Genomic DNA, 57,671 nt, shown 5'->3' on the forward strand with positions numbered 1-57,671 from the left:
ACTCGTTAGCTGGTTAAGGGTGGTTTCATAGACAATACCCGTATAATAACCAAGCCCTCTAGCAATAGAAAAATCTATTTTGAAGTGATCGGGGTTGATCTCTAAAGAGAGTAATAATTTAAAAAGCGCTTCTAATTCCTCTAACCCTTCTTTTAAAGTGGAATTATAAGCTTTAAGATAGGCCACACTCTTAAAAAATTCTAGGGGGTCTTCTTGTTGTTTGGTGTTGATAATCTCTAAAAAAGCTTGAAAATCCATAAGAGGAAAACAGGCTTTGAGTTCTAAAATAACGCCTTGTTGTCCGATCTTGCCTAGTTTATCTATGATTCTTAAAAAAGCGGTGATCTCCTCTTCAGTGTGCAAGCCAAAGTGTTGGCATAAACCATTTAAAATTTTGCGGTGGTTGATCCACACACAAAACTCTTCTAAATCTAGGGCTTTTAAACTTGCAATAATCACTTGGATAATCTCACTATCGCATAACGAACTAGAGCTACCGATAAAATCAAAATCACACTGGGTAAACTCCCGGTAACGCCCCTTTTGTGCTCGCTCCCCTCTAAAGACATTGCCAATCGCATAACGCTTAAAGGGCAGGCCTAGAGCATGGCTATGTTGGGCAATAAAACGGGCTAAAGGCACGGTCTGATCAAAGCGCAAGCCCACTTCTCGCTTGCCATGATCTTTGAATAGATAGAGTTCTTTTTGAATCTCACCTTCTTCTTGTGTGAGAATGGAGGCGTATTCTAAATGGGGGGTTTCAATGGGCACAAAACCAAAACTTCTAAACACACGGGCTAATTTTTCTAGCACCGCGCCCTTAGCCATCGCCTCTTTAGGCAGTCTATCTTTAAAGCCACTCAGGGTCTTTGGGGTGATCATGGAAGTCCTTTATTAGAATAGATGATTATAACACCCTAGCTCTTTAAATAGAGTTTATGAACAAACAGATTAGGATAAGGAATAATTTTATTTCAAAAGGAACAGAAATGTTTAAAAGTATTTTGCATGCGGTTTTGGTTGGGGCACTGTGTTTAGGCAGTATACAAGGGGAGGGCAATTCGTATTTTTTAATGGCTCAAAAAGCTTACAAGAGCAAAGATTATCAAAAAGCCCTAGAGTATTTTCAAAAGGCCGGAAATATGGGGAGTGCTGAAGGTTATTTCAGTTTGGGTGTCATGTATCATGACGGACAGGGTATTGGAAAAAATTACCAAAAAGCCTTGCAATACTACCAAAAAGCGGCAAATATGGGGAGTGCTTTAGCTTATAACAACTTAGCGATCATGTACCATGACGGGCAGGGCGTAGTAAAGGACTATCAAAAAGCTATGGAGTATTACAAGAAAGCAGCAGATATGGGACTTGCAAGCGCCTATTTCAATTTGGGGCTTATGTATCATAATGGGCAGAGTGTGGGGAAAGATTATCAAAAAGCCTTGCGATACTACAGAAAGGCTGCAAATGGAGGAGTTGCTACAGCTTATCACAACTTGGCAATCATGTATGCTAAGGGACAGGGTGTGCAAAAAGATCTGCAGAAAGCCAAGGAATATGTTAAAAAAGCCTGTAAGATAGGATATGCAGAGCGTGTAACTATTTCTAGAATAGTTAAGTTATCAAGCGTCATTTTCCTATAAGTTTGTAAAAATAGTCCAACCTTGCTTGAATTTAGCAGATTGCGCATTTATTTTCAACAGGAAGAAATATTTTTGAGTCTCATTTTTGCTTTATTCAGGGCGTTTTTGTTTAGACTAACTCCACATGCTCCACATTTTAACACCACTTGTTTAAGCGTGATAAAAGAATACAGATACACTTACTACAATTTTAGCCAATGTTCAAGGTTGTTTACTTATCATTCCCCCCTTAACTCTAAGAGAAGGATTTGCATGCGTTTTTCATTAATTAGTCTTGTTTTAGCAGGATTTTTAAGTGCCGCAACTTATAGCGTAGATGTGAGCTATTCTAATGCCGGGTTTGAGGTTAGGCATATGCTGGTGGCTAAAGTGGAGGGGAATTTTTCAAATTTTAGCGGAAAAGCAGAGATTGAAAAAGGCAAACTCAAGGCTTTGGAGGGGGTGGTGCAGATTAAAAGCATTTCTACAAAAGATAATGACCGGGATACCCGTTTGCGATCATCTGATTTTTTTGATGCTACCCGTTTCCCGCAAGGCACTTTAAAGGCGATTTCTATCCAGCAAAAAAGCGGAGGTGTTTTACAGATACAGGCTAAGCTTAAATTAAAAGATGTAGAAAAAACCATCACTTTAAAGGGTAAAATTGTTGGGCCCGGTAAAAATTTGATGAATTCTAAAGAAATCTATGGGTTAGAGTTGCAGGGGAGTATTAATAGAAAAGATTTTGGTATTGGAAAAGACATAGCAGAGAGCATGGTGGGTAATGAGATTTTACTACGCATTAATTTAGAAGTGGAGTTATAGCCTTTCACAAAGTTTAGGTACAATTGCCTACATTTTGAGGAGAGATTTTGCAAATTAACACCATTTTACGCTAACCAAGTCTATACTACAGCCAAAGATAAATTAGAGCATGATATTAGTTCGTGTATTGGTATCCCTGTTTGTATTCCCCTCCGGGTGTAGTCCTCCAGCCTCACCTCAAATTTCACAACTCCAACAAGATATTACTTGGGATCAATTTAAAGACTTTGCCCACTACGATGATTTTTCTTGTCTCTGGCTTGCCCAATGCCGACGGCTCTTAAAAAATAGGGGAAGTATTTGTGTAATTGGATCGTTTCAAAATATCTACCGCTTAGGCTATTTAATGCAAAATTTAGGCTTTTGGATCATTAATGACATCATTTGGCATAAAACTAACCCCGTGCCTAATTTTACAGGAAGCAGGCTTTGTAATGCCCATGAAATTAAAGCGCCTAATGGTGTTTCTGTTGTGCAACTCGCAGAGATTTATGAGTGGTTTAGCAAAGTTGGTAGTCAGGTTTTAGCGAGTAACACGGTGTGGTTTATCCCTCTGTGTACAGGGAGTGAACGGCTGAAAAACCAAGAGGGCAATAAGTTACACCCCACCCAAAAACCCGAACAACTCTTAGAAAAACTCATTTTAATGGCAACAAAACCCCATGATCTCATCTTAGATCCATTTTTTGGCACGGGAACTACAATGGCTGTCGATCAGAGTAAAGCAAACCAACAGCAAGGCATTGAAACCATGCAGGCTTTAATCAAAGCCGCACAAAGAAGAATAGAGCAGATAACGATTAGTCAAGATGCAATGGCTTATTTAGAATTAGAGAAAAAGCCCCCTAAGGTGTCTATGAAAGTTTTAATAGATACAGGGTATTTAAAAATTGGGGATAAGCTATACTCTCCAGACTACCAAGAAAAATGCCAAGTTTTAGCGGACGGAAAAGTTTGTGATGCGAGTGGGCAGGTGTTATCTATTCATAAAATGAGCGCTAAGATTTTAAACAAGATTAATCATAAATGGTTTGCAGGTTTATTTGCCGGAATTGCTGGGGCGGGTAATTATTATTATTTAGACATGAAAGAGACCCCCTTAGCCCGCACACGAGGGTATAATGTCCTCTTTAATTGGGGCTTGCGTTTCCAACGATCGCATAATATCTTTAAAATCGGGGTCAAAAATCCTCTCATCACCCGCAATTTATCCATGCAAGCTAATAACACAAAAGTGATTCTAAACAAAACAGCAAAAAGTGCTAATATCGTTTGGAAATTTCATAGAAGTGCTTATGAAAAATCTTATTGCGATAGAATCGCGTTATGAAATCTTGGGGGGCTATAGTGGCAAATCGTAGTCTTTAAGTGGGCAATCTTTTAATAAAATAAGCTAGAATGTTTGAAAAGCAGGAGTTTAAAAATGCTTAGCATTGCCCATAGCCCAGATGCAGATGATATTTTTATGTTTTATGCCCTAGCATTTGGCTGGGTTGATTTCCCTAAACCCTTTATTCACCACGCCCTAGACATTGAAACCCTCAACACAGAAGCACTTAAAGGCACGCATGCCATTAGTGCGGTGAGTTTTGCTCTCTATCCGCTGATTAAAGATCAATATGCCCTTTTAGAGTGTGCCACGAGTTTTGGAGAGGGCTATGGGCCTAAGCTAGTGCGCCTTAAAAACAAACCTCTAAAAAAGAATTTTAAAGTGGCTTTGAGCGGGCGCTATACCACTAATGCCATGCTCTTTAGGCTTTATTACCCACAAGCGCGTATCGTGTATAAAAACTTTTTAGATATTGAAAAGGCTGTGCTTAACTCAGAGGTGGATGCGGGGGTTTTAATCCATGAGAGTATTTTAGATTTCCATGCAGATTTGGTAGTGGAAAAGGAAATGTGGGAAATATGGTGTATACGCTGAGTGATTCTACCTTGCCTTTGCCGCTTGGTTGCATGATTTTACGCCGGTCTATTCCGCTTTTACAGGCAATTTTCATGCAAGAGGCTTTAAGCAAGGCAATCAAAATTGCTCTTAAGCGGTCTTACTTATTAAGGAGTTTCATGCGAAAAAATAATCAAAAATTAGGCTTTAAATGTGGTTTTGTGCTGTGCGCATCTTTGGCTTCTCTTGGCGCGCGGGGAGGCGATGTTAGAAATGGGATTTATCTTGAGGGAAGTGCAGGGGCACAAAACATGGCGCTTACCTCTCAGACCCAACAGCCAGTTATAGCCACAATTCACAGTACAAGCTTACAAAATAATATTAAAGCACGCCTCCAAGAGTTAATTGCTAAACTCACCAGCCTAAACAGCACAGCAGCCAAAGTTGGCACAACAAACGATGTTACAAAGATTAACCCCATTGATGCGAAAACCACTTTAGCAGAAATCCAAGCCCTAGAGAGCCAAATTGCTAATGAAATTAGCTTACTACAAAAGTTAATCGCTTCTTCACAAGATTCGCAGGATAAATCCTCTAACCAGCAGATTTTATCAGCCTACCAACAAGTTTTAGAAAGTTTAAAAAGTGTGGGTAGCTCTCTAGAATCACAAATTGATCAATACAATAGCAAGCTTTCTACAGAGAAAAGTGCGTATAACGCTCAGGTGGCTAGTGTTAATGCTCAAAATCAGGCTGCTAACCAAGTCTATACTACAGCCAAAGATAAATTAGAGCATGATATTAGTTCGTGTATTGGTATCCCTGTTTGTACCCCTCCGGGTGTAGTCCTCCAGCCTCACCTCAAATTTCACAACTCCAACAAGATATTAAAACGCTAATTACTACCGCTTATAATGTCCTTAACAATGACATTTCAGGCTTTCTTAGTAATTCTTTAACAAGATCTTCTGTTATTTCACAAAGCCAATTTGAAAATGCTAAAAAGAAAGCAGATGATGAGATAAATGGTATTAGTACTGATAGTTCTAAAAAGGTAAAGGCTTGTACTTTAACCACTAGTTCTGGTATTAGCTCGTGCTTTAGTACTTTACGCAGTGATATGTTTGGCAATAAAGCGCCTAATGGTGTTTCTGTTGTGCAACTCGCAGAGATTTATGAGTGGTTTAGCAAAGTTGGTAGTCAGGTTTTAGCGAGTAACAATACCGATCTAGAGCTCGAATTGCTTAAAATCTATAACGATTATAACGATTCTATCCGGACTGCTCACAATACTTCTAACTATCACCTAAGTGTCCCCGAAACTCTCCGAGTCCCCCAACCCACAGCCCCCACTTTAAATTTAACCTATAACAGCCAAGCTAGCACGATTACTGCCGATCAGAGTAAAGCAAACCAACAGCATAACCTCACACCCATGCAGGCTTTAATCAGTCTTGCACCTCTAAGTAATACCATTAATAGTCTCTCACGCCCTTTTGGTAATGTTAATTGGAATGCTAGTATAGGCGTTGGATACCAGTATTTCTTTAGCCGCCATTTTGGTTTTGATGCCTATATCAACACGGAGTATAGCTATCTAAATAGCCCACTTTTAAAACGCCTAGATAATTTTAAAGCATTACAAGGGGTTTCATGGGGGATTGGGGCGGATTTTATTTATGATATGCTTGTTGCTAAGGGGAAACAAAAATGGTTTGCAGGTTTATTTGCCGGAATTGCTGGGGCGGGTAATTATTATTATTTAGACATGAAAGAGACCCCCTTAGCCCGCACACGAGGGTATAATGTCCTCTTTAATTGGGGCTTGCGTTTCCAACGATCGCATAATATCTTTAAAATCGGGGTCAAAAATCCTCTCATCACCCGCAATTTATCCATGCAAGCTAATAACACAAAAGTGATTCTAAACAAAACAGCAAAAAGTGCTAATATCTATATCTCGTATGCCTATCTCTTTTAAGTTTTAGTTTGTTTCTAGCCTAATTTATAGGCTAGCGGGCGGTGCTTTTAATTTAGTTCGTAGTCTTTAAGTGGGCAATCTTTTAATAAAATAAGCTAGAATGTTTGAAAAGCAGGAGTTTAAAAATGCTTAGCATTGCCCATAGCCCAGATGCAGATGATATTTTTATGTTTTATGCCCTAGCATTTGGCTGGGTTGATTTCCCTAAACCCTTTATTCACCACGCCCTAGACATTGAAACCCTCAACACAGAAGCACTTAAAGGCACGCATGCCATTAGTGCGGTGAGTTTTGCTCTCTATCCGCTGATTAAAGATCAATATGCCCTTTTAGAGTGTGCCACGAGTTTTGGAGAGGGCTATGGGCCTAAGCTAGTGCGCCTTAAAAACAAACCTCTAAAAAAGAATTTTAAAGTGGCTTTGAGCGGGCGCTATACCACTAATGCCATGCTCTTTAGGCTTTATTACCCACAAGCGCGTATCGTGTATAAAAACTTTTTAGATATTGAAAAGGCTGTGCTTAACTCAGAGGTGGATGCGGGGGTTTTAATCCATGAGAGTATTTTAGATTTCCATGCAGATTTGGTAGTGGAAAAGGAAATGTGGGAAATATGGTGTACGCTGAGTGATTCTACCTTGCCTTTGCCGCTTGGTTGCATGATTTTACGCCGGTCTATTCCGCTTTTACAGGCAATTTTCATGCAAGAGGCTTTAAGCAAGGCAATCAAAATTGCTCTTAAGCATCAAAATTTACTCTCACAAATGCTTTTAGAGCGGCAGTTATTGCGGGTAGAAAAGGATCAATTAAACACCTACTTAAAGATGTATGCCAATGAAAGCGCTTGTAAACTAGATTCTAAACAACAAGCAGGGATTGATAAACTCTTTGAAATAGGCTTTAAACACGGGCTATATAACGAATGGATTAGCTGTGTTGATCACTGTATCCCTACAGATTATAAACATTTGCGTTTGTCTTGAAGGAAAAGCATGCAAATATTCAAGAATCAACGCATTAGTAGTACAAACCCTTCTTATTTAGAATTGTATTTTGATTATTACAAACCCAAAAAGCCTAAGGGTGTGGTGATTCAAATTGCTACAGGTATGGTTGAACACAAAAGGCATTATATTTGGCTAGCCACTGAATTATGCCAGCATGGTTATAGTGTGTTTATCTACGATCATAGAGGGCATGGTTTGAGTGTACTTGAACATGGGAGTGAAATTTATTGGGGGGAGATGGGGGTTGATGGCTTTGAGCAAGCAGCAAAAGACATGGCAAAATTAGCTAGCCATATTCAAAACATCTGCAAGGGCTATAAACATGTTTTATTAGGCCATAGCATGGGCTCATTACTAGCTAGACGATTCATGCAGCATAATTACCAGCCTATTCATGCGCTTGTATTAGCCGGTACTCCCGCGCCTTTTTTAGGATTAGGCCTATGTGCATGGGCTCTTAAAATCTTAAGGGCTTTACGAGTCTCTTTTAAGTGGAATATTAATACGCTATTTCATTTGCACCCCCGCGTGCGGGCTATGGGAGGCTCTTGGATTAGCCGTAATGTCCAAACCCTTAGAACAATGCGCAGTGATCCAGCATGCCACTTTTACTTTAGCACGAATAGCTTTGCTTGCCTAGTAGAGGGCACTTATAAAGTGTTTTATACCCATGCTTATGGGCCTAAAGATGTGCCTATTCTTTTAGTTAGTGGGCTAGATGATTTATGTGGGAATTTTGGGGTGGGGGTGATTAAGGCTAGAGAATGTTTAAAAAAGCAGGGTTTTACAGATGTTAGCCTGCGCCTCTTTGATCGCGATCGCCATAAAATTTTAGATGAACCGGACAGAAAAGAAGTATTAGCATCTATTCTAGCTTGGCTCAAGTCTAAGGGGCTTTAAAACTCTCCGGCAGAAATCCCACTCGTCTTTAGCGGGTGGGATGAATGCCACTAATTTGTGGTATAATGCCCCCATACATTCGTATCTACGGCAGGAAGTGTCGGAAGTTACGCCTTTGGAGATATGATGTGTGAGACCTGTAGGGAATGCGTTGGAGCTCAAACTCTGTAAAATCCCTACTATAGGGACACAGAGTGAGAACCAAACTCTCCCTACGGGCAACATCAGCCTAGGAAGCCCAAATGTCTTTAGCATTTGGGCACTTCACGACTGGACTGCTAAACGGGTAGTTTACCACCCGCGCTATAAAGCCCACAATCTTTAGCTAAAGCGATTAAGGCGACATGCTAAAGGTTTTATGCTACAATCACAAACAGAGTAAGGGCTCATCTTGGAGTAGAGGCTGTAGGCCGCTTAGCGCTCAAGCCTTGATGATCCTCTCAATCCCCTAGTTCTCTATGGGGAGTATGTCAAAAGGATATACATGGGTCTAGGTGATTTAAATTTAAGCGATGCGGCTCTTTTAGAGATGTTTAATACCTATAATGGGTGTGGAAAACGGCATGCAAAAGGGCATGTCTTTTCTCCGCATAATGTGCAAGACTATCTCAAGGCTTTTTCCTTGTATAAACAAATTATCTTAGGGGATTGGCGTAACGGGCAGGTTTTTTACCGCTTAGCGCAGATGTATGAAAGAGGGCAGGGGGTGGCTCAAGATGAGCAAAAGGCTTTATCTTGTTATGAGGGGATTATTCAAGTGGCTTTTAAAACCCAGTGGATTTATATCCATGCGCTTAATAAATTAATTGGGGCTTATGAAATGGGAAATGGGGTGGCTAAGGATATGCAAAAAGTGTTGCATTATCAAAATAAACTCAAAGAGGCTAAGTTAGAGATTACTAAGGCTTATTTGCACCTTTATCTTAAAAAAACTCTCTCTAAAACGGGGAGAAGACTTTCCCTTTAAACTAAAATAAGGATGGCCATGTTAGAGAATTTACCTAATTTACCCGTTCAACTAAGCGATGATGCTTTGCTAGATTTATTCAACCAGTACAACGGCGATCAACAGGGTGCGCCTCATATGGTACAAGCCTATTTGCAAGCCTTTGCTTACTTCCGTTGCATTGCTCTTAATGAAAACGACTTTGGCTATGAATTTTACGCTTTGGGGGAAATGTATGAAACAGGACTAGGAGTACCCCTAGATTTAGAGAAGGCTAAGAATCTCTATACAGAGGCAATCAAGCGCTACCAGACCTATGAAGGTGATAGCAAAAAACACACAGAGGCTATGCAGATTTTAGAAAAATGGCTCTAAACTTCCGCGCTAAATGTCCATATCAAAACCAGAATCAGACCCTGTATCGTAATGGCGCCAAGGCTTATTAGTTACGCGAGAAGAATCATCGCCTTTGATTTGGCGGTTATGGCTTTGCCTGTGGGTGTTGAGCGGATTATGGTAGGAATTACAAGAATGGGCTTGTTTGTAAGGATGTGTATCAGCTAGATTTGTAGATAAAGCCCCTCCTGTAAGAGGTAAACGCACTTTAACAGGCTCTTTAGAAAGCCGTTGCAATACAGATGCCCATGGCACACTCTTTGCTTTTGGAAGAACAGAGATTACAACCCCAAAAGGGGCGACTGCGTCTTGGAATTTTTGGAAGTCCTCTTGTTTTAGATGATAAACTAGTAAATCCATGTTTAACTCCTTATTTGAGTTAGCCCTATCCTACTGCTTTAAAAACAACCAACGGGCAATCAGCGTTTTAAGGCGTGGTATTTTTCTAATAAAAATAAGGGATGATAGCCCATCTTTGCCTGCCTCAAGCCTTCAATGCCTAAATCCTCCTCGCGGTTTACCAATTCGCAATCTGCAAAGGCATTTTTGAGCAGTTGTTGGTTAATCATCTGATAAGCTCCGCGTATTTCTGGGTCTGCCTTTTCAATGTGAATCACCGCTACTTTTTCTTGGATTTTCTCCCCAAAACTAAAGCTCGCCACACGCTCCCCTAGAAAAATTACCCCCCCCTGCAAATGTAACCGCTCATAAACTGCTAGAACCTCTAAAATCCCCTGATATTCATGTTCTAACCCCATATCACTAGAATCATCTAAAGCATGCCAGCTTTGTAAAGCCTCTTTAACTTGGGGGATATTGTTAGTTAAAAGAGGTTTGTAGGTAAAATGCGGGTAGGTTTTTAAAAAGGCGTTGAGGTGGTTTTTCTTTTTGTGGAATTTTTTACCCTGCAGGATAATAAGCTCCGGTACGCTATAGATATAATCAAAACGATCGCGCTGTGCTTGAAAATCAAAAACCCCGGGGAAAAAGCATTCTAATTCCTGCTTGTGTTTTTCTTGTAAAGCCCGTATCTCTAGCGCCTCCTCTGTATGGAGTAACTCCTCAAGCACCGCCCTTTTATCGCCCGCTCCAATGGGGTAGAAATAAAAGGGTTTTTCTTGGGGATATTGCGTGCGAATCAGTAAACAACCATGCGCCATGCAAAGGCTAATTTCTCGAGCCAAGCGCCACAAATAAAGATTGGTAAAATTCACATCGGCGATCAAAAAATCATCTTGCTTTAAAAAGGCATCTACTACGCTTTTATCCTCTAAGCAAATGGGTTTAAAGTGCAAGTTCTCTCCGTGTACTAGAATAATTACCCAGTAAAATAGGCGTGGGTGTGGGCAAATTTTGCAAAGCCAAAGCGTTTATCTCTACTAAAACCCCCTCTTTTGTGGCTAGAAATTCAAAAACCTCCAAAGTCTCTAAAAAGGGCTGGATTTGCTCTTTTTGGCTAGCAAACCATAGCGCGCACCGGCTAGGATCAGAAGAAGGATTAGAAAAATCCCCTCTTCCAAGCACAAAATACCAACGCTGGTTTAAAATAAAGCTATGCACAATTTTAAGGCGCTGGTAAATCAACTCTGTAACAAGTTCTCCTAAAGTCTCTTTTTCTAGCGCATAAAAACCAAAATCCACCCTGCGCGCCTCTATAGCTTTAAAAAGCTCCTCCGGATTTAACTTTAAAACTTGAGCGCGCCTGCCAAAAACCATGCGCGCATCGTCTACAAGCCCGCTTAAACCTATTTTTTCTACACTAATAAGGCTTCTGGAGACCCCTAAAATTTCAGTATAAATACTTTCTAAATCTGTACCTACCTGATTAAAAATTGCGTTTTCGCGTACGGGGTTATAAATACTCATACCCTGTTTATGCTTTTGCTTGGCAATTTGGCGGGTGCAAGCAAAGCGGGCATGCAAAAGTGCGCTAATTTTACGATCTAAACTATCAATATAGGCGCGCTGTTTAGTAATCTCACCCCCCTCTAAAGCGCCTAATTCATGTAAGATCAAATCTAAAAAATCCTCCCGCTCTCTTAAAACACTAATGCCCTCCTTTGTGATTCCTAGCTCTAAAATCTGTGGGCGGCTATTATAACGGCTAGCCATGCTTGATCCATAAGCCCCTGCTTGATAAAAAGCAATCAAGTCCCCTTCTTGTATCTCTGGTAAAAGCATTGATTTAGCAAAACAATCCGCGCTCTCACACACAGGCCCTACAATGTCATAGGTTTTTTGTGTGGGGGTTTGCTCTTTAAGCACTTTGATAGGGTGGCTTGCCTGATAAAGCGCGGGGCGCAAAAAATCATTCATGCCTGCATCTACAATAGCAAAGCATTTATGCGCTCTGTGTTTGATATACTGCACACGCGTGATTAAAACCCCATTAGGGGCTATAATGCGCCGACCCGGCTCACAAATGATCGTGCAATCTAGCCCCTTAAAAGCCTGTTTGATTGCTTCACTATAATCATCAAGGGCGATGATTGTTTGATCTTGCTCTTGGCTATAATCCACCCCAAGCCCCCCGCCTACATCTAAAAACTTTAAATCTATACCGCTAGCCATTAAAAAACGCGCTAAATCTGCTAGCTTCATACACGCCTGTCTGAGGGGTTCTAAATTATTGAGTTGCGATCCAATATGGCAATGCAAACCTACTGGCTCTAAAAAGGGGGATTGTTTGGCAAACATAAATATCTGCACCGCCTCTTTCTCCTCTACCCCAAATTTATTTTCAAAAAGGCCGGTAGAGATGTAGGGGTGTGTGATAGCATCAATATTGGGGTTAAGCCGTACTGAGATACGGGCGGGGGTTTTTTGCTCAGAGGCAATTTGTTCGATTCGTTTGAGTTCTGCAAAAGACTCCACATTTAGAAATAAAATCTTAAGCCGCAGGGCTTCTTTAATCTCCTCCTCTAATTTACCCGCCCCACTAAAGATAATCTTGTAGGCTGGAATACCGGCTAAAAGCGCTCTTTGTACTTCATAAAGAGACACACAATCCGCCCCCGCCCCCTCTTTTGCTAGAGTTTGTAAAATTTTCAGATTAGAATTAGCCTTAAGGGCATAGCAGATCAAAGATTTATGCCCTTTAAAAGCCTCTTTAAAGTCTAAGAATACCTGTGTTAACCCTTGCAAATCGTAAAGATAAAAAGGGGTTTTGTGCTCAGAGGCTGCCTTTAAAAGGCTTGCCGAATCTAACATGGACTAAGAAATTTTTCTGTCTTCTAAAACTTTATGGGCGTGGGCTTCCCCGATTTCAAAGGCTTTTTTGTTAAGCTCCACTACCTTAGCTGGTACTTTAGAAATCATGGTTTTAATCACATCTTCGCGATCAACACATTGGGTTAAAACCACTGTGATAGCCAGAGCCACCACAGATTGGGTAATGATATTGCCCACTTCCTCTTTAGCAATGGTGATAATGGGGATTTTATAAAGCTTAAATTTAGCCTCATCTTCTGGGGTGGGGCTCACTAAGTGCGGATCAACGACCACAATCCCCCCCTCTTTCACATCGCCTTTAAAAATCTGATAACTGCTTTGTGCCACAGAGAGCATAAAATCAATTTCACCCTCTCTAGCGTAGGGGTAAATGATCTCTTTGCTATCTAAAATGATGTCTACCTTAGTAGGCCCTCCGCGTACTTGGCTGGTGTAGGTAGAAGTTTTAGTGCCAAAACCTCCGGCTTCAATTTTAGCCTCTGCTAGAATTTCTCCTGCTAAAAGCACCCCTTGACCCCCCACACCGGTAAAACGCAATTGTGTTTCCATGCTCGCTCCTTTAAACTTTCTTTTTAGAAAGGGCTTTATCAATCACACCTTGGTAAGCTTGGCAGTACTCCATTTTGCTAGTATCATGTTTTAAAACACCTACGGGGTATTTATCCTCCCTTTCCTCCGGTGTTAATTCCTCATACTTGCGCTGGCTTACCAAACGAGATTGTATCCAATTAAGGGTTTGTGCTGCCTCGCCCATTTTATTTTTGCGCCCTAAATTAATATGACAATTACTGTGCACATCAATAAAACTAAAGCCTTTATGGTTAAAACCCTCACTTAAAACCCGCTCTAATTTTTTAGGATCTAATACACTCTCTCTAGCCACAAAAGTTGCCCCTGCTGCCATTGTAATTTGGCATGGATCAAAGTGGTTATCAATATTGCCCCCTTGAGCCGTTACTGTCCACATGCCATTTGGTGTTGTGGGGGAGGTTTGTGAATTAGTCAGGCCATAGATAAAGTTATTAATCAAAACTAAATTTAGATCAATATTGCGCCTACAGGCATGAATAGTGTGATTGCCTCCAATAGCAAAGCTATCCCCATCGCCTGAAACCACCACCACATGCTTACTTGGATTAGCCATTTTAATACCGGTGGCATAGGCCAAAGCGCGCCCATGTGTGGTGTGCACGGTATTACAATTCACATAAGAACTCATGCGCCCGCTACAACCAATGCCACTAACAAGACACACATCATCCATATTCCAGCCCAAATTATCCATAGCGCGGATAATACACTTTAAAATCACCCCATCTCCACAGCCCCAACACCATAAAGTGGGTGTTTTATCTACCCGCAAATACTCATCATAATTAAATGCCATCTAAAACTCCTTGATTTTAGAAATAATTTGTCGTGGGGAGATGGGGCGTCCGTTGGCTTGTAGCAAACTATGTACTCTTTTACCCATGCTATGCTCGATCTCGTGTAAATACTGCCCCTTATTAAGCTCCACCACTAAGATTTTATCAAACTTTTTACCCAGTTCCTCTAAGCGCTTTTTAGGGCTAGGCCATAGAGTTAAAGGCCTAAAAAGACCCACTTTTTTAGGGTAGTTTTCTGCTTGAAGTTCTCTAAGTGCGTCTTTAATGGCTAGAGTAGTTGAGCCATAGCCAATGATTAAAATCTCAGCCCCTTCTATATCTACTTCCTCGTTATAACCTATGGTATCTATTTTAGAATCAATTTTATGAAACAGGCGATCCATAAGAGCTCCGCCTATTTTAGCATCTTCGGTAGGAAAGCCAATGGGGCATGGTGAAGCCCTGTAATGTGGTAGCGATAGCCTTGAAAGAAGGGGTTTAAAATAGCTGGCTCATCTTGGGGTACGCCATAAGGTTGGTACTCTTTAGGATCGCCTTTAAAAACCCGTCGATCCACCACGCTTTTTTGCACTTCCTCCAAATCCGGCAAACGCACACGACCATACATATGCCCCACTGTTTCATCTAGCAATAAAAAGACGGGTGTCATGAGCATTTCAGAGAGATTAAAAGCACGGACAGTTTCTGTATAGGTTTCCTCTAAATTTCCGGGTGCTAAAGCCACCGCTTTAAAATCCCCGTGAATGGGGTGTTTTAAAAAGTCTACATCGCCTTGCGCTACTCTTGTTGGCATGCCCGTAGAAGGGCCTGATCGCATCACATCTACAATTACAAGAGGCGTTTCTGTCATGAAAGCATAGCCCATTTGCTCTACTTTAAGAGAAATCCCCGGGCCCGAACTTGCTGTCATGGATTTAACCCCACTCATGCTAGCCCCTAAAGCTACAGAAATTCCCCCGATCTCATCTTCCATTTGGATAAAATGCCCCGCATGCGCAGGTAAAAGCGTACTCATGGCATGCATAATATCTGAGCTAGGCGTGATAGGATAGCCCCCAAAAAAGCGACAACCCGCATCAATAGCCCCCTGCGCAACTAAATCATTGCCATCTGAGATCACCTCTCTCATTTTCCTCTCCCTTCTGCTAAAGCCTCTGCTAAAAGCATGTAATGATTGGCGCGCACTTTTTCCCCTCTTAATTCTGCCTCTTTAGACACCTTAGCAAACTTAAAATCTCCCTTTTCAGCTACATAAATGGCAAAATCCGGACAACCCAGCTCGCATTTATAACAACCAATACAACTCTCTGGATAGGCCACCTTAGCCACTTTACCTAAAACATGCGTGGGCTTAACCCCCATTCCTAAAACCCCCGCCGGACACACCGATACGCATAGATCACAACCCTTACAGCGCTGCTCATTCACCCAAACAGGCACACCCTCAGGCGCTTTCATTTTAGACATTTTTAAACTCCTTGAAACCATGATTTTAACCAGAGTAAAACGGCGTGATACTAACATTAAATTTCTAAATCATAGCTAATATAAGGCGCTCTTTTATCATTTTAGATACACATCTGCTAATAGCTATGGATAGAGCGCACATGTTCTTGGTAATATTGGCTAAATTTATGTGTTCCCTCTCTGGTTTTTACAAAGTATAAAAATTTTGTTTTAGCGGGAAATAAAGCGGCCTTAATAGCCTCTAATCCTACACTACCAATGGGTACTTTGGGTAATCCCTTATGCTTGTAGGTGTTATAATCGCTAGTATCCTCTAAAATACGCGCGTGTGTAACTTTTGTGTGGGAGTATTTGCCATAATTTAAACTCCCATCCATTTGTAAGGGCATGCCCTTTTTTAAGCGATTAGCAATTACCCCAGAAATTAAAGGCATTTCAGAAGCATTCGCCGCCTCTTTTTGAATAATAGAGGCGATGATGAGGGTTTTTTGCCACTCTTTGACATCATAGCGGCCTAGTAGTTGTATGCTAAGATTTTGGTAATATGTGTGGGCATGTTGGAGTAAATAGCGCATTAGGTTTTGGGCTGAAATGCCTAAACTAAAGCGGTAGGTATCTGGAATGATACCGGCTTCTTGATAGGGTGTGTTGTAAGCCTGCTTTAAATCCTGCACTTTTAAATAAAAAATTCGGGCTAAATCGCGGATAAAAAAATAAAGGGTTTCTCCAGGGATTAGGGTAATATCTCTATACACAGGCTTAGAAATGCTGAGAGCATGTAAAAAATCCCCCTTTCTAATTTGATTGTGTTTCTTAATAGAAATAGCGATATAACCACTCTTAGGTTTTTGCCATATGTGCAATCCTTCCATAAGACGCAAAATCCACAGGTCTAGGGTGTTAACTTGTATAGGAATTGTAGGGGTTGTAGCCTCTAAAGAGATATTTTTTAAGTGATAAAAGGCCTTTTTAAGAGGGCCATTTGGTATGTAAACAATGCTACTAGATTTTATCGGTATACTAAGATAAAAGAACAACGAAAGCATTATGATTAAAATAATCTCTGGGAGGGTGCTCCGCCCTTTTTTTTCCCTAATCTTTGTCTTTGTGCTGCTTTTAATTACATATATCACTCTAAGAAATGGAATCTATATCTCCTCCATACATATCGGACAGATCAAGCTAGAGCGATTGTATCTAAAACTAGATAACAAGTTTTTGCTAGACATTGGCATGTTAGATATTGCAGCACTCATTAAGCCTAAAGCCCAAAGAAAAACCCCCAGTGTAGAAGAAATTGTACAAGGCATTAGATACGGGATATGGACACTAGATTATTTTAAGCGTTTATCCATTCAAAAGATTTATATCAACCCCACCACTACCGCCCGTATCTTCTTTGATGGTCACCAATATGAAGTCTCTTTTCCGGGCATTGAGGGTAAATTTTACCTAGAGGAGCGCCAAAAAATCTATTTAAAAATTTTACAACTAGATCTAGCGCCTTATTTACGAATTGCAGGGAATGCAGATTATAGTAGCCAAACCAAACAACTTACCTTTAATTTGCAACTCTCGCCTCTTGATCACCCTTCTCTTAGAAAATCTAATTTAAAGTTTTTCATGCAAGGTTTAACAGATTTTAAAACCCTAGCGCTTAAATGCAATAGCAACGCCATTAGCCACTTAGATTTTTTAAAGCCCTATATACCCGCTGCCCATAAAGTTTTACGCACTTGGCTATTTGATAATATCAGATTTTCTAGCTTTAAAATTGAGGATGCCAAACTTTCTCTCAATCTTAAAGATAAACACCTACTAAACACCCTATTAGCACAATTAAGTGCCCAAGCCATAGTTCAAAACGCGCGCGTTTCATTCCACGAAAATCTCCCGCCTATTCTCTCTTCTAAAGTTTTGCTTGATTTTAAAGATCAAGTCTTAATGATCACGCCTGAGTACGCAACTTATGAAAACATGGCTTTAGAAGGCTCGCATGTTAACATTAGCCATTTTGGAAGCGCCTCTAAAATAGTGGCCAGTATTAAAATCGCCCCTAGAGCTTCTTATCCTCATGTAGAGCGTTTGCTTAAAGCTTATAAAATTCTTTTACCCCTAAAAAACATGAAATCCTTAATTGGTGCAGATTTATTACTCACACTGCAACTTGTGCCCCATGCCCACCCCTTAATTTTTATACAAGGTAGTGTTGGTGTAGGGGAGGGGGATTTTTTACTCTATGGCGTACCTCTCTTTAGTCAGTCTGCTAACATCTTTTTGGATATTAGTCCGGAAGGCAAAACTGTTTATATCAACACACAACACACCCGCTACCACAACATGGCCGATATAGATGCGCGTTTAACTTTAGATTTCAAGCACAAACTATTAACCAGTAGCGCCACTATCCATAAAATCCAGATCAACACCAATAGCAAGATTAACATGCGCGTCTTTAGCCCTTATAGAACCACTATTAATACCCACGCTCCCTCTTTACGCCTAGATATTTTACCCGATCTCATCGCTCAAGGGCAATCCTCACAGGCCTTTCAAGATAAAATCCGCCAAACAATCAAAGCCCAAAGCCAAGAAACATTTACTAAAGATGCAATCTATGCCAATCAAGATAACTTGCCAAGCCTGAGTTTTAATCTAGATTTTTCTAAAGAGCATAAAACGACATTTAGAATTGGTGAGTTAGGGATTGAGGGGGAGATGGGTAAGATTTATAGTTTGCGTGTTAAAAATCTAGCCAAACTCATTCCTATTTCTCCACTAGCGCGCTATTTTGCCCTCAAAAAAGGATCGCTTAAAATCAGTACTAAAGATTTTCACAATTTCCAATTTTTTGGCATAAATTTAAATATTGATTTGCCCTTATACTACCATGATGGCCGTCTCATTAATTCCTTTTCTCTATTAGGCACTTTTAGAAAAGATAGCGCGGAGATATTTAGCCCTGACGGTGCTTTTATGGCTAAAATTCAAGGAGGTGAAAAGATTGTTTTTATCAATGATATTAACTTTAATGTAGATGAGTTTTTAAACTCTAAAATACCTATTATCCAAGAATTACTTGCTCCAAGCAAACACAAACCCACCAAAGAACAAATCAGAGCCGAGAAAATTTTTATCCGCGCTAAACAGCATTATGAGAAAATACATAATATTCTCCCAACCGCCACTATTATCAATGCCACTAACACAGTGCTAACTTTTAAATCCTTACCTCTAGCCTTAGAGAATTTGCGTTTAATGATTAGAGACGGGCAGGTTAGCATAGATGGCAGTTACCAACGGGCTATGCTCAATCTTGATATGATCCATGGCAATATCACACTAAAGGCTAGTAATTTTAGCGGGGATTATCTCAACATGGCGCTACAAAGCATCACTTCCAAAGATATTATACAAGGGGGGTTATATAATCTTGTTGGGGGCTATAAGGATCGCGTGTTTAATGGAGAATTGCGGCTACAAAACACCACCATTAAAAATCTTAAAGTCTTGCAAAAGACGGTGAATGTGATTAACACCATTCCCTCTTTGCTTGCATTTAGAGACCCGCGTTTAAGCGCTAATGGTTATGAAATTGCTAAGGGGAAAATTATTTTTGGTATCAATGCGGGCTATATTGGTTTTGAGCATATAGACCTTATAGGTACAACCCTAGATGTAGATGGCAGTGGGATTTTAGAATTATCAAACCGCAAACTTGACATGTCTTTAAATCTTTCTACAATTAAAGGTTTTGCAAATGTGATTAATAAAATCCCTATCCTGAATTACCTTATTCTAGGTAAAAATAGGAAGATCTCTACCCATGTCAATTTAAGCGGAAATTTGGATAATCTGAATGCAAAAATTACCTTAGGTAAAGATATTGTCCGTGCTCCCTTTAAAATTTTACGGCGTATTTTTGCGCCTATAGATATTATCATTAGTGAAATCAAAAAAGGAATGAGAAATGAATCTCCTAGAGTGCCAAAAAAATAAGCGCTATAGGATTGTAGGAATCACCACTCAAGACTTCCAACTAAAGAACCGCTTTTTATCTTTTGGGATTATTGTAGGGGAGGAGATAACCCTTTTGCAACACTCCATTAGAAAAGCCACCTTTAGTATTGAAATTGGGCATGCACAAATTGCCTTGCGCGCCCATGAAGCCCAGTGTGTTTTGGTTAACCCCTTATGAAAGCAATGATCATTAAAACCTTACTTTTAGAGCACTTCAAACAGCCCACAACAGAACTTATTTATCAAAACCCTTATGAATTACTAGTAGCTGTACTGCTTTCTGCACAATGCACAGATAAACGAGTCAATGCCACAACCCCTGCTTTTTTTAAGGCCTATCCAGATGTGATGAGTTTAGCTAACGCCTCTTTTGAAGATGTGTATCAATGCATTAAAAGCATTTCTTATCCCAATAGCAAGGCTAAACATTTAATACAAATGGCACAACAGATTTTACAAAATTTCAATGGGCAAATCCCAAGAAGCCAAAAAGAGCTAAAAACCCTAGCAGGTATTGGCCAAAAAAGCGCAAATGTGGTATTATCTGTGGCTTTTAATCAAAATGTACTAGCCGTTGATACCCATGTTTTTAGAGTATCGCATCGTTTGGGTTTAACTAAGGCTAAAAATACTTTGCAAACGGAGGCTGATTTGAGCGCTCTATTTAAAGAGGATTTAGGTGCACTCCACCATGCCATGATTTTATTTGGGCGCAGAATTTGTAAAGCCATTAAACCCCAATGTTCTATTTGTTTTTTGCAGGAATTTTGTTCAAACAAAGCTAATTTCAAACCCCGTTAAACCCTTAATTAGGTAATTGCTGGTATGATATTCCATTTTAAATGGTTATCTCTAAGAAAGGTAAAATTGTATGGATAGCCAAAACAACAATAATAACAATGGTAATAATAAAGATGGGGTGAATATCCAGTCTAACCCTACGCTGGCAACTTTGACACCGGTTAACCCTAGGCTTAAAAAGCAACCCACTCTCAACCCTAGAGAGTTAGAGCTGACAACTTATTTAGAAGAGTTGATCAATGATTATAAGGGATTATTAGACATGGAAATTACTTTCATGGCCGAACTTGGTTCTACTTTTATTCCTTTAAGGGAAGTGTTGCGTTTTGAAAGAGGATCGGTGATTGATTTGCAAAAACCTGCAGGAGAGAGTGTGGATACTTTTGTTAATGGGCGCGTTATTGGTAAGGGAGAGGTTATGGTGTATGAGAAAAATTTAGCAATCCGCTTAAATGAAGTGTTAGACTCCAATGCTATTGTTTACTACATCGCTAAGGACTTATAGAAGCGATAATGATCAAAGCGCGCTATTTTTTTGTATGGGTGTTTGTATGCGTAAGCATCGTTGCTAATCCCATTGCTGCAAATCTTAATAAACTAGAGCAACTCCAAATTATCCCCACACCAACCGATCAAAAAGGCGTGGCCATCAATCTACTTTTTAGTAAGCCTCTTAGCCAGATTCCAAAAATTTCTCCTATGCAAGTGATCACCCTACAAAACATGGATTCTTTTGCCCCTAGATTAGAACATTTTAGCGCCTCCGTTCTTACAGAGCTAGCCATTTATCACCAAAATAACACCCTTTTTATTGTGCCAAAGAGTACCACTCTTTTCCATGTTAGAGCTAAACTTTCGCAGGATAAACGCTATTTGCGCCTAGAATTTGTCCCTCTTTTATCTGAACTCACCGATGTAGCGCAAAAATCTCAAGAGCAAACCGCCCCAGCCCCTAAAAATGCGTCGCTTAAAGATTTTGAATGGGATTATTTGTGGAAAGTAGGGATTGTGATTGGTGCTTTATTGGTGTTATTATGGATACTTAAACGCAAAAGTACCCAAAAGTTTCTCTTCCCAAAAGTAGGTCTTGAACCAAGTGTAACTTTTATAAAACCTCTAGATGCCACCCATAAACTCGTTACTATTGAAGTACGCAACCAGCTATACTTGATTTTATTAAACTCTAACCAAAGCCTTATTTTAGATAAGATCACGCTAGATTTCCCCAAAAAAGACCCCACATTACTTAAAAAAGAAACCCTTATGGAAGAAACAAAACAGCGTATTAGAGAATCTAAGTTGAAAAGTTCCTATGTCTAGGTCTGTTAGAGCACTAGACAGAGACTTTATAGATAGACGCTCTGATCGTAATTTCTATATCTCTTTATTTATTTCATGCTTACTCCACTTACTCCTCTGGTGGTTAGTAGAGTACAGTCATCAATTTTTTCACCAACCTAAACTTGTTAAGCTCAACCCTAGCAATTTATTAGTGCTCAAACGCGGGCGTGGAATCCACCCCATTTAAGCAATTTACACAATTATGATAACTCCATTGTACTTTTTAATGCCAACCACACCCTCTATTTACTCTACAATGAACCTCTTAAGAATAGCAATAATCTCCTCCTGTAGCACAGCCAAAACCTCAACCAAGATCCAAACCCCAAAGAGTGGTTGAGCGCAAAAGACACAGAGCCAACCCACATAAAAGTACTCGAGTGGCTAGCAGAGAGAGCCATCATAAGGCTTTGCGCAGAGAGCAAAGAGAAGAGCCTAAGAAAACAACCCAGCAAAAGACTGATGATTTTAACCCCAATAGCCTATCGTTTTTGCCCTCAGAGCAAAATTCAGCCGCGCCACCCCCAACCCCTAGTGAGCGCAGTTATGAAAATGATAAAGGCATGGATAGCCAAACCCGTAAAGATATTGACGAGCTTTATGGGGAGGAATTTGGGGATTTAGGGACGGCTGAAAAGGATTTTATTAAGAGTAATTTAAGTGAGATCGGGCGCATCACCCAAAAATACCTAGAATACCCCAGTGCTGCCGGATATTTAGGGCAAGACGGTGTAGATGCGGTGGAATTTTATCTCCACCCTAATGGCGATATTACCGGGCTTAAGATCATCGAACCCTCCGGTTATAAACTTTTAGATGATAATACGCTTAAAACTATCACCATTGCCTATAAAGACTACCCGCGCCCAAGAACTACAACTCTAATCCGTATTCGTGTACGCTATTTTATTTACCGCTAATGGATAAAATCACCCTACAAGACCCCCTAGACATGCACTTACACCTAAGAGAGGGTGCATTACTCAAAGCCATTTTGCCCTTTAGCGCTCGCCCCTTTAGTACAGCAGTAGTCATGCCTAATTTGACTATCCCCATTACTACCACCAAACAAGCCCTAGATTACAAAGCAGAAATTGAAAGTCTAAGCGCGCATTTTAAACCCCTGGTAGCCCTTTATTTGCATGAAAAACTCAGTAGCCAAGAATTAGAACAAGCTAAAGCCGCCGGGTTATTTTTACTCAAACTCTACCCTAAAAATGCCACCACTAACTCAGATCAAGGTGTAGACAATATTTTAAGCCCACAAATGCTTAAGATTTTAGAAATAGCCCAAAATCTAGGTTTTATCCTTTGTATCCACGCTGAAGATCATGGCTTTGTGCTAGATAGAGAATATAATTTCCACCCTATTTTAACCACCCTAGCCCAAGAATTTCCCCGTCTAAAAATCATCATAGAACACATAAGCGATACGCGCAGTATCTCCCTTTTAGAACGCTACCCTAATTTATACGCAACCCTCACCCTACATCACATCGCGCTTAATTTAGATCATCTAGCCGGAGGCGCGCTAAATCCTCATCTCTTTTGTAAACCTCTTTTAAAAACCCCTAAAGATCAGCAAGCACTTTTAAATTTAGCCCTCAATGCACACCCTAAAGTAGCCTTTGGTTCTGACAGCGCGCCTCATCTAATCGCTTATAAACACACCCACACCTGTAGTGCGGGTATTTTTAGCGCACCTTTGCTTTTAAGCGCGCTGTGTTCTCTTTTTGAAAAACACAATGCCCTAGATAAACTCCAAAGCTTTATTAGCCAAAATGCCATGCGCATTTATGCACTTAAAGATATTCCCCATAAAACTATCACTCTGATTAAAAAACCCCCAAATCCACCCAAACTTCCCGACGGGTTATATATGCCACAGATTTTTCCCCTTCATTGGAGTGTAGATGCGATCTGTTCTCATCTACTCTAGCTTATTGATTTTACTTTTTCTAGGTTTCACTCTTAAAGCCCCCCGCTCTTTTTCTTTTAAAAAGACAAAGCCAAGCTTTTAACTTTATGTATTCTAGAGGTTAAAATGCTTGCCCCCCCCGCCTGTAAAATCTGTGCATTCAGCCACCCTTAGCGCGCTATCCAATGATTATTTATTAGCCGCTTATTTTGGAGGGAGTGCTGAGGGTTTAAGTGATGTTAAAATCTATGCCAATCTTTACTCTATTAAAACGCAAACTTGGCAAAAGGCCTTTGCTTTACTCTCTGCGCCAGAATTAAGTAGGCTTGCTAATGCCTATGTGAAGGCATTAGGTAACCCGGTTTTATTCACGCAGCATGACCGCCTCTATTTGTTTGTGGTGGGTGTGAGCCTTGGAGGATGGGCTACCTCTAGGATTTATATGCTAGTCTCTAATATAACCCCTCCCTTTCATTTTTCACTCTTACAAATCCTTCCTTTGAGCCCATTTCTTAATATCAGCCATTTAGTGCGTACCGCTGTTTTGCCCACCACTGATGGGGGTTTTCTTCTGCCTAGTTATCATGAATTAGCCCATAAATTCCCATTACTATTAAAATTTGATACACAAGATCGTTTAGAGTTTCTAATCAAGCCTAATACACTTAAACAACAATTACAGCCCACCCTAGCCCCCTATAAAGCCTGTGCGCTCATGGCATTGCGTAGTTATAAAACACAACAATTTTATACCCAAACCTGTAAAACCCCCTTGCAGTGGAATCCACCCCATTTAAGCAATTTACACAATTATGATAACTCCATTGTACTTTTTAATGCCAACCACACCCTCTATTTACTCTACAATGAACCTCTTAAGAATAGCAATAATCCCCGTAGTGCTCTTTATTTAGCCAAATTTAAAGATGGATACTTTAGCCCGCTAACAATTTTAGATAGCAGTTTAAAGGGTGAAGTGAGTTACCCGGCTGTTTTAAATTTTAATAACCAAATCCATGTGCTTTATACCAAAGAGCGTAAAGCCATTATGCATCTTTCTTTTAATCTAGGTTATTTAAAACAATTTTAATGGGTGATGCGGCGTATTTATTTGCCTGTGCTTTGGCTATTTGTGTGTGGGTGTGCTCTAAAAGGTATGCACTAATTAAAGCGTCTCTTGTCTTTTTAGGTTTACAAATTCCCCTTAAAGGTTTAACTCTTAGCATGCTCTGTGTGGGGCTTTTTGGACCTGTGAGCCTGCTTAGCTTAGGATTATGCACGCATGCATTGCTAAATTACTACACCCATCAAGAAATTTTACCCCTAAAAGCGGCGTGGTTTTTAACCCTTTTTGAGGGTTTTATTTTTATAGACACTTTAGGATTTTTGCCCTTTAGTCTGATCTATGCTCCTTATAAGATTACGCTAATTAGCCTATGCCTGTTCTCTTTATGCGCATTTATTCTTTATAAACCTTTAGGCATGCTTTTTTTGGGTGTATTAGCCTTATTGCTCCTAGATCGTCTATGTTCTTTACATTTTCCTGTACTCTATGTGGCTTTTATGGATATTTATTTGTGGATCGTGGCTTTGGTAAGGATATTGGTGGCCTTTATTAAGTGATTAGCCAAATTTTGCATAATGAAAGATATAAAGCTAAAAGATCTGGAAAATATTAAGCGAGTACAAAATCCAATTTAAGTTTTGCCTTCTAGTACTCAAAACTAGTAATTGCTAAAGTTAATAGCTTTCTTTCTTTAGAATAGACGCCCAACTCTAGCAATTAGAATACAAAACCTTAGAAATGTACGCACGGTATCGCTGCAATTATTGCACTTTTGATAAATTTCATGCAAAGATAAAACATAAGAGTAAATAAACTTGATGCTTACTTTTTAGAGGGGCGGATTTTACACACCCACTAAAGGATAAGGAATTTAAATACATCATTTCGCGCTACTTTTAGGGTGCGATTTTCCTATTGTACACCTGCTGTTTAGATCGATTTTTGAGGGCGATACAGGGTGTTTATAAGGCCTAAAGCGCTTTGTTCTGATTAACCTATACAGTTGGGGCACAATCTTAGAGGCCTTTAACGCGATTTGCTAAACCGCTCTTTGCAAGAGGTTATCAAGCAGCTAAAGATGTGCATTTAGCTAATTTGATTCAGGCTAAATTATCTAAGTTAGTTAAACCAATTTAGCCGCCACTAGCAGCTATCGTAGTGGTACAAAAGATCTTTAACCTAGAGCTCTTGTGAGGGGTCGTAGCGCTTAGTAGAGCTCCTCTAACTTTTGTAAGTGCTATGCTAGGGGGGTTTGTGTGGTTTTACTTGAGCTCTTAACTAGCGCCCGCTTAAGCGGGCTGTATCAGGAGAGCTTTTAACTTTTATCGCGCCCGCTCTAGCGACTTATCGTAGTGTGCAAGAGTTCCTAAATTTGCCAATACCGCTTTAATGGCAATAAGACCCTAGAGAAAAGCCAAAGACAATGGTCAAGCTCTAGTGCCATTAAGCTACTTCTAAACTTTAAGTATCCCCCTCCTAGTCCCGCTATTTCCCCTTTTTTTATCTAGCTGTGTCAATGTGCTTATTGTGGCTTTTATCTGAAGTGGACAAAGCCAAGCTTTTAACTTTATGTATTCTAGAGGTTTAAATGCTACTTTGGGGAGCTCTAGTGCAAGAGCTTTTAGTTATCCTACTAAACCCGTATTTTAGTGGTATTCTAGCGGGTATTATTTCACACATGCAAGTTTGCGCACTCTTGGTTGTCCCCCTGTTCGTTCCACCCCCTAGATAAACCTACCCTAAAACTTCCTTTTTGGTTTTTAAGGTGGATTGTATAGACTCCTGCATTTTCAAGTACACGCCCTTTTGCTACGATCTCTGTTAAGCCATTAATAAGTTTTTCTTGTATATTCGTTCCCTCAAAGTCTTTAAATCATTCACATGTTTTTCTAGGGCTTAAGCGGTTTGCCATTAACATCTTTATAAGTCTTTTAAGTCTGCCGCATTTGCTCCCCACACTAAATCTATATCGCCTAAATCCTCTCTATAAAATGCTCCGGCTACTTGGCCTTCTTTAGCCTCTATAAGTTTGGCTACTGCGCCCTTTAGATCGTGGTAAAACTCTTTAAAATTTTTGCCAAAGGCTTTATTGTGGGGGATTTCTTGATTTTTTGTTTTAGTTTTAGTAAAAGTCTTTCCCTCACCGCTTAATGCGGGTTTTTCTTTAAACTCTTTAACTTTAAATTCCTCAAGCATCCAGCCCTTAGGCTGGCTGTAAAAACCAACATCTTAAAAAAAGATAACTAAGAATTTGGAGCAGGTTTAACGCAAGGGTGGAAACATGAAGGAAAAAATTACTGGATAGTAACGGCTTACAAAAAACCCCCCGCGCAGAAGTTCGACCAAGTCGCGGCTAAGTCTGGGCTTGGCTCCGATCTAGCCCAAAAGGATAGGCCACACCCTACCACTCCCCCCCTTAAAAGTCAAGAGCCTAATAACTACATTGATGTAGAAGTCATAGAGCACCCTAAACAACTGCTCTTTAAAAGCGATTCACAGATTTATAAGGAGGCTAAGGCTAAGGGTTTAAGTTATGCGGAGTTTAAAGCGCTTCAGAGTCAAGAGAAAGCCACTAGAGCCCTACACACTACAAGATACATTGAGTTTAAAAAAGCTGAGAGTCAAAACATTAAAGATTTGCTAGATACTAGCAAACCCTTAAGAATGCTTAAACCTGCTGAAATTACAGAGAGATTATTAGATCAAGTTAAAAAGCACAATGCTAAAGTGTGGGTGGGGGAGTTAAATAACTCAAGCATTATTGAGCATTTAGGGTTTAAACCAGATCGACCTATTAAGTTTATTGCTAATGGTGAGGCTCTTACACATGTGCAAAGACAGCATGGAACTAATTCTATCCACCACAAAAGAGGACAATCGCCCATAGAAACCGCAGATATAGCGAATTATCCAAGTATGGTTAATAATGCAGACATCATGTATATTAAGAAACATAATGCAATTAAAACGCTTGTGAGTGGCAAACAGATTAACGGATATTTTGTTGTAGTAGAAGTTATAGGAGCGAAGAATGGACAATTGAACCTAAAGACCATGTATAAGGAAAACGGGAAGTTAGAAAATAGCCCGACTTTTAAAGATAGTGCGTATATACGACTATCAAAAGATAGCGCAAGTCCACAACTGCAGGTAAACTACAGGCCTTGCTTAGACGCAACAGGCACTATCAGCCTCATATTCTACTAAAACCAACACTAAAAGTCAAACCTAGTACAAATGTAGGCATCTAAAACATTTGTTTTTAATTTTTATCTGAACGCGCGTAAAACTCCGTCCTTTAGGGCGGAGATGTAAGCGCACAGACGCATAACTAAACAGGTGTTTCTTGCTCTTGGATATAGCGTTTAATCAGCTCCAAAGGAGCACCGCCACAACTGCCAGCAAAATAGCTAGGCGACCACAAGTGATCACCCCATAATGTGTTACAAACACTTTTAAACTGCTGGGCACGCACCCTTCTAGAGCTCACACCTTTCAAAGAATTAACCAGCTTAGAAATACTCACTTTGGGTGGGTAGTTGATGAGCAAATGCACATGATCAGATTCTCCATCAAACTCTACTAACTCGCTTTCAAAGTCCTCACACACTTTTTTAAAGACTTCGCCTAGAAAGTCTATCACTTCTTTGCTGAAAGCCTTACGCCTATATTTTGTTACAAAGATCAAATGCACATGCAAGAGAAATACACAATGTCTGCCGTGTCTAATATCACTAGACTTTACCATAGACCAATATTAACATAATTATGCTAAACTCCAAAAATGCAGATCAATAAGGGTTTTAAATACCGCTTGTTCCCTACAAAAGAGCAAAAGGCTTTACTCAAGCACCATTTTTTCATTTACAACCAAGCCTATAATATCTGCCTAAACTTGCAACAAGAGCAATACAACACGAATAAGACCCTAGAGAAAAGCCAAAGACAATGGTCAAGCTCTAGTGCCTTAGACACAAAGATTAAGTATCATCTTAAACAAAGAGATTAAAGCTTTTCTAGTGTTGTGGCGCAACAAAGCCGTATCAACGCGCAAAAAGCTCTCAAAAGTGCTTTAACCCTCAAAGATAGAGGCTTTCCCAGATTTAAAAACTCCAAGATTGCTAAACAGAGCTTTAATTGGAATAATCAAGGTTACTCCATTAAAGATTGCAACAAACGCTTTAAGATTTTAAGACTGATGCGCCAAGATTTTAAAGTGCGCTGGTCTAGGGATTTGCCTAAAGATTGCACCATTAAACAAATCACTTTTTCTTGCCTGAATGAACGCTATTTTGTGAGCTTTAGCGTGGAATACCATAGGGACATCACGCCCTTAAAAACCCTAAGCCACCAAGACAAAGCCATAGGTTTAGATTTAAATATCCATGACATCGCTTTAAGTGACGGGACTCTCATTCCTACGCATTCTAAGACATTTAACTTAGCTAAATATAATTTAGCCTTTAAAAGACTGCAAAGAAAACAGAGTCGCAGGGTTTTAAAGTCTAAACAGACCAAAACAAAACTAGGGAGGAATTTTTACAAATGCCAAAATTCTTTGAATGCCATTTTTACTAAATCTAAACACAAGAAGGAAGATAGGTATCACAAAATCACAAGCGGACTTTCTAACAAGTTTGAATTGGTAGCAGTTGAGAACTTACAAGTCAAGAATATGACCAAGAGAGCTAAACTTAGGAATGTGAAACAAAAGAGTGGCTTGAATAGGTCTATTCTTAATACCTCATTCTACCAAATCATCAAATTCTTAGAATACAAACAACAGCATAATGGCAAACTTTTTGTGAAAGTCCCTCCACAATACACGAGCAAAACCTGTCATCATTGCGGGAATATCAACCGCCAACTTAAGTTAAATCATAGAGAGTATTGCTGTCCTGTATGTGAATACACAGAGCATAGGGACATCAATGCCGCTAAGAATATCTTAAGAGCGGGGTTAAAGTCTCTTGGGTTAGGAATTAGCCTTGCAGACTCTAAACAGCAAAGCCTTTCGAGTTCAGAAACCCTAGTTTCTGTTAGTTAGGAAACTCCTCCCTTTAGGGAGGGGTGATTCACACCTGTTATAAATCAACAGCACTTAACGCACTTGTCTGAACCAATACCTGCGCGGCTATTCCCTCTTTTCTCCCGATAAATCCTAGCCCTTCAAAGGTAGTTGCTTTAATATTGATCACCCTTTTATTTAAGCGTAATAGATCAGCTAAGTGCGATTTAATCGCCTCCCTATAAGGCGCGATTTTTGGCATGTCAGCTAAAAGGGTACAATCAATGCTTTCTATAGTGTGCCCCATTCCCTGTGCTAGGTGATAAATCTGTGTGAGCATTAAGCTTGAATCCATATTTTTAAAGCGCGAGTCTTGATCGCTATAATACATGCCAATATCTCCGCCTTTAATCGCCCCTAAGATCGCATCAATAAGAGCATGTAAAAGCACATCTCCATCGCTATGGGCTTTTAACCCTTGCTCTTTACTATCTTTAGGATCAATAAGAACCCCGCCTATTTTCATAGGTTTATTTGATTCAAATCCATGTACATCAAATCCTAAACCAGTATGGGTTGTAAAACAAGTTGTGTAGGGAGGCAAATCGTGGGCAAAGGTGATTTTGTGCAAATCTAAACTACCCTCTATGTATGTTACCTGCCCTCCATTGCTTAAAAGCGCGCTACTCTCATCACTAAAATTTCCTTTGCTATAAGCCTCTTTTAGTTTTTCTGTCCGGCAAATCTGGGGGGTTTGTACATGCAAGGTGTGGGCGCGATCTAGTGTGGTAAAACCTTGCTGGCTTAAAACCATTGTATCAGAGGCGCTTAAAGCTGGGGCAATGCCATCTAATTTGGGTTGGTTTTTGAAGCGATCTAACAGTTTTAAAAACATTTGTGATCCCCCAATAAAACGCGCCACATCGCTCACCACCACAAAGGGGGTTTGTACTAATTTAAGCGCATTTAGCACCGACTCTTGGCGACTCTCTCCTCCTAAAACCACGCTAAGCTCTAAATCCTCTAAAGCTTGCTTGATATAAATTTGCTCTAAAGGGTTACTGACCACTAGAAAAATGCGCTCAAAACAACCCAAAGCCTTAAAATCTCTATATACTTTTTCCCATAAAGCTAGCCCCTGATAAACCCACCATTGTTTTTTAATAGGGGGCAGTTTAGAGGGCAAGCTTTTTATAAAGCGGCTACTTGAACCCGCAGCAAGTAAAATAAGCGAAAAACTTTTTTCCAAAACAAACTCCATAGGCAAATTTAAAAGCCCTTATCCTAGCTATCTAAAATTAATAAGAGTTCTTAAGCCTATATTCAAGCGCTTTTGCTAATGTGTTGCTCTTTTAAATATAAAGGAGAGCGCATGCGCAGTTATCTAGCTAAAAGAAGTAAGGATTTAATTAAAACCCAACTACATTACGCCAAAAAAGGGATCGTTACGGAGGAAATGGCTTATATTGCCAATATGGAAGAGGTGAGCCCAGAGCAGGTGCGATCTGAGGTAGCTAGAGGCCGGCTGATTATTCCGGCTAATATAGAGCATAGCAATTTAGAACCTATGGGCATTGGAGTAGCGCTTAAAACTAAGATCAACGCTAATATTGGTAGCTCAGCTATTATCCACTCTACAGAGGAGGAGGTAGAAAAACTCCGCGTGGCTATTAAGTATGGAGCAGATACGGTGATGGATCTCTCTACTGGTGGGGATTTGGATGCAATCCGCATAGAAATTATCAAGGCCTCTTCTGTACCTATTGGAACCGTGCCGATGTATCAGATTTTACACGATGTCAACAACGATGTGATGCAATTAGATATTGATACAATGTTAGGGGTGTTAGAAAAACAGGCCAAACAGGGGGTGAGTTATTTTACGATTCACTGCGGGTTTTTGCTTGAGCATATGCCCTTTGTAAGTCAGCGCAAAATGGGGATTGTGAGCCGTGGGGGGAGTTTAATGGCCTCTTGGATGATGCACTATCACAAACAGAACCCCTTTTATAGCGCCTTTGATGACATTTTAGCCATTTGCCAAAAATATGATGTGAGTTTGAGTTTAGGCGATTCTTTGCGCCCCGGTTGCCTAGCTGATGCTAGCGATGCAGCCCAATTTGCTGAGCTAAAAGTTTTAGGAGAATTAGCTAAGCGTGCCTATGAAAAAGATGTGCAGGTGATGATTGAGGGACCTGGACATGTGCCCTTAAATCAAATTGAGCGCAATGTAAAATTGCAAAAGGAGCTATGTAACCACGCCCCCTTTTATGTTCTAGGGCCTTTGGTTACAGACATTGCAGCTGGTTATGATCACATCGCTAGCGCGATTGGAGCGTGTGTGGCGGCATGGAAGGGGGTAGCGATGCTTTGCTATGTTACGCCTAAGGAGCATTTAGGCCTGCCAAATGCTAAAGATGTAAGGGAGGGGATTTTAGCCTATAAAATTGCTGCCCATGCAGCCGACATTGCACGGGGTAGGATTAATGCTAGAGTGCGCGATGATTTGATGAGCGATGCGCGCTATGCCTTTGAGTGGAATAGGCAGTTTGAACTTGCCCTTGATCCTGATCGCGCCAAAGAGTACCACGATGAGGCGCTACCCCAAGATGTTTTCAAAGAAGCAGAATTTTGTTCCATGTGTGGGCCTAAGTTTTGTAGCTATAAGGTGAGCCAAGATATTTTTAAAAATTACCAACAAAAAGAGAGCGATAAAGCTTAATCTTTTTTGCTATGGGTGGAGGTGATGTAGTAGTAGATAGCGCGGATTTCATCAGGGGTTAGATTGTAGCGGGGCATGATGGATTTGCCGCTAAAAAGGGCTTTTGAAAAGCGCTCAAAATCAAGGTTATAAATGGGAGGGGCTTTAAAAATCCTCTCTTGGTTATTGGCTGTGGTGTAGCGGGTGATGATTTTCTCCTCGCCTAGTTCTCCGTGGCATTTAGCACAGCTAATATTGCGCGGATTGTGATAAAGCTCCTTGCCGTACTCTAAAAGCGTGATGAAACTGTCATCTTGCGTGCTGGCCTTAGCAAACATGAAAAAACTTAGTAAAAAGCTTAAGAGATAATGCAAGTTCTCCCTTTCAAAAAAGTTTTTCAAAAAACTTTGATTATAATAGCGCAAAAATTTGGTTGGGGTTGATGGTTTTATTAGACGGGCAAGCGCTTGCCAACTTAAGAGAAAAAGAATTATGCCAAGAAGTAGAAAAATTACACAGCAGAGTACGCCCCGCTTTGGCTGTGATCTTAGTGGGGCAAGATGTGGCTAGTGTGTTGTATGTGAATATGAAAGCTAAGGCTTGTAAACGCGTAGGGGTTGTCTGTATACTCCAAATTTTAGACGAACAAACCACCCAAGAGGCGCTTTTACAAATCATTGAAGAGCATAACCAAAACCTAGAAATCCATGGAATTTTAGTCCAATTACCCCTACCAAAACACATTGATACAAGGCGCATCATTGAGGCGATCAATCCGCGTAAAGATGTGGACGGGTTTCATCCTTTAAATGTGGGGCGGGTGTATTCTAATAGTTTGAATGCGGGCTTTTTACCGGCTACAGCTATGGGAGCGGTGGAACTTTTAAAACATTATGAGATTGAGATAAAGGGTAAAGATGTGGTTATTATAGGGGCAAGTAATATCGTGGGTAGGCCACTAGCTTCTTTAATGCTTAATGCCGGAGCAAGCGTGAGTATATGCCATGTCCTCACAAAAGATTTAAGCCTTTATACTAAGCGGGCAGATATTATTTGTGTGGGTGTAGGCAAACCTAGATTACTCCAGACTAACATGGTTAAAAGGGGGGTTGTGGTGGTAGATATTGGGATTAATAAAGAGGGGGGTAAAGTAGTAGGAGATGCAGACTTTGAAGGGTTAAAAGACAAGGTTAGTTATATCACTCCTGTACCTAAGGGAGTGGGACCTATGACCATTGTTTGCTTACTACAAAACACGATTTTAGCAGCTAAAGAGCAAGTAGGGGTGGGGGCTTAATTTATATTGCAAGGGTAGATATGGGTATATTGCAGGCATTGCGCCGTTTTGTGATGAGTTGGACGGGGACGGTTGTTTTGGTATTACTGGCTATCTTTTTTGTAGCCCAAGCTTTTGTGATTCCTTCGCGCTCTATGGTGGGTACACTTTATGAGGGCGATATGCTTTTTGTGAAAAAATTTAGTTATGGCATTCCTATCCCGCGTTTGCCTTGGCTAGATATTCCATTACTACCCGATTTTAAAGGTAATGGCCATCTTTTTGAGGGTAAAAGACCTGAGCGGGGGGAGGTAGTGGTCTTTATTCCGCCAAGCAATAAGGGTTATTATGTTAAACGGCTTTTTGCAGTGGGAGGCGATGAGGTGGTGTTTAACCAAGAGGGGTTTTATCTGCACCCAGTAGAAAGCGAAAAAGATCCAAAATACATCGCCACACATTTTCCCAACCACCCAACAAAACAATTTTTAGGAAAAGATTTTGTCTTTGCACCTTATGCGGATAAGCATTTGGGGATTTTTTATAGTAAGAATAACCAAACTTTTAACATCATGGAAGCCATTTATGCGCACCAAATCCTTAATTTGCCCGGGATTAGCATGCAATTAGTAGATCATGACGGGGAGAATATTTTTTATGTTAAGGTTGAAAAAGATCACTTTTTTATGATCGGGGATAACCGCGATGATAGCGGTGATTCGCGCTTTTGGGGGAGTGTGCCCTATAGCCATATTGTGGGTACGCCTTGGTTTGTTTATTTTAGCCTCAATCTTACTAATAGCATTGAGGCTGGCAAAGGGTCTAAAAATATCTTTACAGTTCGCTGGAAGCGCATGTTTAAAACTCTAGCAGGTTTAGAAAGCCAACTAGAGAAACGCCATGTACAGGAGGATTGATGCAGAAATTTGTGGTACTGGGTTGTGATCATGCGGGCTTGAATTTAGCAGGATTTATACAAAATTTTTTACAAGAAAAACAGGCTTTACTAAAAGTTTATAAGCCAGAAAAAGGGCAATTTGTAGATTATCCGGATTTTGCTAAACAAGTTGTTAAAGCTCTTTTAGAAGATATACAACACCTTAAGGGGGTGCTTGTGTGTGGGAGCGGGATAGGCATGAGCATGGCGTGTAATAAGATACCTAGCGTGCGTGCGGCCTTGTGCACTGATGCTTATATGGCTAAAATGGCAAGATTGCATAATGATGCTAATGTGCTATGCTTAGGGCAAAATGTGGTGGGTTTTGGAGTGGCACAGAGTATTTTAGAGGCGTTTTTAAATACAGATTTTGAAGGTGGGCGGCATGCTAGACGGGTGGCTAAAATAGAGGAGATGCAGTGCTAGCCCAATGGATGCTAGTTACTCTTATTATTTTATTTACCTGTTACATGGCGGTGCGTACCTTTTTTTACCGCTCTGTGGCCAAAAAGCAGGAAAAATACACCGCGTCCATGAAACTCACTTTGCAGGAGGCAGAAGTTTTGATCCAAAAATACCAGCTACAATTACAGCGATCTTTGGGCAATATTGATATTCTCACTCATGAGATGAATGCGCTTAAAGACGAAGTCAAAGTTTTAAAGCAAAGAAATGCCCAGTACCGCTTAGAGACAGATAAATATAAGTCGCGTATCCGCGAATTAGAACAAAAAATTGAAGCCTTGTTGTGAGAAAACATGTTTAGTCAGAAATTAAAAGCCCAACTTAAAGAAGAGATTCGCGAGATTAAAGATCACCCCCAAAAAGGGATTTTATTTAAAGACATCACCCCGCTTTTAAGCCACCCGGTTTTATTTGCTACTCTAATTGATGCGCTCAAAGATCGCTACAAACTCTACAATATTGATTTTGTGGTAGGGATTGAGGCTAGGGGCTTTATTTTAGGCGCGGCTTTAGCTTATGCTCTTCAAGCGGGTTTTGTACCCATCCGTAAAAAAGGTAAATTACCCTACCATACACTAAGTGCAGAATACAGCTTAGAGTACGGGCAAGATTGTGTAGAAATCCATAGCGATGCGTTTAGAGAGCTTAAAAGTGCCCATGTTATTCTCATAGATGATCTCATCGCTACGGGAGGTACGGCTCTGGCTAGTTTAGAGTTATTAGAAAAACTCCAAGCCAAATGCATAGAAGCCTGTTTTTTGATCGCACTTAGAGATTTAGAGGGTCTGTCTAAAGTTGCTGAAAAGACCAGTGCCTTTAGTGTTTTAGAGTATGAAAGATAAAAAGGGCTCATGGAAGCGTATATCCTAGAATTGTGGAACAATTACGCGGCCAACTGGGGCTATTTAATTCTCTTTTTCTGGAGTATTTTAGAAGGTGAGATTGGGCTAATCCTAGCGGGCATGGCTTGTTATGCGGGGCATATGAATCTTTTCTTAGCCATTAGTGTAGCTGCTTTGGGGGGCTTTAGCGGGGATCAAACTTATTTTTACATTGGCAGAACGAGCAAACAATTTATCAATAAAAAACTAGAAAAACAAAGGCGCAAGTTAGCCCTAGCGCATTTGCTTTTACAAAAATATGGCTGGTTTATTATTTTTATCCAACGCTACATGTATGGCATGCGCACAATCATTCCTATTAGTATTGGTTTGACTCGTTACAACATGCTTAAATTTGCCCTAATTAATCTAGCTAGCGCCTTTGTGTGGGCATCAATTACCATTTCGCTTGCGTGGTATTTTGGAGAACAACTTTATGACTTATTAGAATTGCTTAAGCGTTATCCTTACCTAATTATACTACTATTGGCTCTTGTATTAGGGGCTGTAGTTTGGTATTTTAATGTGTCTACAAGAAGGATTGATAAGAGAATCCAAAAAGTCCAGCAAGGACTAAAACTTAAGAAAGGAAAGTGATGTTAACACTCAAACTAGAACAGGCTTCTTTGGAGCAAATACAAGCAGATGTAACCATCGTGTTTGTGGTGGATAAGGATTTAAGCGTAGCGGTGGATAAAAACACTTTAGAAACCTTCCATTATGAGGGAGAGGGTGTGTTTTTAGATCAGGCCAATCGGGTGCTTTATGTAGGGCTTGCTAAAAGTGATGTGCACCTATTTAGAGAAGCTGCTTGCGCGGCGGTGCGTACCTTGAAAAAATCCAAGTTTAAAAGTGCAAAAGTAGGACTCTACGCGGCTAAACATTCTGTAGATAAACACGCCCTAGAAGAAACAATGCTGGCTATCTTTACTGGGGCACAGTTTGGGCTATACGAATATGAGGCCTATAAACAAAAAAAAGAACCCGCGCATTTACAAGAGCTTTTTGTTTCTCTACAGGCAAAAGATTTAAAAACCGAGAGCAAAACTTTAGAACACGCTTTAGAAAAAGCCTTGCATAAATCCCGTATTCTGGTTGAACATGTCAACCTAGCCCGCGATTTAGTCAACACACCCCCCAATGTGGCAAACGCGCCCTATGTGGCTAAGATCGCACAGGATTTAGCTGAAAAGAATGGACTAGATTGTTTTATACATGGAGAGGATTATTTGGAGGAAAAGAAAATGGGGGCTTATCTAGCCGTCAATAGAGCTTCAGCCAATCCCCCCCAACTTGTCCATCTGATCTATAAACCTAAAAATGCTAAGAAAAAAATCGTTCTTGTAGGTAAGGGGTTGACTTATGATTGCGGAGGGCTTAGCATTAAAACACCTGAATATATGCTCACCATGAAGGCAGATAAAGGAGGGGCATGCGCGGTATTAGCTACTGTCAATGCTTTAGCGCATTTGGCTGTAGATGCGGAGGTACACGGGGTATTGGGCCTAGCTGAAAACATGATTTCTGGAAGTTCTTATCGCCCCGATGATATTTTAATCTCTAAAGAGGGTAAAACCATTGAAGTACGCAATACCGATGCAGAAGGGCGTTTGGTGCTGGCTGATTGTTTAAGCTTTGCACAAGATTTACAACCCGATCTCATCGTAGATTTTGCAACACTTACAGGGGCTTGTGTGGTGGGTCTTGGTTCTTATACTAGTGGCATTATGGGCAATAATGAGCATCTTAAAAGCCAATTTGAACATGCCGCGCTTAAGAGCGGGGAATTAGCGGCTAAATTGCCCTTTAACCGCCATTTGCGCAAATTGCTAGATTCTAAAATGGCAGATATTAGCAATGTTACACCTGTGCGCTATGGGGGTGCGATCACGGCTGGGCTGTTTTTAAATGAGTTTATCCGCGAGGATTATAAAGATAAATGGCTACATATTGATATTGCCGGGCCCGCTTATATTGAAAAAGATTGGGATGTTAATACGGCCGGAGCTAGCGGGGCGGGTGTGCGCATGTGTGTAGAATTTGTACTAGAAGTTTTGGCTAAATCTTAATGGGTTTATCTATTGGGATTGTGGGTTTGCCTAATGTGGGTAAATCTAGCTTGTTTAACGCTTTAACCCGCACAACACAAGCCCAGAGTGCAAACTACCCTTTTTGTACCATTGATCCTAATAAAGCAGTGGTAGATGTGCCCGATGCGCGTTTAAAGGAGTTAGCGCGCATTGTCAAGCCTGAGAAGATCCAACACTCTAGCGTAGAATTTGTAGATATTGCCGGATTGATTAAAGGGGCTAGTCAAGGCGAGGGCTTGGGGAATCAATTTTTAGGGGCTGTTAGAGAATGTGCGGTGATTTTGCATGTGGTGCGCTGTTTTGAAGATGAAAATATCACCCATGTTAGTGGCCAAATTAATCCTTTAGCCGACATAGAAACCATAGAAATCGAACTGATCCTAGCTGATATTCAGAGTTTACAAAAACGCTTAGATAAGCTAAACAAACTTGCTAAAACATCCAAAGAAGCCCAAGCAAGTTTAAAAGTTGCTGACGCGCTTTTAGCGCATTTAAACGCATTAAAACCGGCTAGTACTTTTGCTCCCCAAGATGATTATTTCTTAGAACTTAACCGCGAGTTGCGCTTTTTAAGCGCTAAAAAGGTGATTTATGTGGCTAATGTAGATGAGGCACATGTCAACTTTTTAAATGCCCATGCACACTGCGTACAAGATTTAGCCAAGCAAAGAAACGCACCTTTTGTGGGTTTAAGCGCTAAACTAGAAGAAGAACTAGGGGGCATGGAAGAACATGAGGCTCAAGAGTTTTTACAAAGTCTAGGGGTAAATCAAAGCGGGTTAGATAAAATCATTGCCTTAGGTTTTGATGCTCTAGGTTTAATGAGTTATTTTACCGCTGGGGTTAAAGAAGTGCGCGCTTGGACTATTTTAAAGGGCTCTAGTGCGCCGGTGGCTGCGGGAGTGATTCATAAGGACTTTGAAAAAGGCTTTATTAAAGCTGAAACGATTTCTTATGCGGATTTTATCGCCTGTGGAGGGGAACAAGGCGCTAAACAAAAGGGGGTTTTAAGAGTGGAGGGCAAAGACTACATCGTTCAAGATGGCGATGTGATGCATTTTAGATTTAATGTTTAGGTATTGTAATGTCTATTTTGTAGTTAAAGGAAATGTATGCCCAACAATTTAGCCCATATCGATCAAGTTACAAGTCTACATAAAAACAACGAGCTACAACTCTTGTGCTTTCGTTTAGGCAAAAACAAGGATTTATACGCGGTCAATGTGTTTAAAATCCGTGAAGTGGTGAAGTATAACGGGAGTTTAACCATTATTAGCCATGAACCCAACTCTTTAGTAGAGGGGCTCATCATTATTAGAGAACTCACCATTCCTCTAATTGACATGAAAAAGTGGTTTTATTATGACAGCAGCAATAAACAAAAGGATTTACGCCCTTATTGCATTGAAAAGGCTGATGGCAAAGATGACATTGTGATGATTTGTGAATTTTCCCGCTGGACAATTGGAGTGCGCATTTATGAGGCCGATCGCATTTTAAATAAAAAATGGACAGAAATTGAGCAGAGTGCGGGCGTGGGGGGCAGTACGGGAAATAGTAAGCTAGTGAGCCGTACGCGCTATTTTGATGGGCGTTTGGTGCAGGTGGTAGATATTGAAAGAATGTTAACAGATGTGTTTCCCTGGATTGAACAAGAAAGCCATGCAGAGCTAGACACGCTAACCCAGCTTTATAGCGATAAACTTGTGCTACTAGCTGATGACTCTCCTAGCGTGCTTAAAACCATGCAGGTGATCTTAGATAGATTAGGTATTAAACATTTGGATTTTATTAATGGGAAACAGCTTTTAGATTATCTCTTTGCTAAAGAAACGGTCATTGAAGACATAGGGCTCATCATTACAGATTTAGAAATGCCAGAAGCTAGCGGGTTTGAGGTGATTAGACGGGCTAAATTAGACCCTAATATGGCGCGTATCCCTATTGTTGTCAATTCTTCCATGAGTGGGAGTAGCAATGAGGAAATGGCGCGTTCTTTACATGCCGATGATTTTATCTCCAAATCCAACCCTAAAGATGTAGAGCGCATTGTCAAACAATTCATGCACACACAACAGGCTTAATGGATTATCATTCTATCCCCTCACCCTGCTATGTACTAGAGCTAGCTAAGTTACAACGCAACTTAGCAATTTTGGAGAGAGTACAAAAAGAAGCGGGGGTTAAAATTGTACTCGCGTTGAAAGGATTTGCCTTTTGGCGGAGTTTTGAATGGCTGCGGGTGAGCTTGCATGGTTGCTGTGCAAGTGGGGTATATGAAGCTTTGTTAGCCTATGAAGAATTTGGTTCTAGAGAGAGTGGTAAAGAGATCTGTGTTTTTAGTCCGGGGTTTAAAGAGGTGGATATTAAACAACTCTTGCCCATTGCCACACATATTATTTTTAATTCCTTTGCCCAGTATCACGCCTATAAAGACCTCATCTTAGCAAAAAACAAACAACTGAGTAAACTAGGGCTTTCATCAATCAAAATAGGTTTGCGTATCAACCCGCTTTTTAGCCGCGTCCAACCCTTGATTTATAACCCCTGTGCTCCTCATAGCCGTTTGGGTATCCCACCCAAAGCTTTTAAAGAAGGTTTAGAGCGCTATGGTTTAGAAGGGGTGAGTGGTTTACACTTCCACACCCATTGCCAACAAGATGCTTCCGATTTGCAAGAGGGCTTAGATCATGTAAAAAAGCATTTTGGAGAAACTCTAGCCCAAGTGCAATGGCTTAACATGGGAGGAGGGCAACACATGAGCAAAGAGGGCTATGCTTTAGAAGTTTTGATTCAAGCCATACAACAACTTAAAAAAGACTATCCTAATCTGGCAGAAATTTTTTGTGAGCCCGGGGAGGCGGTGGGCTATCAGACAGGTTTTTTACTCTCTAGCGTGCTAGATATTGTGGAAAATGGAGCACAAATTGCCATTTTAGATGTGAGTATCACCAACCACATGCCCGATTGCCTAGAAATGCCTTATAAACCTGAAATTTTTAAGGTGGCTTTAGATGGCAGTGTACAAGTAGGCAGTGAGGCGGGGGAATTTGGCTATTTTCTAGGGGGTGTGAGTTGTTTAGCTGGAGATTTTATTGGGCCTTATTATTTTGAAAACCCCTTACAAGTGGGCGATCGAATCATCTTTGAGGATATGTTGCATTATACGATTGTGAAAAACAACACTTTTAATGGAATTGCCCTACCTAGTTTGGGTCTTATTGAGCATAACCAATTCAAGTTACTAAAAAAGTTTGATTTTTCTCACTATAAAGAGCGTAATTAAGTCGGTCTAGTCGCTACAAAGCCTCGATCTAAATCAGAATAATCGGTATAAAAATTTGCTTGATAGCCCTTTAACCCCAAATGCTCACTTAAAGAAGCCTTGTGGTTATGCCCCATTTCACAGGCTAGATATTTCACCCGTTTATTTGCCGCCTGATCAATAAGGGCCTTTAAAATCTCATCTCCATACTCGCCTCCATAGAGTGCAATCTCTGGTTCATAACGCACTGAATCTTCTAAGGGGTAATCTAGCGCAACATAAGGCGGGTTGCTCACAACTAAAGTTCTAGCCTTAATGTCTACACCTTCTAGCAAAGAGGTTTGGAATAAATTAATGCGGTTTTGTAGGTTAAAAGTAGAGATATTTACACTGGCCACTTCTAAGGCTTCCATTGTAATATCTGTAGCCAAAATAGAAATTTTAGGGTGTGCCATAGCTAGACTTACAGAGATCACACCGCTACCAATCCCCACTTCCACAACATTTTTAATCCCATAATCTTGGATTAACTCAGAAGCTTGGTGGACTAAAATTTCTGTTTCTGGTCTGGGGATAAGTACCCGCTCATCTACAAAAAAGATACGGCCATAAAAACTCACCTCATTGGTGATATATTCAATCGGAAAACCCTTAGCCCTTGTTTTCACCATACGCATGAAGCGTTCAAAGGCAAAACTATCTAGTTCTTCTTGAGCATGGATGTGCAAATACACCCGGTCCACACCTAAAAGATGACTTAAAAGAAGTTCAGACTCTAAAGCGCTACGCACCCCCCTATCTTTAAGTACCTTCTTAGCTTCATACAAGGCTTTTGAGATATTATTTTCCATAAACTCACTTTGGCCGGATTGTTAATTTAAATTAAAAAGATCGCGCCTATGGCGCTTAACTTCTATGCAAAACTAGCCAGTTATTCTATCTTAAAAAGCCTTATGCATGTTTAAGTAGCATAGGGATATTTCAAAAGATTAGGTATAATAGACCCCTTAGATTTCTTGTAAGTTTGAAGGATAGAAGTGGATTATGGGCTGTTGTTTGGCGGGAAGAGTTATGAACATGAAATCAGCATTGTAAGCGCTGTGGCGCTTAAGGAAGTGTTAGACGCACAGATTAGTTCTTTTATCTTTTTAGACGGGGCGCATAAATTTTACTTGATTGATAAAAAAGACATGCGTTCTCACTTTTTCTCCAGTGGGCAGTATAAAAAAAGCCCTGAGTTAGTGTTAAAACACGGAGGGTTCTATACACACGGCCTTTTGGGTGGAAAAGGCATTAGCATGTCTGTTTTGATTAATTTAATCCATGGAGGCGATGGAGAAGATGGCAAGATCGCCTCTTTTTTAGACTTTTTTGGGGTTTCATTTATAGGCCCTAGAGTTGAAGGCTGTGTTTTAAGCTATAGCAAATACTTTACAAAAATGTTAGCCAAAGAAAAAGGGATTAACATTTTGCCCTATATCTTTTTAGAACAACATGATATTGGAGCGCTACAAAACCTAGATTATCCCCTAATTGTTAAACCAAACCGGCTAGGTAGTTCTATTGGTATTAGGGTGATCAAAGATGCAAAAGATATTGCCTATGTTTTAGATGAAGTTTTTGAGTTTGATAGCCAAGTACTCATTGAACCCTTTAAACAAGGGGTGAAGGAATATAATTTAGCGGGTTGTAAGATTCAAAGTGAGGAGGAAGAGGGAAAATTTGTCTTTTCTGTAGTAGAAGAGCCACATAAAAAAGAATGGCTAGGGTTTGAAGAGAAATATTTAGATTTTGGGCGTACACAAAAAGTTAAGCAAGCAGATATTAGCAGCCATTTAGAAGAAAAGATGCGCCAGATATTCCAACTCATTTACGATCCATTCTTTGTTGGGGCAATTATTCGTTGTGATTTTTTTGTGATCAATGAGGAAGTCTATTTAAACGAAATCAATCCCATTCCGGGCAGTTTAGCCCACTATCTTTTTGAAGATTTTTCCTCTTTGCTAGAACAAATCTATTTGCCTAAACAACCTATTATCCCTATCACTTACCACTATATCAACCAGATTCAAAAAGCCAAGTGATGGCTAAGCGTCGTGTGTTGTATCAGGGATACACTTTTGAAATCGCCTATATTTTTGATAACCGGCGCGTACCTAAAAATTTAGTGTTTTTACATGGTTGGGGGAGTTCTAAGGAATTAATGCAAACGGCTTTTAAAGCCTTTTTTAATCACTACAACCATTTTTATTTAGATTTGCCCGGATTTGGTAAAAGCCCTAATCACATTTTCCTTACCCCTAGAGATTATGCTAAAATCGTAGACGCGTTTTTTGATTCCTTGCAAGTAGAAATTGACATGGCCATTGGGCATAGCTTTGGGGGTAAAGTGGCGTTATTGTGCCGGAGTACTAATTTAGTGCTTTTAAGTACAGCAGGGATTTTAATCCCCAAATCCTTTACAACCCGTTTTAAAATCAAACTGGCTAAGAGCTTAAAAGCTTTGGGATTAAAAAAAGCGCTAGGGTTACTAGCCAGTAAAGATGCGCATAATCTGAATCAAGCCATGTATGAAACCTTCAAATACACAGTACAAGAGGATTTTGAGGAACAGTTTAAAGCCTGTAAAAAGCCAACTTTAATTTTATGGGGGCAAGAAGACACCACCACCCCCCTAGAGGCAGGGCAAAGAATTGCTTCTTTAGTGCCTAAGAATTGTTTTTTTGTTTTAAAGGGCGATCATTATTTCTTTTTGAAGCAGGGGTTGGAAGTGGAGAGGCGCTGTTTAGAATACTTCCAAGAGGGTTAAATCTTGAAAATGGTCATGGATACACTAGAGTGGATCGCGGTATGGGTATTTGTGCTAGGTCTAAATTATTATCTAATCACGCTTTTGCAGTGGTATCATTATAGCTATATGCGGGTGATCACCAAGCACCATAAACGGCGTTGGCATTTTTACCATGCTATCTTGCCCACCGCTGTTTTTATCACCACACAGATCATGCATTGGGATTTGGCCTTTATATTATTCGTAGGCTTTGTACAAATCCCTTCTCTTCTCTCTTGGAATGTACACTTAGATAAACGGCTTGTTTTTACCCCACGGGTGGTACGCTTCTTTACCTTTCTACTTTTATTTTTACTCACCGATGCGATCTTAGTGCATGTTTATGGCAAGGTGTGTTCTTTGCTCTATCTTTTGCTTGTAATTCTTGTCCACATTGCTTGTAAGGCTTATGAGACTTTAATTGCCTCTGGGTATGTAAGCCTAGCTAAAGAAAAACTAAAGCGCATGAAAAATTTACAAATCATTGCAATTACTGGTAGCTTTGGGAAGACAAGCGTTAAGAATTATCTTTATCAAATCTTGCAGGGCAAATTCACCATTTACTCTTCTCTTAATAGTGTAAACACCTTATTAGGCCTAAGTCAGGATATTAATCAAAACCTAGATGAAACAAGTACCCTTTATATTGCTGAAGCGGGGGCTAGACAAAAGGGAGATATTAAAGCCATTGGCTCACTTTTAGAACACCACTACGCTATCATTACTGAAATTGGCAACCAGCACATTGAGTATTTTAAAGATATAGATAGTATCTATGAAACTAAGGCTGAGTTACTCCAATCTCCTCGCTTAATTCAGGCCTTTTGTTATGATAAAAACCCACTAGAGCCCTTTTATACAGAGCTTACAGATAAGATCAAACTCTACCCCGGGCAAATCCGCCATGCTAATGCCACCCTAGAGGGGACTTCTTTTGAGTTGTTCTTAGATAACCAATGGGTGGCTTTTGAGACTAAAATTTTAGGCGCTTTTAATGTAGATAACATCGCTTTAGCGGTTTTAATGGGGCATTATTTTGATATTTCTATCCCGCAATTACAAAGATTAGTGGCTAAGCTCAATCCCGTCCCCCACCGCCTCCACCCCCTGCACATTAATGATAAATTTATCATAGATGATGGGTTTAATGGCAATTTAAAGGGCATGTTAGAGAGTGTAAGGCTAGCTAGCTTGTATATGGGGCGTCGAATCATTGTTACACCCGGGCTAGTGGAGAGTGATGTAGAATCTAATACTACGCTAGCTAAAGCCATTGATAGCGTGTTTGACATTGCCATTATCACCGGTGAATTAAATGTAAGCGTGTTTGCACAGAATCTACAAAGACCTCAAAGGGTGTTTCTCAAAGACAAAGGGCAATTAGAACAGATTTTACAAACCATTACACTTGCTAAAGACCTTATCTTGTTTGCTAATGACGCACCCAATTATATCTAGGAGAGTCCATGGAAAGACTTTATGCGCCTTGGAGAAGCGCCTATTTAACAGGGGAAAAATCAGGGGGTTGTGTTTTTTGTGGCATTAGCCAAAATCCCCACCTAGACACACAAAACCATGTTTTATTCCGTGATTCTATTTGTTTTGTGATCATGAATCGCTACCCTTATAACCCCGGACATTTCATGGTTATCCCACACCAACATGTAGACAGCCCTGAATGCTTAAGCCTAAATCACTGGCAGTGTTTACAACAACGAATCTATGAGGGTGTTAAGCTTTTATATGCCTTTGGAGCTAGTGGCATTAATGTAGGTTTTAATATCAAAGAAGCAGCAGGGGCTGGGATTGCCCCCCATTTGCATGGGCATGTTATCCCCCGGTTTAATAGAGATACGAATTTTATCACCACTATCGCGCAAACGCGGGTTTATGGCGTGGATTTTGAGGCCATTTATACAAATCTAAAAACAAATGCAACCCAGTATTTCCAGCCACTGTAAGGAGAAGCATGAAGACGCGCAGTTTTAAAATCTTTAGCGGGAGTGCACACCCGAGTTTTAGTAAAGAAGTTGCTAGGCATTTAAATGTTGGGTTATCTAAGGCGGTTTTGGGGTATTTTAGCGACGGGGAAATCAATGTACAAATTAGCGAATCTGTGCGTGGACGCGATGTTTGTATTATCCAGCCCACCTGTGCGCCTGTTAATGATAATTTAATGGAACTCTTAATTATGGTAGATGCGCTTAGGCGCAGTTCAGCCAATTCAATTACGGCAGTAATTCCTTATTTTGGTTATGCCAGACAGGATCGAAAAGCCGCCCCTAGAGTGCCTATTAGTGCTAAATTAGTGGCTGATTTAATGCAAAGCGTGCAAATTGATCGCATCATCACAATGGATTTACACGCCGGTCAGATTCAAGGCTTTTTTAATATTCCGGTGGATAATCTTTATGGCTCTATTATTTTTAAAGACTATATTCTCTCGCGCAATTTTAAAAATCCGATTGTGGCTAGCCCAGATATTGGGGGTGTTTCGCGGGCGCGTTATTTTGCTAGCCAAATGGGGCTAGATTTAGTTATTGTAGATAAGCGCAGAGAGCGGGCTAATGAAGCGGAGGTGATGAATATTATTGGAGATGTGAGAAAACGGGGGGTGATCCTAGTAGATGATATGATTGATACAGCAGGGACGGTTTGCAAGGCTGCTAGCATGCTTAAAGCTAAGGGGGCGTATTCAGTTATGGCAATTGGCACACATGCGGTTTTAAGCGGGAATGCGATAAGGCGTATCCAAGAGAGTGCTTTAGATGAAGTGGTGGTGAGTAACTCCATTCCTTTAAAAGGCAAGCATGCTAAAATCACGGTTTTGAGTGTAGCGCCCTTGTTTGCGGAGGTGATTCGTAGGGTTTATCATAATGAGAGCGTGCATTCGCTCTTTGTCTAAAGGAGTTTAGTATGGCAGATGTGGTTGTGGGGGTGCAGTGGGGCGATGAGGGCAAGGGTAAGCTAGTGGATCGCCTAGCGCCTAATTATGACTTTGTGGTGCGTTTTCAGGGCGGACATAATGCAGGGCATACCATTGTCGCCAATGAAAAAACTTATGCGCTCCACTTAATTCCCTCCGGTGTACTCTACCCACAATGTAAAAATGTGATTGGTAATGGCGTGGTGGTGGCTTTAGATGCCCTTATTCAAGAGATGAGTCTATTTAAAGATTTAAAAGGGCGTTTGTTTATTAGTAATCGAGCGCATTTGATTTTACCCCACCACCCACTCTTGGATATCCGCCATGAAAATAACCCCCAAATGGCCATTGGCACAACAAAAAAAGGCATTGGACCGGCTTATCAAGACAAGGTTGCGCGCTTGGGTTTGCGCATGGGTGATCTTTTAGAGCCTAAATTTCTTAAAGAAAAAATCGCGCATTATTGTAGCTTACGCACACGAGGGCTAAGTTTTAAAACTTTAGAGGATTATTTAAACACCTATGCTAAGCAAGTAATTCCCTACATTACAGATACAACAGAACTGTTATGGGAAAGTGTGGATAAAGGCCAAAAGATTTTACTAGAGGGAGCACAGGGGAGTATGTTAGATATTGATTTTGGCACTTACCCTTTTGTTACTAGCTCTACTACGATAAGCGCTGGGGCATGTAGTGGGAGTGGGCTAAGTGTTAAAGATATTGATCAAGTTATTGGAGTGGCTAAGGCATACTGTACCCGCGTAGGTCATGGGCCTTTTCCTACAGAGGAGGGCGCAGAAGTGGGTGCGTTTTTACAAAAAAATGGGCATGAATTTGGAACCACTACACAGCGCGCGCGCCGTTGTGGGTATTTTGATGCGGTGGCTGTACGCTATGCTTGTCGCTTAAATGGTTGCACGCAATTAGCTTTGATGAAATTAGATGTTTTAGATGGCTTAGAGGAGATCTTAGTAGGGGTAGGTTATGAGAGGGAGGGGAAAAAATTAGAACATGTGCCCAGTAATTTAGAAGGATTAAAGCCTATTTATCGTGTTTTTAAAGGTTGGGAGCGCACGGCAGGGATTGCTCACTTTAAAGATTTGCCTAAAGAGGCGCAGGAGTATGTTTTAGCCTTAGAGGGGCTAGTGGGTGTGAAAATCAAATCTCTTTCTACTAGCCCTAGACGCGAGGATATGGTGCTTATTCCATGAACCTTGAATCTTTTAAAAAATTAGTCAAAATTAAAAAGCAAGCCATGCAGCGCTGTGAAAGCGATATAGCCCATAATAAAAGCCAAATTGTAAGCAAGCAAGAACAACAACATGCCTTACTAGTAGAATTATACGGCTTAAGCGTACCTGCAGAAGGGGGGTTTAATGCCTTTATCCAGCTAAATGCTTTGAAGAAAAATTATTTGTATCAAATAGAGCGCATAGGGGAGGAGATTAGCCAGCTTAAAGAAATGGGCAGACATCTAAAGGAATTATATAAAAACGCCTCTATTGAGTATGAAAAATTCAAATATCTACAAACCTTAGAAGAACAGAAAAAACTTAAAAGACTTAAAAAGCTAGAAGATCAGCAAATGGATTCTATTGGGGCAGAGGTGTTTTACCAACAAAGGGAGAATCGTGCTTAGGCTTTTTCTATTAGCCCTAGCTTTTATTTTTGCAAAAGCCCAAACGCCTTCATCTAAAGAATTTTTGCAGTGCAACGCTATTTTTGAATCCAGAAAAGCCGAAATTAAAAACCAATTACAAATGCTCCAAGAGAGGGCTTTAGCCTTGCAAACTCTGCAAGAACAAACCCAGAGTTTACTTGATCAGCGCAAGGCTAAGGTGAATGAAAGAGAACAGGCTTTAGAGGCTAAAATGAAAGAATTTGAAGCCAAAGAAGCCAACTTTAAACGCTTGCAAGATGATAGAGAAAAAAAGCTTAAAAAAATGATGGCTGATAATGAAAAACTCCTTAAAGAAATCAAAGAGGCTAGCAATAGCAAGATAGCTAGTACTTATGCCAAGATGAAAGACTCCAAGGCCGCACCCATTTTACAAGATTTGCCTATCAATGAGGCTGCTAGTATTTTATCCAAGCTTGAGGCTAAGGATATGAGTAAGATTTTGGCCAAAATGGACCGTGGCGCTTTGTTAAAGAGCAAAGCCTACAAAATGCAATGGGGTTTAATAATCAGGGCATTCAAAAGGCTGTATTACGCTTAGAAAATCTCCCTCCACTCTCAAGTGTGGTTGGGATTAATTTAGGCAAGAATAAAAACACGCCTTTAAACCAAGCTTTTATTAGAAACGCATAAGAGAGTAGATGGAGGCAAAGGATTTATACTTTAACCGAGAACTTTCGTGGTTGCGGTTTAACACCCGTGTTTTAGATCAAGTTTGTAATACCGCTTTACCTCCCTTAGAGCGGCTTAAGTTTTTGGCTATTTATGGCACTAATTTAGATGAATTTTATATGATCCGAGTGGCTGGGCTTAAACATCTAGTTGATAATAACACTCTACAAAGTAGTGTAGATGGAATGAGTCATCAAGATCAGCTAGAGTCTATCCGTCTTTATGTACTAGCAGAGCAAAGAATTGTTCAGGGGCAATTTTTATCTTTAAAGGAGGAATTAGCCCAAAAAGATTTATCCATAGCCAGTATAGAAAACCTCCCAAAATCTTGTTTACCCAAATTACAGGAATACTTTTACAAGTATATTTACCCCGTAGTTATCCCCACTCTTTTAGACCCAGCGCGCCCTTTTCCCTTTGTGCGTAATTTAAGTTTTGGGATACTTTTAAGCCTGCAAGGAACACAAAAAGTTTATGCAGCGGTGAAAATCCCTACCCTTTTAAAACGCTTTATTGAAGTAGAAAAAGGGATTTTTATCGCCATAGAAGAAGTGGTACAAAAATTTATTCCTTTGTTATTTGAACACCACCGCGTGCTAGAAAGTCTAGTGTTTAGAATAACTTGTAATGCGGATATGGAGATTATTGAAGATGAAGGACATGATTTAGTTAATCGCATTAGTGAAGGATTGCGTACCCGTGATAGGGGTGATGTGGTGCGTTTAGAAGTGGGGGGGAATTGTGCGGTTCTACTTTCTTTAATAAAGCAACAAATACCTGATGTTGATCTGTATACCAGCCATATTTTACTAGACTTAGGTAGATTATGGGAACTGGTGAATTTAAAAAACTACGCTCATCTCAAATTTCCTATCTTTGTACCAAAGACTCTAGCACCTCTTAATGATATTGATTTTTCAAAGAATGGGGCGCTTTTTGACTTATTAGACAAACAAGATGTGTTGTTATTCCACCCTTATGAAAGCTTTGATCCAATCGTGCGTTTTATTCAAAGCGCTGCAGAGGATAAAGATGTGGTTTCTATCCGCATGACTTTATACCGCGTGGGTAGAGAATCGCCTATTGTTAAAGCTCTAACAGAGGCCGCTCCTTATAAACAAGTTAGCGTACTTGTAGAGCTTAAAGCCCGTTTTGATGAGGAAAATAATTTACACTGGGCTAAAGCCTTAGAAAATGCCGGAGCGCATGTGATTTATGGTGTGCCCCATTTAAAAGTACATGCCAAATTGGCTTTAGTGGTGCGCAAAGTAGGAGAAAGCATTAAAGAATATGTACATGTAAGCACGGGCAATTACAATACGCTTTCAGCTAGAATCTACACAGATTTAAGTCTACTCACCTCTAACCCACAAATTGCTAGCGATATTTTAAAGCTTTTCCACTCTTTGAGTACAGGAATGGCAGCAGAGATTAAACTTAAAACCCTATCTATGGCGCCTAAACAGATTAAAACAAAAATTTTAGCTTTAATCCAAGAAGAGATGCGCGCTAAACACAGAGGGCGGATTATTTTTAAGGCTAATGCGCTTGTAGATTCAGATGTGATTGAGCATTTATACCAAGCTTCATGTGTGGGGGTTAAAATTGATTTACTCATTCGCGGGATTTGCTGTTTACGCCCACAGATTCAAGGATTAAGCGAAAATATCCGTGTGTTTTCCATTGTGGGCAAATATTTAGAACATGCGCGCATTTATTATTTTGCCCATGACAAAGCTAAAATATATTTTTCTAGTGCAGATATGATGCCGCGCAATTTAGAAAAACGGGTGGAGTTATTAGTGCCCTCTACTTCTAAGGCGATCCAACAAAAATTATTGCGTATCTTGCATATACAGCTTAAAGACAATGCCCAAAGTTATACGCTTGCCCCTAGTGGAGAATATGTAAAAGTTGTACCTACAGGGGATTTTTTAAACGCACAGATTTTTTATGAGCAAGAGGTAACTACCCTATGAACTTGCACCAGTTGCTATTTTATTTAGAGCCGGAAAAAGCGCACAGTCTAGCAAAACAGGCACTTAAAATACTAGGAGCTTTACCTAAAATTTCTCCTATTGCTCATCCTATGTTAGAACAACAGATTTTAGGGCTATCTTTAAAAAATCCTATCGGGCTAGCCGCTGGTTTTGATAAAGATGCCATGATGTTAGCCGGGCTTGATTATTTAGGATTTGGAGTTCTTGAAGTGGGTACGCTTACGCCAAAACCCCAATCTGGTAACCCAAAGCCGCGTGTGTGGCGCTTTGTTAAAGAGCAAAGCCTACAAAATGCAATGGGGTTTAATAATCAGGGCATTCAAAAGGCTGTATTACGCTTAGAAAATCTCCCTCCACTCTCAAGTGTGGTTGGGATTAATTTAGGCAAGAATAAAAACACGCCTTTAAACCAAGCTTTAAAGGATTATGAAAATGCCTTACAGATGAGTTTAGGAGTGGGGGATTATTATGTGTTTAATCTTTCCTCACCCAATACCCCTAATCTAAGAGATTTACAAAATGAAAGTTTTGTAGATGAACTCTTTGCTATGGCTAGGGCTAAAACGCATAAGCCCTTATTCCTTAAAATATCCCCAGATGCACCTATAGATACACTTCTTTTAATCTGTGATACAGCCATTGATCATGGCGCTAGTGGCATTATTGCAACTAACACCACCACAGACTATTCAGTATTGCCCCACGCACAGCCAACAGGCGGCATTAGTGGCAAAGCTTTAGAAAATAAAGCGGTAGCTGTATTTGAACAAATTGCGCGGGTATTTTTTAAAAAAGCTATTTTGGTAGCAGTGGGTGGCATTAGTAATGCTACACAGGCTTATGCACGCATAAAAATGGGGGCTAGTTTTGTACAGATTTTCACCGCTTTTATTTACCAAGGTCCTTTTATTTGTAGACAAATCAACCAAGATATAGTAGAATTGCTCCAACAAGACGGGTTAAAATCAGTCCATGAGGCAGTTGGGGTTAATTTATGATGGTACGGATTTTTTATAGCTTTTTTATTTTGATTTCATGGGTAGGAGTGAGCATGGGAGCAACAATAGATCAAGGCATACGCGCGTATTTGCCTAAGTACTACACCACGACTTTAGAAAATGGTTTGCAGGTAGTGGCCGTGCCTTTGGCTAATAAAAGCGGAGTGATAGAGGTAGATGTGCTTTATAAAGTAGGATCGCGCAATGAAAGAATGGGCAAAAGCGGAATTGCTCACATGCTTGAGCACATGAACTTTAAAAGCACCAAACATTTAAAAGAAGGCGATTTTGATGCCATTGTTAAGGGTTTTGGAGGGGTTAGTAATGCCTCTACTAGTTTTGATTACACCCGTTACTACATCAAAGCTAGCAATGCTAATTTAGATAAATCCCTTGAGCTTTTTTCTGAAATGATGGGTTCGTTACAACTCAAAGAAGAGGAATTTTTGCCCGAGCGGCAGGTTGTGGCTGAGGAGCGTTTGTGGCGTACGGATAATTCGCCTATGGGTTATCTGTACTTCCGCTTTTTTAATACCGCCTTTGTCTACCACCCCTACCACTGGACACCCATTGGTTTTATGCAAGACATTCAAAACTGGACGATAGAGGATATCCGCCGTTTCCACTCTCTATATTACCAGCCTAAAAACGCTATTTTGCTTGTAGTAGGCGATTTAGACCCTAAAAATGTCTTTAAAGAGGCAGAAAAGCATTTTTCTAAGATTGCCAATAAAGATAAAAACCCCATGCCAGAGGTGTATATGCAAGAGCCGGTGCAAAATGGTCTGCGCGAAACGGTGATTCACAAAAAAGATTTATCTTTAGAATGGCTGGCCATTGGGTTTAAAGTTCCCCCCTTTGCGCATAAAGATCAAGTCGCGCTGAATGCTTTAGCCAAATTATTAGCCGAAGGGGGCAGTAGCCTACTTAAAAAAGAGATCATTGATCATAAAAGATTGGCTTCTCAGGTTCTTGCGCAAAATATGGAACTTAAAGATGCCAGCGTGTTTTTATTTGTCGCGGGGGCTAACCAGCATGTCAAAGCCGATCAAATCCGCGAGGCAATTTTAGCCATTCTGGATAAGATTAAACATGGGGGCATCACCCAACAACAACTTGATAAGGTTAAAATCAATAACCGCGTGGATTTTATCGCAGGGTTAGAAGACTCTTCAGATGTGGCCGAGATGTTTGCTGAATACCTCACACAGGGCAAGATTGAGGACATGGCAGCTTATCAAGAGGAATTTGAAGCTTTAGAGGTTAAAGACATTGTGCGGGTGGCCAACACCTATTTTAGCGATGAAGCCTACAGCGTCGTTACACTCAAACCTTAAAATGCACGCCCTTAGCGCTTTAATCACGCCCTTTAAGCCCAATTTAGAAGTAGACGAGGAAGTCTATGCGTACTTGATTGAGCGCCAGATTCGGCTCGGAATGGATGCGTGCGTGCCTGTGGGTACTACCGGTGAATCAGCTACACTCACGCATCAAGAACACATGCGTTGTATTGAAATTGCGATTAATGTGTGCAAGCCTCTAGGGGCTAAGGTTTTAGCCGGGGTGGGGAGTAATGCCACTAGTGAGTCGCTACTTTTGGCACAATTTGCCCAAAAAGCTGGGGCTGATGGGATTTTATGCGTTACGCCTTATTATAACCGCCCCACCCAGCAAGGTCTCTTTGAGCATTATAAAACCATCGCTAATTGCGTAGAAATTCCGGTTATTTTGTATGATGTGCCGGCGCGCACTGGGGTACAAATTGGAGTAGAAACGGCTACTAGGCTTTTTAAAGAGGTTAAAAATATCGCGGGCATTAAAGAGGCTTCAGGGGCAGTGCAACGGCTTGTAGATTTTGAACATGAAGCACAAGGTCTAGCCATTTATAGCGGGGAGGATAAATTAAACTATCTAGTTATGGCTGGCGGGGGTGTGGGGGTGATTTCTGTAACGGGTAATTTATTACCCGACAAAATCGCAACTCAGATTAAAGCCTCTCTTAAACAAGACTTTAAGACCGCAAGAGCGATACAAAATGAGCTTTATAACCTCAATCAGGTTCTTTTTTGTGAGAGTAACCCTATCCCTATTAAAACCGCGATGTATCTTGCAGGTTTAATCAAGCATTTAACCTACCGCCTTCCGCTGGTGCCCCCTACAAAGGAGAATTTTAAAAGAATAGAGAACACTTTAGAAAGGTATAAGGTATTAAAATGACAGGCATGCAGGGCAAGACTTTAGTGATTAGCGGAGCGACTCGAGGCATTGGCAAGGCTATTTTGTATCGCTTTGCACAAAATGGCGTCAATGTGGCCTTCACCTATAATAAAAACGAAGAGGAGGCGATCAAAATTGTTCAAGAGGTGCAGGAGCTCTATGGCATTAAAGCCAAATACTACCGCTTAGATATTTTAGAGCCCGAGCAATATGTAGAACTTTTTAAGCAAATTGATAACGACTTTGATCGGGTGGATTGTTTTGTCTCTAACGCCATTATTTATGGGCGCTCTGTGGTGGGGGGGTTTGCGCCTTTCATGCGTTTAAAACCAAAAGGTCTTAATAACATCTACACCGCTACCGTGCTAGCCTTTGTAGTGGGGGCACAAGAGGCGGCTAAACGAATGAAACTTATAGGCGGGGGTGCGATTGTATCTTTAAGTTCTACAGGAAATTTAGTGTACATGCCTAATTATGCCGGACATGGCAATTCTAAAAATGCGGTAGAAACTATGGTTAAATACGCGGCGGTAGATTTAGGGGAGTTTGGTATCCGTGTTAATGCTGTAAGCGGAGGACCAATTGATACGGACGCACTAAAAGCCTTTCCGGATTATGCAGAAATTAAAGCCAAAGTTGAAGAACAATCGCCTTTAAAACGCATGGGAAATCCTGAGGATTTAGCTGGGGCTGTGTATTTTCTTTGCGATCCAAACCAAAGCGGGTGGCTCACCGGGCAGACTATCGTAGTAGATGGGGGCACTCTTCTAAATGATCTATTTGTAACTGATCTAATTGCCCCTAATAGAGAATTACAAGCTGCAAGAAGAGCCATTTTATGCTCGCATGTTTTTTTAGTTTTACTCCTACTTAGCACAACCTACACCTTTGCATGGCTACAAAAATCTCATGCAGGTGATGTAGCCAGTGCCTTTAAAAACCTCCACCAAACATGGATAGGGTTTTATCTGTGCATGTGGTTTTCTGTGTTTGTTTGCCAGATTTTTGGCTACTATAAACTAGCCAAAGTAGGCCGTAATCTTTTGATTTTTCGCTGTATTGCCTTTCCTTATATCGCCGATGCGATTCTCTCTTTAGGTTTGTTTTTAATTTTGCCTAATGCCAGTGTAACCACACTTTCCAAATACGAGTCGTTTCTACCTCCCCCTCCCCTCCATAGCCTTCTATAAAAATTTTATCCTCTGTTTTGGGTTTGATCTCTGTATTACCATAAAGTGCCCCACTCGCATGGCTATGCCCGCTTTTAGATATTGCTCTTTACGGTTGTGTTAAGTCAAAGGGCTTTATTAGCTTTTTTATTTCTCATAGGGATTTTAGTGGGTTGGGGCATGATTTTTATTGGCTTTTATAGACTTAAGTATATTTCAACCCACTAGCATGCAATGGATCAGACATATCCCAAACACTCTAACCCTCCTGCGTATCGCCCTCTCTATCTTTTTACTCTTTTTTATTTTACACGCCCCCACCTTTTTTAAGCTCTCTAAAGCTCATGCAGATTATGCCAGTGCCTTTATTTTTATTCTTGCAGCCCTCACTGATTTTTTAGATGGCACAATTGCTAGGCGTTATCACTTTAAAACTCTCTTTGGAGAAATCTTTGATCCTTTAGCAGATAAAATTTTGATCCTAGCTGCTTTTTTAGGGCTACTACATTTAGGGCGCATCACACCTTGGGTACCCTTTGTAATTTTAGGGCGGGAGTTTTTTATCGCTGGGCTAAGAGTTTCTGTTTCATACATGGGTAAAAATATCGCGGTAAGCCAACTGGGTAAATACAAAACCCTTTTACAGGTTTGTGCTATTTTCTTTTTACTCGCTGATATTCATATATACGGGGTTATGGTGGGCTATTTTTTAGTCGCTCTTGCTGTTTTTGCAACCCTTTATTCAGGGGCAGATTATGTCTTTAAATATTACCAATTAGTGCGCAACTAGTGGGGATTTTACTAGCCATAGGGGCTTTGGCATTTTTAATTATCTTCCATGAATTCGGGCATTTTTGCATGGCGCGTCTTTGCAAGGTGGAGGTAGAGGTTTTTTCTCTAGGCTTTGGCCCTAAACTTTTTATTAAACAACATAAAAACACCAAATACTGCCTTTGTCTTATTTTGCTAGGGGGTTATGTGGCGCTTAAACAGGAGGGAGAGGGGGGCTATTTAGCTAAAACTCCCATTCAAAAAAGCTTGATTTTACTAGGTGGGCCTCTTTTTAATCTCTTATTAGCTGGATTGATTTATTTAGCTTTGTTTTTAACTCCAAGCCCTCATCTTGCCCCTATTGTAGGATCTGTTTTACCCAACATGCCCGCTAAGCAAGCCGGTCTCCAACCCAAAGATCAAATTCTTTCTATCAACCATAAATCCATAAGAAACTGGCAGGATTTACAAAGCGCGATCCAACAAAAAGGGTCTTTATCATTAGAAATCAAACGGCAAAACCAAATTTTACACCTACAGGCCCTCCCAAAAGAGCAAAAGAGTTTTAACGCCTTTAAAGAGCCTATTTTGATTAAAATGTTAGGCATCACCCCCTCTAAGCAAATTGTTATGATAAGTTACCCTTTTTTAGAAGCCCTCAATCGCGCTTATAAACAAGTACAAGAGATGATAGTCCTCACGCTTAAGGGTATTAAAAAACTTTTAATAGGGGCTTTGCCTCTCTCAGAAGTTAATTCAGTTGTGGGGATTGTAGATTTTTTATCCACACAAAGCCAACTACAAACTTGGTCTTTAAGTGTGGCTTTTATTTCTATTAATCTAGGCTTACTTAATCTCTTCCCTATTCCGCTTTTAGACGGTGGACAACTCTTTTTACTCTGGCTAGAAACTTTGATACAACGCAAAATCAGCCCGCAGACGATGCAACTTCTTAACGCATTAGGCTTTGCTTTTTTACTCTCTCTTATGGGGCTTGGCTTG

General features: G+C 40.4%; 55 protein-coding genes and 8 pseudogenes (2 of these 63 only partly in view). 47 read left to right on the forward strand and 16 right to left on the reverse strand.

Features of this window, described 5'->3' with window-relative positions; all coding sequences use genetic code 11:
- A protein-coding gene (hisS, locus tag OO773_RS05050; RefSeq protein ID WP_006564587.1) for a histidine--tRNA ligase crosses the window boundary here: on the reverse strand, positions 1–882 show its 5' portion. The gene continues 429 nt to the left of window position 1, outside the view; only the first 882 of its 1,311 coding nucleotides appear in the window; the start codon lies at positions 880–882; its stop codon lies off the left edge, out of view.
- Positions 883–989: 107 nt separating this feature from the next.
- Between hisS and OO773_RS05055 the strand changes: the two genes are divergently transcribed.
- The 10 genes and pseudogenes from OO773_RS05055 (at position 990) to OO773_RS05095 (ending at position 9,535) form a co-directional block, all read left to right on the forward strand.
- On the forward strand, positions 990–1,640 hold the full coding sequence (locus OO773_RS05055; protein WP_176601979.1) for a tetratricopeptide repeat protein: 651 nt from the start codon (positions 990–992) through the stop codon (positions 1,638–1,640).
- Between the two features lie 252 nt (positions 1,641–1,892).
- Entirely contained in the window at positions 1,893–2,444 is a 552-nt protein-coding gene (locus OO773_RS05060) for a YceI family protein (RefSeq protein WP_006564585.1), read from the forward strand.
- A gap of 109 nt (positions 2,445–2,553) precedes the next feature.
- A pseudogene (locus OO773_RS05065) lies at positions 2,554–3,630 on the forward strand (DNA methyltransferase); the annotation flags it as partial.
- A 67-nt stretch (positions 3,631–3,697) separates the two neighbouring features.
- Positions 3,698–3,799 (forward strand): annotated as a pseudogene (locus OO773_RS09995) (HinfI family type II restriction enzyme); the annotation flags it as partial.
- 68 nt (positions 3,800–3,867) lie between these two features.
- A pseudogene (locus OO773_RS05070) lies at positions 3,868–4,532 on the forward strand (MqnA/MqnD/SBP family protein); the annotation flags it as partial.
- 605 nt (positions 4,533–5,137) lie between these two features.
- Positions 5,138–6,310 carry an outer membrane protein gene (locus OO773_RS05075; protein WP_264828459.1) on the forward strand — a complete coding sequence of 391 codons (1,173 nt, stop codon included), beginning with the start codon at positions 5,138–5,140 and terminating at the stop codon, positions 6,308–6,310.
- Between the two features lie 125 nt (positions 6,311–6,435).
- Positions 6,436–7,290, forward strand: coding sequence for a menaquinone biosynthesis family protein (locus OO773_RS05080; protein WP_034375617.1), 855 nt, complete (start codon positions 6,436–6,438; stop codon positions 7,288–7,290).
- A 9-nt stretch (positions 7,291–7,299) separates the two neighbouring features.
- Positions 7,300–8,214, forward strand: a complete 915-nt coding sequence (locus OO773_RS05085; RefSeq protein WP_064430223.1) for an alpha/beta fold hydrolase — start codon at positions 7,300–7,302, stop codon at positions 8,212–8,214.
- Positions 8,215–8,698: 484 nt separating this feature from the next.
- Positions 8,699–9,181 carry an SEL1-like repeat protein gene (locus tag OO773_RS05090; protein ID WP_040499220.1) on the forward strand — a complete coding sequence of 161 codons (483 nt, stop codon included), beginning with the start codon at positions 8,699–8,701 and terminating at the stop codon, positions 9,179–9,181.
- Between the two features lie 18 nt (positions 9,182–9,199).
- Positions 9,200–9,535 (forward strand): SEL1-like repeat protein, encoded by a 336-nt coding sequence (locus OO773_RS05095; protein WP_034375074.1) that lies wholly within the window; start codon positions 9,200–9,202, stop codon positions 9,533–9,535.
- A 9-nt stretch (positions 9,536–9,544) separates the two neighbouring features.
- Here OO773_RS05095 and OO773_RS05100 read toward each other — a convergent pair whose 3' ends face one another.
- The 9 genes and pseudogenes from OO773_RS05100 to mltG all read right to left on the reverse strand — a co-directional run bounded on the left by OO773_RS05100 (position 9,545) and on the right by mltG (position 16,688).
- Positions 9,545–9,916, reverse strand: coding sequence for a hypothetical protein (locus tag OO773_RS05100; RefSeq protein ID WP_034375071.1), 372 nt, complete (start codon positions 9,914–9,916; stop codon positions 9,545–9,547).
- 59 nt (positions 9,917–9,975) lie between these two features.
- Entirely contained in the window at positions 9,976–10,851 is an 876-nt protein-coding gene (locus tag OO773_RS05105; protein WP_232087172.1) for a DUF2156 domain-containing protein, read from the reverse strand.
- Complete coding sequence (locus tag OO773_RS09810; protein ID WP_331250938.1) at positions 10,841–11,479, reverse strand: chorismate mutase; 639 nt, start codon at positions 11,477–11,479, stop codon at positions 10,841–10,843. Before OO773_RS09810 ends, OO773_RS05105 begins: the two co-directional genes overlap by 11 nt.
- A 57-nt stretch (positions 11,480–11,536) precedes the next feature.
- Positions 11,537–12,766, reverse strand: a pseudogene (gene lysA / locus OO773_RS09815) (diaminopimelate decarboxylase); the annotation flags it as partial.
- A gap of 3 nt (positions 12,767–12,769) precedes the next feature.
- Positions 12,770–13,336 carry a 2-oxoacid:acceptor oxidoreductase family protein gene (locus tag OO773_RS05115; protein ID WP_176485251.1) on the reverse strand — a complete coding sequence of 189 codons (567 nt, stop codon included), beginning with the start codon at positions 13,334–13,336 and terminating at the stop codon, positions 12,770–12,772.
- 10 nt (positions 13,337–13,346) lie between these two features.
- A complete protein-coding gene (locus OO773_RS05120) occupies positions 13,347–14,174 on the reverse strand; it encodes a 2-oxoglutarate ferredoxin oxidoreductase subunit beta (RefSeq protein ID WP_006564578.1) in 828 nt (275 codons plus the stop codon).
- Positions 14,175–15,304 (reverse strand): annotated as a pseudogene (locus OO773_RS05125) (2-oxoglutarate synthase subunit alpha).
- The gene (locus OO773_RS05130; protein WP_006564976.1) at positions 15,301–15,642 is read right to left on the reverse strand and encodes a 4Fe-4S dicluster domain-containing protein; all 342 of its coding nucleotides are present in this window, start codon (positions 15,640–15,642) and stop codon (positions 15,301–15,303) included. The pseudogene OO773_RS05125 and the gene OO773_RS05130 overlap by 4 nt, the downstream one beginning before the upstream one ends.
- Positions 15,643–15,758: 116 nt before the next feature.
- Complete coding sequence (gene mltG, locus OO773_RS05135) at positions 15,759–16,688, reverse strand: endolytic transglycosylase MltG (RefSeq protein WP_006564575.1); 930 nt, start codon at positions 16,686–16,688, stop codon at positions 15,759–15,761.
- A 145-nt stretch (positions 16,689–16,833) separates the two neighbouring features.
- Between mltG and OO773_RS05140 the strand changes: the two genes are divergently transcribed.
- From OO773_RS05140 to OO773_RS05180, 9 genes and pseudogenes are all read left to right on the forward strand, one after another.
- Positions 16,834–19,641: a YhdP family protein gene (locus OO773_RS05140; protein WP_237699348.1), complete on the forward strand. Its 2,808-nt coding sequence runs from the start codon at positions 16,834–16,836 to the stop codon at positions 19,639–19,641.
- The gene (locus tag OO773_RS05145; RefSeq protein ID WP_034375066.1) at positions 19,613–19,840 is read left to right on the forward strand and encodes a FeoA family protein; all 228 of its coding nucleotides are present in this window, start codon (positions 19,613–19,615) and stop codon (positions 19,838–19,840) included. Before OO773_RS05140 ends, OO773_RS05145 begins: the two co-directional genes overlap by 29 nt.
- Positions 19,837–20,463, forward strand: coding sequence for an endonuclease III (gene nth / locus OO773_RS05150; protein WP_006564573.1), 627 nt, complete (start codon positions 19,837–19,839; stop codon positions 20,461–20,463). Before OO773_RS05145 ends, nth begins: the two co-directional genes overlap by 4 nt.
- A 70-nt stretch (positions 20,464–20,533) precedes the next feature.
- On the forward strand, positions 20,534–20,968 hold the full coding sequence (gene fliN, locus OO773_RS05155; protein ID WP_231102939.1) for a flagellar motor switch protein FliN: 435 nt from the start codon (positions 20,534–20,536) through the stop codon (positions 20,966–20,968).
- An 8-nt stretch (positions 20,969–20,976) separates the two neighbouring features.
- The gene (locus OO773_RS05160; protein WP_034375063.1) at positions 20,977–21,783 is read left to right on the forward strand and encodes a hypothetical protein; all 807 of its coding nucleotides are present in this window, start codon (positions 20,977–20,979) and stop codon (positions 21,781–21,783) included.
- Positions 21,776–22,724, forward strand: a pseudogene (locus tag OO773_RS05165) (energy transducer TonB). Before OO773_RS05160 ends, OO773_RS05165 begins: the two are co-directional and overlap by 8 nt.
- Positions 22,724–23,743 carry a dihydroorotase gene (pyrC, locus tag OO773_RS05170; RefSeq protein ID WP_006564570.1) on the forward strand — a complete coding sequence of 340 codons (1,020 nt, stop codon included), beginning with the start codon at positions 22,724–22,726 and terminating at the stop codon, positions 23,741–23,743. The pseudogene OO773_RS05165 and the gene pyrC overlap by 1 nt, the downstream one beginning before the upstream one ends.
- Before the next feature lie 109 nt (positions 23,744–23,852).
- Positions 23,853–24,812: an exo-alpha-sialidase gene (locus tag OO773_RS05175; protein WP_064430247.1), complete on the forward strand. Its 960-nt coding sequence runs from the start codon at positions 23,853–23,855 to the stop codon at positions 24,810–24,812.
- Positions 24,812–25,345 (forward strand): hypothetical protein, encoded by a 534-nt coding sequence (locus OO773_RS05180; RefSeq protein ID WP_050780208.1) that lies wholly within the window; start codon positions 24,812–24,814, stop codon positions 25,343–25,345. Before OO773_RS05175 ends, OO773_RS05180 begins: the two co-directional genes overlap by 1 nt.
- 1,115 nt (positions 25,346–26,460) lie before the next feature.
- On the opposite strand, the gene OO773_RS10000 is transcribed toward OO773_RS05180, so the two are convergent.
- Complete coding sequence (locus OO773_RS10000; RefSeq protein ID WP_158650294.1) at positions 26,461–26,637, reverse strand: putative barnase/colicin E5 family endoribonuclease; 177 nt, start codon at positions 26,635–26,637, stop codon at positions 26,461–26,463.
- Positions 26,638–26,708: 71 nt separating this feature from the next.
- Positions 26,709–26,984 (reverse strand): hypothetical protein, encoded by a 276-nt coding sequence (locus tag OO773_RS05185; RefSeq protein ID WP_034375058.1) that lies wholly within the window; start codon positions 26,982–26,984, stop codon positions 26,709–26,711.
- 441 nt (positions 26,985–27,425) lie between these two features.
- Here OO773_RS05185 and OO773_RS05190 point away from each other — a divergent pair, with 441 nt between their 5' ends.
- Positions 27,426–27,995: a PBECR3 domain-containing polyvalent protein gene (locus OO773_RS05190; protein ID WP_141557736.1), complete on the forward strand. Its 570-nt coding sequence runs from the start codon at positions 27,426–27,428 to the stop codon at positions 27,993–27,995.
- A 124-nt stretch (positions 27,996–28,119) separates the two neighbouring features.
- Here the strand turns inward: OO773_RS05190 and tnpA are convergent, their stop codons facing one another.
- A complete protein-coding gene (gene tnpA / locus OO773_RS05195) occupies positions 28,120–28,536 on the reverse strand; it encodes an IS200/IS605 family transposase (RefSeq protein ID WP_040499039.1) in 417 nt (138 codons plus the stop codon).
- Between the two features lie 36 nt (positions 28,537–28,572).
- Between tnpA and OO773_RS05200 the strand changes: the two are divergent.
- Positions 28,573–29,835: pseudogene (locus tag OO773_RS05200) on the forward strand (RNA-guided endonuclease InsQ/TnpB family protein).
- Between the two features lie 37 nt (positions 29,836–29,872).
- Here OO773_RS05200 and ispF read toward each other — a convergent pair.
- Positions 29,873–31,045: a 2-C-methyl-D-erythritol 2,4-cyclodiphosphate synthase gene (ispF, locus tag OO773_RS05205; RefSeq protein ID WP_006564330.1), complete on the reverse strand. Its 1,173-nt coding sequence runs from the start codon at positions 31,043–31,045 to the stop codon at positions 29,873–29,875.
- Positions 31,046–31,168: 123 nt separating this feature from the next.
- Here ispF and thiC point away from each other — a divergent pair, with 123 nt between their 5' ends.
- Entirely contained in the window at positions 31,169–32,518 is a 1,350-nt protein-coding gene (thiC, locus tag OO773_RS05210; RefSeq protein ID WP_040499171.1) for a phosphomethylpyrimidine synthase ThiC, read from the forward strand.
- Here the strand turns inward: thiC and OO773_RS05215 are convergent.
- Positions 32,515–32,871 carry a c-type cytochrome gene (locus OO773_RS05215; RefSeq protein ID WP_006564329.1) on the reverse strand — a complete coding sequence of 119 codons (357 nt, stop codon included), beginning with the start codon at positions 32,869–32,871 and terminating at the stop codon, positions 32,515–32,517. The genes thiC and OO773_RS05215 overlap by 4 nt on opposite strands.
- Before the next feature lie 68 nt (positions 32,872–32,939).
- On the opposite strand from OO773_RS05215, the gene OO773_RS05220 reads away from it, so the two are divergent.
- From OO773_RS05220 to nspC, 10 genes are read left to right on the forward strand one after another with little or no spacing between them, the layout of a single operon-like run.
- A complete protein-coding gene (locus OO773_RS05220; protein ID WP_034376217.1) occupies positions 32,940–33,794 on the forward strand; it encodes a bifunctional 5,10-methylenetetrahydrofolate dehydrogenase/5,10-methenyltetrahydrofolate cyclohydrolase in 855 nt (284 codons plus the stop codon).
- 20 nt (positions 33,795–33,814) lie between these two features.
- Positions 33,815–34,687: a signal peptidase I gene (gene lepB, locus OO773_RS05225; RefSeq protein ID WP_006565191.1), complete on the forward strand. Its 873-nt coding sequence runs from the start codon at positions 33,815–33,817 to the stop codon at positions 34,685–34,687.
- Positions 34,687–35,133, forward strand: coding sequence for a ribose 5-phosphate isomerase B (gene rpiB / locus OO773_RS05230; protein ID WP_006565192.1), 447 nt, complete (start codon positions 34,687–34,689; stop codon positions 35,131–35,133). Before lepB ends, rpiB begins: the two co-directional genes overlap by 1 nt.
- Positions 35,127–35,459, forward strand: coding sequence for a hypothetical protein (locus OO773_RS05235; protein WP_006564325.1), 333 nt, complete (start codon positions 35,127–35,129; stop codon positions 35,457–35,459). The genes rpiB and OO773_RS05235 overlap by 7 nt, the downstream gene beginning before the upstream one ends.
- 6 nt (positions 35,460–35,465) lie before the next feature.
- Positions 35,466–36,014 carry an adenine phosphoribosyltransferase gene (apt, locus tag OO773_RS05240; RefSeq protein WP_006565193.1) on the forward strand — a complete coding sequence of 183 codons (549 nt, stop codon included), beginning with the start codon at positions 35,466–35,468 and terminating at the stop codon, positions 36,012–36,014.
- Positions 36,015–36,023: 9 nt separating this feature from the next.
- On the forward strand, positions 36,024–36,650 hold the full coding sequence (locus tag OO773_RS05245) for a DedA family protein (protein WP_006564323.1): 627 nt from the start codon (positions 36,024–36,026) through the stop codon (positions 36,648–36,650).
- The gene (locus tag OO773_RS05250) at positions 36,650–38,122 is read left to right on the forward strand and encodes a leucyl aminopeptidase (protein ID WP_034376219.1); all 1,473 of its coding nucleotides are present in this window, start codon (positions 36,650–36,652) and stop codon (positions 38,120–38,122) included. The genes OO773_RS05245 and OO773_RS05250 overlap by 1 nt, the downstream gene beginning before the upstream one ends.
- Complete coding sequence (gene ychF / locus OO773_RS05255; RefSeq protein ID WP_040499170.1) at positions 38,122–39,219, forward strand: redox-regulated ATPase YchF; 1,098 nt, start codon at positions 38,122–38,124, stop codon at positions 39,217–39,219. The genes OO773_RS05250 and ychF overlap by 1 nt, the downstream gene beginning before the upstream one ends.
- Positions 39,220–39,255: 36 nt before the next feature.
- The gene (locus OO773_RS05260; protein WP_006564320.1) at positions 39,256–40,227 is read left to right on the forward strand and encodes a chemotaxis protein; all 972 of its coding nucleotides are present in this window, start codon (positions 39,256–39,258) and stop codon (positions 40,225–40,227) included.
- Complete coding sequence (nspC, locus tag OO773_RS05265; RefSeq protein WP_034376222.1) at positions 40,227–41,429, forward strand: carboxynorspermidine decarboxylase; 1,203 nt, start codon at positions 40,227–40,229, stop codon at positions 41,427–41,429. Before OO773_RS05260 ends, nspC begins: the two co-directional genes overlap by 1 nt.
- Here the strand turns inward: nspC and prmC are convergent.
- The gene (prmC, locus tag OO773_RS05270) at positions 41,426–42,259 is read right to left on the reverse strand and encodes a peptide chain release factor N(5)-glutamine methyltransferase (RefSeq protein WP_034376224.1); all 834 of its coding nucleotides are present in this window, start codon (positions 42,257–42,259) and stop codon (positions 41,426–41,428) included. The two genes, nspC and prmC, sit on opposite strands and share 4 nt — an antisense overlap.
- Positions 42,260–42,445: 186 nt before the next feature.
- On the opposite strand from prmC, the gene OO773_RS05275 reads away from it, so the two are divergent.
- From OO773_RS05275 to rseP, 15 genes and pseudogenes are all read left to right on the forward strand, one after another.
- Positions 42,446–43,492 (forward strand): D-alanine--D-alanine ligase, encoded by a 1,047-nt coding sequence (locus tag OO773_RS05275; protein ID WP_006565196.1) that lies wholly within the window; start codon positions 42,446–42,448, stop codon positions 43,490–43,492.
- Positions 43,492–44,217, forward strand: coding sequence for an alpha/beta fold hydrolase (locus tag OO773_RS05280; RefSeq protein ID WP_006564316.1), 726 nt, complete (start codon positions 43,492–43,494; stop codon positions 44,215–44,217). Before OO773_RS05275 ends, OO773_RS05280 begins: the two co-directional genes overlap by 1 nt.
- A gap of 15 nt (positions 44,218–44,232) precedes the next feature.
- Positions 44,233–45,696: a Mur ligase family protein gene (locus OO773_RS05285; protein ID WP_034376242.1), complete on the forward strand. Its 1,464-nt coding sequence runs from the start codon at positions 44,233–44,235 to the stop codon at positions 45,694–45,696.
- A gap of 8 nt (positions 45,697–45,704) precedes the next feature.
- Positions 45,705–46,199, forward strand: coding sequence for an HIT family protein (locus OO773_RS05290; protein ID WP_006564314.1), 495 nt, complete (start codon positions 45,705–45,707; stop codon positions 46,197–46,199).
- Positions 46,200–46,207: 8 nt separating this feature from the next.
- Complete coding sequence (locus OO773_RS05295; RefSeq protein WP_006564313.1) at positions 46,208–47,143, forward strand: ribose-phosphate pyrophosphokinase; 936 nt, start codon at positions 46,208–46,210, stop codon at positions 47,141–47,143.
- An 11-nt stretch (positions 47,144–47,154) separates the two neighbouring features.
- Entirely contained in the window at positions 47,155–48,375 is a 1,221-nt protein-coding gene (locus OO773_RS05300; protein ID WP_006564312.1) for an adenylosuccinate synthase, read from the forward strand.
- Positions 48,372–48,803: a flagellar FliJ family protein gene (locus tag OO773_RS05305; RefSeq protein WP_034376226.1), complete on the forward strand. Its 432-nt coding sequence runs from the start codon at positions 48,372–48,374 to the stop codon at positions 48,801–48,803. The genes OO773_RS05300 and OO773_RS05305 overlap by 4 nt, the downstream gene beginning before the upstream one ends.
- Positions 48,796–49,383, forward strand: coding sequence for a MotE family protein (locus OO773_RS05310; protein WP_264828460.1), 588 nt, complete (start codon positions 48,796–48,798; stop codon positions 49,381–49,383). The genes OO773_RS05305 and OO773_RS05310 overlap by 8 nt, the downstream gene beginning before the upstream one ends.
- A gap of 100 nt (positions 49,384–49,483) precedes the next feature.
- Complete coding sequence (gene ppk1, locus OO773_RS05320; RefSeq protein ID WP_006564310.1) at positions 49,484–51,493, forward strand: polyphosphate kinase 1; 2,010 nt, start codon at positions 49,484–49,486, stop codon at positions 51,491–51,493.
- Entirely contained in the window at positions 51,490–52,512 is a 1,023-nt protein-coding gene (gene pyrD / locus OO773_RS05325) for a dihydroorotate dehydrogenase (quinone) (protein WP_006564309.1), read from the forward strand. The genes ppk1 and pyrD overlap by 4 nt, the downstream gene beginning before the upstream one ends.
- Positions 52,509–53,849, forward strand: coding sequence for a M16 family metallopeptidase (locus OO773_RS05330; protein ID WP_006564308.1), 1,341 nt, complete (start codon positions 52,509–52,511; stop codon positions 53,847–53,849). The genes pyrD and OO773_RS05330 overlap by 4 nt, the downstream gene beginning before the upstream one ends.
- Position 53,850: 1 nt before the next feature.
- Positions 53,851–54,729 (forward strand): 4-hydroxy-tetrahydrodipicolinate synthase, encoded by an 879-nt coding sequence (gene dapA / locus OO773_RS05335; protein ID WP_034376228.1) that lies wholly within the window; start codon positions 53,851–53,853, stop codon positions 54,727–54,729.
- 5 nt (positions 54,730–54,734) lie between these two features.
- Positions 54,735–55,493 (forward strand): annotated as a pseudogene (locus OO773_RS05340) (enoyl-ACP reductase); the annotation flags it as partial.
- A 634-nt stretch (positions 55,494–56,127) separates the two neighbouring features.
- Positions 56,128–56,688 carry a CDP-diacylglycerol--glycerol-3-phosphate 3-phosphatidyltransferase gene (gene pgsA / locus OO773_RS05345; protein ID WP_050780185.1) on the forward strand — a complete coding sequence of 187 codons (561 nt, stop codon included), beginning with the start codon at positions 56,128–56,130 and terminating at the stop codon, positions 56,686–56,688.
- Positions 56,688–57,671 carry the 5' portion of an RIP metalloprotease RseP gene (gene rseP / locus OO773_RS05350; RefSeq protein ID WP_006564304.1) on the forward strand. Its footprint extends 30 nt past the window's final position, so 984 of the gene's 1,014 nt are visible here — the first part of the coding sequence; the start codon lies at positions 56,688–56,690; the stop codon falls past the right edge of the window. Before pgsA ends, rseP begins: the two co-directional genes overlap by 1 nt.

Origin of the sequence: Helicobacter suis HS1 (assembly GCF_026000295.1) — a bacterium.
Classification (GTDB): domain Bacteria; phylum Campylobacterota; class Campylobacteria; order Campylobacterales; family Helicobacteraceae; genus Helicobacter; species Helicobacter suis.

Excerpts from the sequence above, each read along its gene's own strand:
- tnpA (WP_040499039.1), bottom strand. The coding sequence starts at position 28,536 with ATGGTAAAGTCTAGTGATATTAGACACGGCAGACATTGTGTATTTCTC.
- pyrC (WP_006564570.1), top strand. The coding sequence starts at position 22,724 with ATGGATAAAATCACCCTACAAGACCCCCTAGACATGCACTTACACCTA.
- OO773_RS05080 (WP_034375617.1), top strand. The coding sequence starts at position 6,436 with ATGCTTAGCATTGCCCATAGCCCAGATGCAGATGATATTTTTATGTTT.
- OO773_RS05285 (WP_034376242.1), top strand. The coding sequence starts at position 44,233 with ATGGATACACTAGAGTGGATCGCGGTATGGGTATTTGTGCTAGGTCTA.
- prmC (WP_034376224.1), bottom strand. The coding sequence starts at position 42,259 with ATGGAAAATAATATCTCAAAAGCCTTGTATGAAGCTAAGAAGGTACTT.
- nth (WP_006564573.1), top strand. The coding sequence starts at position 19,837 with ATGAAAGCAATGATCATTAAAACCTTACTTTTAGAGCACTTCAAACAG.
- pyrD (WP_006564309.1), top strand. The coding sequence starts at position 51,490 with ATGAACTTGCACCAGTTGCTATTTTATTTAGAGCCGGAAAAAGCGCAC.
- OO773_RS05280 (WP_006564316.1), top strand. The coding sequence starts at position 43,492 with ATGGCTAAGCGTCGTGTGTTGTATCAGGGATACACTTTTGAAATCGCC.
- OO773_RS05085 (WP_064430223.1), top strand. The coding sequence starts at position 7,300 with ATGCAAATATTCAAGAATCAACGCATTAGTAGTACAAACCCTTCTTAT.
- OO773_RS05180 (WP_050780208.1), top strand. The coding sequence starts at position 24,812 with ATGGGTGATGCGGCGTATTTATTTGCCTGTGCTTTGGCTATTTGTGTG.
- OO773_RS05305 (WP_034376226.1), top strand. The coding sequence starts at position 48,372 with ATGAACCTTGAATCTTTTAAAAAATTAGTCAAAATTAAAAAGCAAGCC.
- OO773_RS05160 (WP_034375063.1), top strand. The coding sequence starts at position 20,977 with ATGATCAAAGCGCGCTATTTTTTTGTATGGGTGTTTGTATGCGTAAGC.
- fliN (WP_231102939.1), top strand. The coding sequence starts at position 20,534 with ATGGATAGCCAAAACAACAATAATAACAATGGTAATAATAAAGATGGG.
- OO773_RS05130 (WP_006564976.1), bottom strand. The coding sequence starts at position 15,642 with ATGTCTAAAATGAAAGCGCCTGAGGGTGTGCCTGTTTGGGTGAATGAG.
- nspC (WP_034376222.1), top strand. The coding sequence starts at position 40,227 with ATGGATTATCATTCTATCCCCTCACCCTGCTATGTACTAGAGCTAGCT.
- apt (WP_006565193.1), top strand. The coding sequence starts at position 35,466 with ATGTTTAGTCAGAAATTAAAAGCCCAACTTAAAGAAGAGATTCGCGAG.
- OO773_RS05100 (WP_034375071.1), bottom strand. The coding sequence starts at position 9,916 with ATGGATTTACTAGTTTATCATCTAAAACAAGAGGACTTCCAAAAATTC.
- OO773_RS05245 (WP_006564323.1), top strand. The coding sequence starts at position 36,024 with ATGGAAGCGTATATCCTAGAATTGTGGAACAATTACGCGGCCAACTGG.
- OO773_RS05095 (WP_034375074.1), top strand. The coding sequence starts at position 9,200 with ATGTTAGAGAATTTACCTAATTTACCCGTTCAACTAAGCGATGATGCT.
- OO773_RS05295 (WP_006564313.1), top strand. The coding sequence starts at position 46,208 with ATGAAGACGCGCAGTTTTAAAATCTTTAGCGGGAGTGCACACCCGAGT.
- ychF (WP_040499170.1), top strand. The coding sequence starts at position 38,122 with ATGGGTTTATCTATTGGGATTGTGGGTTTGCCTAATGTGGGTAAATCT.
- dapA (WP_034376228.1), top strand. The coding sequence starts at position 53,851 with ATGCACGCCCTTAGCGCTTTAATCACGCCCTTTAAGCCCAATTTAGAA.
- OO773_RS05220 (WP_034376217.1), top strand. The coding sequence starts at position 32,940 with ATGGTTTTATTAGACGGGCAAGCGCTTGCCAACTTAAGAGAAAAAGAA.
- thiC (WP_040499171.1), top strand. The coding sequence starts at position 31,169 with ATGCGCAGTTATCTAGCTAAAAGAAGTAAGGATTTAATTAAAACCCAA.
- OO773_RS05090 (WP_040499220.1), top strand. The coding sequence starts at position 8,699 with ATGGGTCTAGGTGATTTAAATTTAAGCGATGCGGCTCTTTTAGAGATG.
- OO773_RS05290 (WP_006564314.1), top strand. The coding sequence starts at position 45,705 with ATGGAAAGACTTTATGCGCCTTGGAGAAGCGCCTATTTAACAGGGGAA.
- OO773_RS05120 (WP_006564578.1), bottom strand. The coding sequence starts at position 14,174 with ATGGCATTTAATTATGATGAGTATTTGCGGGTAGATAAAACACCCACT.
- OO773_RS05330 (WP_006564308.1), top strand. The coding sequence starts at position 52,509 with ATGATGGTACGGATTTTTTATAGCTTTTTTATTTTGATTTCATGGGTA.
- OO773_RS05300 (WP_006564312.1), top strand. The coding sequence starts at position 47,155 with ATGGCAGATGTGGTTGTGGGGGTGCAGTGGGGCGATGAGGGCAAGGGT.
- OO773_RS05060 (WP_006564585.1), top strand. The coding sequence starts at position 1,893 with ATGCGTTTTTCATTAATTAGTCTTGTTTTAGCAGGATTTTTAAGTGCC.
- lepB (WP_006565191.1), top strand. The coding sequence starts at position 33,815 with ATGGGTATATTGCAGGCATTGCGCCGTTTTGTGATGAGTTGGACGGGG.
- OO773_RS05260 (WP_006564320.1), top strand. The coding sequence starts at position 39,256 with ATGCCCAACAATTTAGCCCATATCGATCAAGTTACAAGTCTACATAAA.
- pgsA (WP_050780185.1), top strand. The coding sequence starts at position 56,128 with ATGCAATGGATCAGACATATCCCAAACACTCTAACCCTCCTGCGTATC.
- OO773_RS05115 (WP_176485251.1), bottom strand. The coding sequence starts at position 13,336 with ATGGAAACACAATTGCGTTTTACCGGTGTGGGGGGTCAAGGGGTGCTT.
- ppk1 (WP_006564310.1), top strand. The coding sequence starts at position 49,484 with ATGGAGGCAAAGGATTTATACTTTAACCGAGAACTTTCGTGGTTGCGG.
- OO773_RS05185 (WP_034375058.1), bottom strand. The coding sequence starts at position 26,984 with ATGCTTGAGGAATTTAAAGTTAAAGAGTTTAAAGAAAAACCCGCATTA.
- OO773_RS05145 (WP_034375066.1), top strand. The coding sequence starts at position 19,613 with ATGAATCTCCTAGAGTGCCAAAAAAATAAGCGCTATAGGATTGTAGGA.
- mltG (WP_006564575.1), bottom strand. The coding sequence starts at position 16,688 with ATGCTTTCGTTGTTCTTTTATCTTAGTATACCGATAAAATCTAGTAGC.
- OO773_RS05250 (WP_034376219.1), top strand. The coding sequence starts at position 36,650 with ATGTTAACACTCAAACTAGAACAGGCTTCTTTGGAGCAAATACAAGCA.
- rpiB (WP_006565192.1), top strand. The coding sequence starts at position 34,687 with ATGCAGAAATTTGTGGTACTGGGTTGTGATCATGCGGGCTTGAATTTA.
- OO773_RS05055 (WP_176601979.1), top strand. The coding sequence starts at position 990 with ATGTTTAAAAGTATTTTGCATGCGGTTTTGGTTGGGGCACTGTGTTTA.